Below are 57,671 nucleotides of genomic sequence, written 5' to 3' on the forward strand. Positions count from 1 at the left end.
CGGCCCCCACGACGTGGTGACATACAGCGTATTGCCGATTACGACCGGAGAGGATTCGTTCGATCGTAGTGAGCCGAGAGAGAACGAATAGACTAACGACAATTTTCCCGCGTTCGCCGAATTGATCTGCTTGAGGGGACTGAAGCGCGTGTTCGCGTAATCGTGACCTGCAATAGCCCATTGTTCGGTATTGGCCACCGCCCGGACAACAGAATCGTTTGCGCTTGCACCGGCAACCATGCAGGCAGCGACGGACACGGCAGCAAAGAAAACCCTGCTTCTTAGATTCATGTATTTCTCCAAGGGTTACAATCACGCGTCGCATGCAAGCGCTTTCGTCGTACGAGCAACGGCACGCGGCGCTTTCATCGGCTACTCGACGCTAGATAAAGAATCGGCAGGCGAAAAATGATTAATACAGATCACGTCTCATCTGGTTCTCAGATGACATGGTCAGCGGCACAGGTCTGATATCGCTGGGCAGCAGGCGCACGGCGTCAATCTGCAGAAGTAACAGCCGGATGTGAGCTCTCTAGCGTGATCTCTTGCGTTACATCGAACGCGGTCTTACGTTTGCTCCGCGCGAGCATCGCGCCATCGTCCATGGGAGAACCGAATGACTTGGAAAGCCCCGAAGATCGTCGAAGTGCAAGTTGGCATGGAAATCAATATGTACGCCTGCGCCTCGAGGCATTAGCGCATAAAAGCGACTACCCGGCACGAAGCAATCTCTCGCTTCGCGCCGGGCAGAGTCGCTCATTCCATTGCGGCTTCAGCAACGTTTCTATGGCTGATCGTCGACGGCACCTACGGATTTATTAGAGTTGGAGCCTTGTTCATGCTTCCGTGGCGGGCGACGGCCTCAAAGAACCTAAGATCAGTGGCATCCATAAGCGGTCCAATCTGAAGATAGATCGAGGCAATGGTCCTCGGCGGCTTCTGCGATCTATTTGAAGTCGATCGGTGCACAAGGAGGTCACCCAAAAAAATGATTAGTTCTGATTACAGGTATCTGAATTGCAGATTGGTGCAAAAGCCCGGCGCTGGAACTGCTTAGCGAGAACGGGCAAGGGGAAACGGTGTTGATGGCGAGGGTGGCGGCTGGCGCCTTGACCATGCCTCCGCATCGTCCATACGGATCAAGCGGCGGCTACCTGCGCGCGTGCGCGAACGGAAGGCTCGCGAGGTTCAGACCCGCATAGATGATAAAATGTGTTGACCCGGAAAATCATTGGTGCATCAATGCGGGAATATTTAATTCGAAAAGCCTCTAAGTTGTGTGAGTTCATTCAATGATTTTCATTTGCCATCCTGCGCATGCGTGGGACTCGTCCCGTTCAGTAGACACCCATGCGGTCGCGTAAGCGCGCGATCGGGAGCCTACGTTTGAGCGTCCTGGAGGGCTCTTCGGGCAGAGTCGGAGCGCTGTTGATCCACGGAAACTCTTCTTCGAAAGAGATCTTTGCACGACAGTTTCGCGCGTTGGAAAGTGCAGGCCTCGGCGTCGTTGCGCCCGATCTCCCCGGCCACGGCGAATCTGACCGATCCAACATGCCGCGAAAGACTTACAGTTTCCCAGGCTATGCGGCGCTGCTGCACGGCCTCATGACCAGACTTGGTTATCGATCGTACCACATCGTTGGTTGGTCGCTGGGAGGCCACATCGGGCTCGAGATGCTCGCTCGATATAGCGAAGTCAGGTCCCTTATGCTGACCGGCACTCCTCCCGTACGCCTCAATCCGGAAGGGGTGAGTGCAGGCTTCAGATGGACGCCGTCGACTGCCTTGGCGGGACGTTGGAGGTTTTCGTCCGACGACTGTCAGCGGTACGTCCGCGCCATGATGGGGTCAAATCGGGCTGTGCAAGAGCACCTGCGAGCCGCCGCCAGAACGGACGGCAATGCGCGGTACTGGATGGTGCGGAACGGGATGGCCGGGGTTGGCTCGGATGAAGTTGAAACCGTTTGCACCGACAAGCGTCCCATAGCGATTGTCCAAGGTGCAACGGACCCCTTCGTAAAGATCGAATACATCGACGGTCTCAGTTACCGAAACATTTGGAAGGGAAGGCCCGTGTTGCTCGACGCTGGCCACGCGCCACATTGGCAAGTGCCCGCGACGTTCAATCGGCATATGCGGGAGTTTCTGAACTACGCTGGTTAATTCCGGATGGAGCTGGGGGGCACCATGATCACGACTATAGAGGAATTCATCGATAAGACTCGGGATGCGAGCAGCGCATCCCAGCTGAAGGACCTGTTCCTCGCTACGATACGCGAGGAGGGATACGAAAACGCGGTGTTCGCGAGGGCGCAGAACAAACGACTGATCTCGATCCCTTGGAGCGAGTTTCCGCTGGGGTATCTCGACACTTACAGGGCGGAGCAATGGGACCGCATCGATCCCGTAGTGCAGCACATCCATACGGCGCGCGGACCATTCAGTTGGTCCGAAACGTGCGACCCCGGCCAGGTCAACCGAGCACAACGCAATTTCTTCGAGGAGTGTCGGGAATTGGGCGTGCATTCGGGAATCACGATCCCAATGCGCGGACCCGCTCGCGAAACCGACTTGATCAGCCTCAGCTTCCGGCAGAATGGAACGCCGGCCGTCGACAAGACCGCTCATATCTACATGGTGTGCGTGCAGTATTGGCTCAAATACTGCGAACTAATCGACCGACGCGAGCTGCCGGCGGTAGCTTTGACCGCGCAGGAGATCGAGTGTCTCAAGTGGTGCAAGGAAGGAAAGACGAACTGGGAAATCGGGGAAATTCTAGGCATCTCCCAGAAGACGGTCGAATTCCATGTCGGCAACACCATGAAGAAGCTCGGGGCCGGCAATCGCATTACTGCCGTGATCATGGGGATCAAGCACGGCATCGTGTCGCTCTAGAAGCGGTACCGCTTCGTCCGATCCGAGACTCGCATCAATGAGATGACCGAGGCGCTTCAACGTTGAGGCGAAGAGTTCGACTTCGATGTTGAGCGGTGCCATGATCTTGAGCACTTCGTCGTGAGGCCCGCAGCACTCGATCACGATACGATCCAGCGCGGCAAGGCGTGCGGTTCGAGCCGCATGCGATGGGTCAACGAATTTCAATCCCTGCATCATGCCGAGCCCCTTCGCCGTCAAGCGACCGGGATGTTGAACAGACATGGAGTGGCACCACTCGGTCAACACGCGCGCGCGTCGGTCGATGCCCTCGGCGAAGTCATTCGTCCACAGATCCAAGGCGGCAGCAGCAGTCGCGAACGCGAGTGAGTTTCCACGGAATGTTCCGTTGTGCTCGCCCGGCGACCAGACGTCGTACTTCGGCCGCATCAACAACAGAGACATCGGAAGCCCGTATCCGCCGATGGATTTCGCAAGGCATACGATATCAGGAACGATACCGGCTCGCTCGAAGCTGAAGAACGGCCCGGTGCGTCCGCAGCCCGTCTGCACTTCGTCGACGATCAACAGCGCTCCCATACGCTTCGCTGCGGCCGCAAGGCCAGTCAACCATTCAGTCGACGCTACATTGAGCCCTCCCTCTCCCTGGACGGTCTCGACCAGAAACGCCGCGACGGGTTCAATCCCTCCCGAGGGGTCCATCGCCATCCTCTCAAACCGTGCAATTTCGGCGAGATTGGCTCCGGAGTATCCATCGTAAGGCAGTCTTATGACGCCACCCAGGAGCCCTCGCGCGGACGCCCTGCACGAAGCCGAACCAGTGGCGGCCAACGATCCCATCGACACCCCGTGGAACGCATTGGTGAACGCGACGATGGAGGACCTCCCCGTCGCCTTGCGAGCCAGCTTTAAGGCTGCTTCGACGCAATTGGTGCCTGTCGGCCCTGGGAATTGCATGCGATAGCGCAACCCGCGGGGCGCGAGGATCGTCTCTTCAAACTTCGACATGAAGTGGAGCTTGACTTCCGTATGGAAGTCGAGCCCTGCGGATATCCCGTCAGACAGCAGATACTCCACCGCCGCGGAACGCAGATGCGGATGGTTGTGCCCGTAATTGAGCGCGCCGCATGCCGACAGCATATCGACGTAAGTATCGCCTTCGGCATCCGTGATGATCGCTCCCCGAGCGGTTTTGAGAAGTGCCGGCAATTGCCTGCAATAGGCCCGAACCTGCGACTCGCGCTCCGCAAAGAAGTCGAGGTGGTCGAAACGTGCCAACGGTCGCTCGGAACTCATGCGTTTGCCCTCCTGAGCCGATTTGCATCCTCCGCGTCCGCAATGGATTGCATCTTGTCACGCAGCGCGAGGATGTCGGCGACCACCGACTGGTACCCGGCATCGATTGCCACGCGCCCAAGATAGGTCAGCGCATCCGCCATATTCCGCGCAGTATCTTCATCCACCAAGTGATGGCTCATTCCCCCGCTCATGCGGCGTGCCTTTCGGCGGACATATCCGGATCGGGAGCCAGAACAACACTTCCAATTCCGAACTTTTGGCAATGCCAGGCCGGCCGAATGTTCGGCGTCGGCACGAGAAAGGCACGTTCCATCTCCCCTTCGACGAGATGTGCGGGCCCTAACCATTCGATCCCCGTTTGAATGAAGTGGGCGAGCAAATGTTCGCGCGTGACGCCGATCATACCGATACCGTCGTTTCGATGCAGGAACTCTTGAATGCCGCACAAAAGTTCCGGAAAGATCGTACGCCGGATAATTGGCTCGACCGTTTTGTCAACGCACACGCGCGTAACTTCGAAGATCCTCGACGAGGAAGGAAGATCGCCACGCTCGACGAGATTTGGCCAATAGCTGCGCAGCATGTAGGGGCCAGTAGTGCGCAGCAACCGCGCCACGCCCCTCACCACCCGCTGTCCGTCGCGCCAAACGAGATATGTTGCGGCCGGCGTATCGAACTCATCAAACTCCAGGCCTCCCCACGACGAGTGATCCAGCTTTCTTCTCTTGACGAAGACCTCGTATCTCAGCCGGGCCTGGGACGCCAAGGCATCCTGGAAATGATGCGCGGTCGCTATGGAGAACGTTTCGATCATGGGTTGTCGCTCCAATGAACGGTGCCACATCGGAGCAAATCGAGACGTCGCGGTGTACTGGGAGAATCCCTAAGGCCCGCTTCAAAATTGCGTCAAACGGCGCCAAGCCGAAGTCGCGCGCGGCATGGTCCCGCCCCCGGATGTTCCCTAGTATACTTGCCTCCGTTTTGAGCCTCTCCTTCCGTGAATCGAAACCGATTGGCGGGGGAGCGCGTGGCGAAGGAAAAGAAAGGCAAGCCGGCCAAGAAGCAGAAACCGGCAACGACCGCCGATTTCGCGGGGATGGCCGGTTCGTTCATATCGCGGGACGAGATCTATCATCGTCTTGAGTGGTATTTCGACCACAGCCATAACCCTAAAGGCCCGCACGCGATCGATCCGAATACGGCGATCGACGCCTTCTTCCAGGGAATGGACCCCTCCACGGCACGCAAGATCCTCTGGGTCAACATCAACAAGATAAGCTCGACCTACGTTCCGGCGTGGAAGAGCGCGCTTTTTCACGGTGTCCAATTTCCGTGGTCGTCGAAGCCGGACGTCGCGATCGGCTTGCGTGACATCCAGTCGTTCGGCAATTTGATCGATTCGGCCGTTTTGACGTACGAGCACTTCGGCTGGCACGTGAGCTAGGGAGTTGAACATGAGGTTCGCCGTCTCCACAGCGCTTGCGATCGCTATTCTGTCGCCGTCGGTCGGAGCGGCGGAGACGTTGTCTGCGGTCAGATACGACAAGAACAAGGACGGCATCCTTGACGAGACCGAAGCCCTTGTGTGGCGGCTCCACGTTCAAGATCCGATACTTGCGAAGTACGATGTGAATCTCAACGGCAGGCTCGACCCGGCGGAGACAGAGCGACTCAGGGCCGATAGCGCGACCAGCTTCTCGGACCGCTCCCGTTCTGTGGCCAACGACGTTCTGTTCTTCAAGAACCGGAAGATCGCGGACATCGACAAGGTCGCGTCGTCGCGTCCGCCTCCTGCGGTCCCCGCAGCAGTAAAGCCCCCAAAAGGAGGTTGCGAAAATCAGCAGCGGCTATTCGTACGGAGAGACCGCCTCGACACCTACCAATACAGGGAAGGGACCTTCATTACCGGCTTCGTGCCGAAATCCAAGGCGAAAGGCGCTTCTGCGAGCTTCACACATGACGATTTGGATCGCTCCAAGTCCGCCACCATCAACGGACGTGTCTCTTACGTGATCTCGCAGAACGATCCCATGAGCCCATGTTTCACCGGCCTTCCGGACGATCCATACGCAAGGCATGATTTCAGCGTCCCCTCCTTGTTCGGAACCACCGTAGCGGTTTGGACCGATGCTCAAGGGATCATCAATTCGCCCAGAACAAGGAACGAAAGGAGCGCTCTGAAGGCCGGCTTTGACGCGCAAGCGGCCATTGCGGGAGGTCCGTTCTTCGATCTGCAATATTTGATCGCAAGTCCCTACGCGCAAACCGACTTCCGGGGAGAAGCAAGAATCTACGGCATGACCGCAGCTTGGGAGCCGTTCGCACCGAACGTACGACTGGGTGGCACGATCGGAGCACCCGCCACGAAATATCTCGACTGGTTTTGGCAATTGCGGGCGGAAGCCGACGTAAAGAGGGTCGATGTCGTCGGCGCTACCGCCCTCACGCGCGGCGATTACGTGTGGACCGGGGCGGTCGCCCGTCTCCATCTGACTCCTTTCCCGGACAGGAGCGTATACGACCCCTTCGGAGAATCCTTGTTCCCTGACCTGGTCGGTCGATTCTATGCCGATATCACGGTGAACTATCACCGCGAGTTCAATCGCGGCATAGAAGCTTTGTTGTGGGGGGCCGAGGTCGGGTTCAACATTACGCCTGACGGCGCCGCGTCGATTTCTGTCAGCTATACCGACGGTCTCGACAAGGATACCCTGATCAAGCAGCGGCAGTACCTGGTCGCACTCAATTATAAGCTTTGAACGCTCTCACGATGCGGCAGGAGTTCCAGCATGAAGAATGCGCTCACTTACGCGATCTGCGCGGCGACGAGCCTCCTGTGCGGACCGGCAACCGCGGCGGATCCCACTATCACCACTTATCGCGAGATGTGCGATGCTTCTGCGTCCGTGGCCTTGGACGCGGATCACTTCGTCGTAGCCGATGACGAGATGAACGTGCTGCGCGTGTACCGGAGAGGACAACCCTCCTCCGTCTCACAAGTGGACCTGTCCAAGTTCTTGGACACCAAGCCGGACAAGGAATCAGACTTAGAGGGGGCTGCACGCGTCGGCAACACCATCTTCTGGATTTCCTCGCACGGGACGAATAGCGAAGGAAAGGTTCAGGATCGTCGGCGCCGGTTCTTTGCAACCGAGGTGGTGCCGGGATCCTCACCGCCTACCGTTCGTCCGGTCGGAAAATCCTATTCCAAGTTGGTCGAGAACCTTGCCAAACTTACCCATTACAAGCTGGGCGAGGCTGCGACCAAACCTCCCAAGACTTTCGGCGCTCTCAACATCGAAGGCCTCGCCGATGGAGGCGGCGGCAAGCTTTATATCGGCTTTCGCAACCCTGTACCCGGCAACAAGGCACTTATTATTCCGCTCTTGAACCCGACAGAATTAATCGATGAGAACCCGAAAGTCCGTGAGAAGGCGGAAGCCAGCTTCGGAAATCCCATCGAACTGGATTTGAAGGGTCGAGGCATACGAAGCATCGAGCGTGTAGGAAGCACTTATTTGATTGTCGCGGGGCCGATCGATGGCAAAGGAGACTTCAAGCTGTTTCGCTGGTCCGGAAAAGAGACCGGGGAAGATCTTGAGCTTGTCGATACTTCCTTGAAGGGCCTCTCTCCGGAGGCCATGTTCGCGATCTCGGAAACGGGAGAGGTTCAGATATTGAGCGACGACGGAACATTTCCGGTCGGCGGCGGCGAATGCAAGGACGCTCCCCGCACCGAACAGTCGTTCAGAAGCGTTATCTTGAAGCCCTGACTACTCAGCGGCGCCGCGACGGGTGTTCTGGCCGGTCGAACCGCCAGGCTCTTGCGGAGGGGGCGCCGCCTGCTCCCGCATGGCCGACACATAGCTCCGATAGCCGGGCATGGCCTCGCCGGCCACCACCTCGGGCGAGGCCGCAACCTGCTTCTGGTGCTCAACGAGCTGTTCAATGATTTTGCGGGCGACGAACATCATCTAATTAACCCTTTGGTCATCTAATATATTGTCATTCCTAGTGTATTTTTCAAGTTCTAAGGTTCCGTTGCGTACCCCTCGTATACCCGCGATTTGCGGCGCCTTTAGGTTATATCCCCGGAATACAACCTCACCGTGACCTGCGTCATGCTGTCCGATTTGCCGCTTGCAGTGCAAGATCGTCCTGGCCGAGTACGTCCGAATATTTGCTGGTGACGTCCTTTAGACACACCGGCGCATGGTTCGCGTAGCGCCAGGCAACAGCGCTTCTGTCCTCCCGCCCGTCTAAAGTACGGTCGACCACCGGTACCCCTGATAGGGTGAGACGGACCGCGTGACAGTTCATCGGGCAGGCGATCTCGATAGGGTCCGTCCGGTCGTCATCGCGCCAAAGCGCAATTATGCGGTCGTCCGGCTTCTTTGAGGGATGCTTGCCGATGCGATGTTGGCGCGTCATGAGCCCGCGGGAAGTCAGCGTGAGCACCGCAGACCCCGGGTCCTCCGCCAGGATGGTGGCGTACCTCGCCGGCCAACGCGCCTTCAATTGGGGGGCGTCCATAAGAAGTGCGAAGACGATGCTCGGCCCGATGGCTCTTATCAGTTCCTGACAGGGATCGACCCTTGCGAGGTCCTCGCAGATCATGGCCGAGATGACGGAGGATTGTCTAATTACCGCAAAATCAACGCGCCGGCTCAAGAGGTCGATATCTTCGGCCCAGGATATCGATGGGCTCAATCTTCCCTCTAGGCCGTAGGCCAACACTTCATCTCTATCCAGCGTCCATCTGTGATGCTTTTCGCGGGTCGACCAGAAGCCCACTCGCTCCGCAGTGTCGTCGCTTCCGCCGCTGCCGTTGGATCGCTGGAAGACCGCCACGCGAACAAAATTTCCCTCTCGATCCCCGTCGCCGGATACGCCGGCCACGAATAGCTCCAACTCAGGCAGCGCCTCCGGAAGTTCGCTTCTGAGATGATCCCAAGTGCCCTCGTCGAGGGCCAATTCGGGGAAAACTATGCCATGGATCGCGTCCGCCTCGGATTTCGCCTCGCCCGCAAGGGCCTTCACGAAATCCAACAGCTTGTCTTTAGTGACATCCTGAAGCCACGTCTGCTCGACACCGAAGAACGCCCATCGTTTTCCACCTTCCCCGGCATACCCGTGCTGAGGTTCGAATGCGGAAGCGGGTATGGTGAAGGGAAACGGAATAAGCAGCAGGTTCATGTGCCGTTCGTCCGGCGGCGCGTCGGCAAAGAGGTATGGTGTCCACGCAGCCCGAGCGATGCCCCTCGGCGGCAAGAGGGCCAAATGGTGGGACATCGATCGCAGCGTGCAACCGACCGCAGTCGTACGGGCCTTCGGTAGAACTGCAACTACGTCGGGAGAAGCAACTGAGATGGTGCTCACGGGACTGTATGACAGATAGGGCATGCGCGTCGGCCCTTTGGACTGGACAGCCTGCTCCATCGTGCGAGCCGCGGCAGCGAAGAATGTCTGCTCGACGGGAGCGAAGAACCACGGCTGTGAATTGCCCTCGGCCGATGGTTTGTACCGGACGAACCCCATATCCTTTGCGGCTTCGTCCGCGGCCATCATGAGTAGAAGGGCATCCCACCACCAGTCGGGCGGAACCGACTTCGCCGGAATAAACTCGAAAACATTCCGGGGTCCCGCGACCGACCAAACGGCATTCCAAGCCTCGTAAAGATCCTTGAGTCCTTCACCGTCGGTGGCGAGCCATTTCGCGAACACATTGGGATCTTTTGCGGAGAAGTGCGATATCGGCGTGAACGTACGCCACACCGCAGATATCCTGCGCGCGCGGCTGATGAAATCGCCGTCAACTTTGATTTGCCGAGCGGCCCGCCCGCTCCTGCCCGGCACATCTGCGATGACGTGGTGATATGCCCCGCTGTACTGCAGCACGTAACCTGCGGCCGCGAAGACGTCTGCCGGGATCATCGGCGGCGTGGCGTAATCCGCCCCTCTCGATCCGTCTATGCCCGGCCAGGCGTAGTACGGTTGCTCCTCCTCGGTGCGTTTCGGGAATATGCGCTTCAGACAGTTTGCAAGTGTTTCCATAAATTATATTCGCATTCCGATCGCGCCACGCCGTCCTAAAGGCATTTCGACGTGCCTCAAAGTCTGCACCGCATTATGGCGAACAGGTTTTCCCCTCCCTGATTGGTCGGGCGCACGAAACCGCCGTCGTTCAGCCCTATGGGCCGCTTCGTGACGGAGTTGCCCACGTTGCCGCCGACCACCTGTACCTCATTGGCGCCGACCTCGACGACGACGTCGCAATGTCCGGGATAGTCGCCGCCATTCTGATGGTTATAATCGATCCCCTCTCGTCTGGCCCAGCAGACGAGATCCCCCACTTGTGGCTTCCACTCCCGCAACTGGTAGCCATAGTAGCTCGCTTGAGGTCGAGCTTGCAGCAGGTCCTTGATCGAACGGAAAATGTAGACCGAGTGCTGGGGGCTGTAGCTGAAACGGGTCCCGGCGCCGGCAGTGCGCATGACCCATGAAATGAACGCGGCCGACCACGGCACGCTATGGTCGAGACCGGTGAGCGTATCGTTGTTGACGCCGTCCTTCCAATATTTGCCGACGTACTTGTAGTAGGGATCCTCGCCTTCCTTGTGCCCGACCCGGGTGGCGTTTCCGTCGATATCGTAGGTCTGCCCGCCGAACCTTTGCCATTCGGCCAATGCGACGGCCGCCGCGCGGGCGCCGAAGCCGCTCGGCGCCGCCGCCTCGACCGCAAGCAGATCAGCCGCGTGGGAGGACTCGGTTGCGGACAGATCAAGCTCAAGATTGGCGTTGGCGCGACTGGACATCTGATCGAGAGCCGGAGAAAGAGTTGGCCTGGTCCAAACCGCCTTGGTCTTGCTCAACCAAAAGCGCCGATCGTCAATCCCTGTCTGGCCACCATTGATCGCATACGTAACGCCGACGATATCGTCATCATCCGCAAGTTCGTTGCAGGACTTTCCGTGATAGCCGCTCGCACCCCACTCCGCTGCGGCTATCTCGAGACAGTGGTCGTGATGGAACGCGAGATCGGGATTCGTTTCGAGATCGTCGATGCCCAAGTCGTGACCGAATTTGGCATACGCGGCCCGGCCGGTCATCTGGATCAATCCACGTCCACGGTACTTGAAGCCGTCCCCCGGATTGACGTTTCCGAGGCGACCACCATAGACGTAGTTGCCCAACTTCTCTTCATTGTGCGCGTACTGCTGTGCGAATTCCAACGTCGGAAACCGACGCGGCCATACAGCCATCAGGCGCGATGGAGAATAATACAGGCTTTCTATTTGGATCTTGAGACCACCTGTTTCCTGAAGCATCTGCGCAAAGAAATGCGCCAATCTCAATCCGCTGGCGGCGATCTTGTATTTTGAGAAGATGTCGTTGGCGGTTGGCGAACTAAAAGCGGCCGCATATTCCTCCTTCATCGAAGGCGCCAGGGACTGAACCTGAGCAAAAGTTATTTTCATGACAACATCTCCTCGGGGAACCGCTACACGTCCTGATTGGCTTGAGCTCTTGAACTCGGAGTCGCGGCTTCTGCGCTCGGGCTCGGCACCGGCGCTTCGCCGGCAGTGTCGGCTGTCGCTCCGCCGGCAGTGTTAGGCGCCGCTTCGCTGGCCGTGTTGGGCTGCACTTCGTCGGTCCGGGTGCCGTCGTCGACCGGGGGCTCGGGCGGTGCAGATGGCAGCTCGGGAGCAGGCGGAGGCGTCGGAAGCGGCGACGGCGTCGTGAACGCCCCCACGATGCGATCCATCGCTGCGAACACGAGATCCGCGCTGTAGCCGGCCACGAAGGCAAGGGCGAACGGGGAAAGTGATGCGGTAACGGATCCGGTCGAGGGCTGGAGCAGCCACCCGGCTGCCAAGCCGGACAACGCGCCGATCGGGACCCTCAACGAATATTTTCTCTTCAGCGCAGACGTTTCCTCGCCGGCCACGGTCTCGTCTGAGAGGCGCCTGAGTACGAATGCTATGGCGCCCAGCATTCCGTAGAGCACCGGCAGCAGGAAGCCACCGACGAACGATGTGGCGAGCTCAAGCTGGACTTGAGCCACGACTTCGGGCCTGTCCTTTTCTCCTTTGTATTCGCTTGTGCCCAGTCCGATGACGCCAAGGAAGCTCGCTACCTTGCGCGGGAATCCCATTAGATAGTCGGCGACGTGAAGGTACGTGGCTTGCTTTCCGGCCAGCTCCGAATTCTTGGCTTGGGCCGCGGCCTGTGCCGCGGTCTGTACCGTGCCGCCGGCGACGGCCGCAGCAGCGGCCCCGGCCGGCATCACGTCCGCGGCCTCGATGCTCTTGTTTACTTCCAGCAACCCCTTCTGCACTGCTACGAATGACGAGAAGTACAGCTGTAGCAACAGCAGTGCCGTGAGGATCCCGTAGAAGAAGCGCCGATAATAACCCCTGGCCTCTTCCGGCGACTTGATCTTGGAGTTAAGCGCGCCGTAGGCCGCCCAGAAAAGCGACTGCGTCTCCGGGCTTGCTTGCGTCAGACCGTTGGTGGTCTGCACCGCGATGATCGGTGCGGATATCTGTGTGGGAATCTCCACGCCGCGCTCCGATAGCTTCCTCATCGAGGCGCGAGCCGTCCCGACAGGATCCGGAGTAGCGGCTGTTTTGTTGGCGGACCAGAAACTCATAACTACTGTCCGTGAATTGATTTTTCCCGGCCGACAGTGCCTCAGGACGCCCCCGGGCACTCCTAGGGGGTTCACTAGGTAAATCGGGTCTCACTGGACAAGCGCAGGTCGGATCGGGCTTTCGACCAAGCGGAGGCCTAGGGTATCTACGAGTTGCATGGCGACGGAAATCTCGCCTGTGGTTCTCGAAAGCTGCGGAGATGTGGTCGATGAAGTTCAGGATTTGGGTCAACGGGAAGCGGGCCGAGAGAAGACTGAGCCGAAAAGTGACCGGCCGATTGCAAAAGCTTCCCTACGGACACTCTCTCTACTTCGATCTGTCGGGCCCACACGAAACCTATAGGACAGGCGAGTTGTTGGCGGCCCATGCTGTCGAAGAGCGCATTGTAAGTGCGTTCGGATTGATGTCGGATGCCGCGGCCAGAAAAACGAAAAAGCGCTCCCCCATAACGATCAAAAGGGAAGGCAAGCAGCTAATCATCGTGGACGGATCATCCACGTTCCTCAACGCACTTTTTTCCAAATGGCCCGACGTCCCATGCGTGGTGGAGGTAGCCTCCCAAGTAAGTACGCTGCCCGCGACCACGAAAGACGTGGCACCGACACTCGAGGCCGCCCGCGCCGCCGTCGAGCGACATATGACTTACAACAGGGATAACTATCTAGAACTTCTAGAAGCTGTAACCGAGGCGATAGAGAAGATCGACGAGGACCCGAGATTGACCACCATTGCCGATCATTACTCCCGCTCCCGCAAACAGGGCGTGCAAAAGGAATTTAAGGAACCCGGCAAGATTGTGCTGAAGTATTACGAAGCGGTCCAAAAGAACCCAAAGTTCAAGGTCGAGGACATCATCGATATCGTAGGAGCAACAGTGATCGTCTACTATCCTGACCAGATTGAGATGTTTCTGGACAGGTTTCAGTTAGAGGCAAAGATTAGGGGCCTCAGTCTGGAGCCCTATCGCGATGCCGACACGGGTCGGGAAACTCTTACCAAGGTGCATCGCGAAAAGGGCTACCACGCCACGCATGTCAAGATTCGGTCGGAAGCGGTCGACAAGGCGGGGTTGCGAATTGAGCTGCAGATAAAGACCATGCTGCACGACGCATGGGGTGCGAAGATGCACGACCTCACATACAAACCTACAGGCGAATTGGATCCACGCCTAAAGACACTGATGGAAAGCTTCGGCGACAGCCTGCAAGCCATCGAGGTCCAAAGTCAGACTTTGCGCGATGCGATCCAAGTTCGCGTTGACCTCATGCGAACACTGACGCGGACCGCTCGGCAGCAGCTGATGGCCAGGTTGAACGAACAGGATGTGGTCGAAGCGGCGAGGAAAACCTATCGCGCGGTATTGGACAGGATCAAGTCGGGGTCGGAGCGTCTCGCTGTGTGTCCCGCTCTCGACGAAGAACTGAGGGAAATACTGAAATCGATCCGCGAACTCGAAGAAAGTGGCGTCACGTCAATGGAGCGTTTGAAGCTCTATACCTTCCTCGCTTCATTCCGAGAGGACAGAATTCTGGACAGAACGATCGATGACGCGTTAAACAAATGGTCCTCGGAGAACAAGGATGAGATCCACGGAATTTTTGTGAGGGCTGCCGCGCTTCACCAGACCAACAGGGTCGCGGATGCAATCGGGCTGATCAAAAGCTTTTTCGGAGGCCATCCGATAAACGCCCCGACGGCCGTTCTCGCGTGCAATCTAGCCAACTACATCATCGAGACGAATCTGGAGCGGCCCGGCATTGACCCGTCGGCGCGCGACCAGGTCCGAGATCTGCTTTCCAGAATCGAACCATTTACGGAAGAGATGGAGGCGAGCGCCCACCTGGATACGAAAGGCGCTTTCCTCATTGTTTTTGGAGAAGATGGGGAGATCGATGAAGGTCTACGTCTGATCGACGAGGCCACGAAGATGGCTGAACCTAACGATCAAGGGATGGGTTATTTCGAACTGTACAAGTCGTACGGCTGGAAGCGAAAGCTTAGGCTTTAGGCTTCCCAAGGGAAAATCGGACGGCGCATTTGCGGATCTTTCGTTGGATTGGATCGACGGCGTTTAACTCTAAGCGGGTACAACTGCAAGCTTCGAATCGGCGACCTACCTCAATGTGGAGGTGGAAACTGTAAGTGTCAACGCGTTGCCAATGACTTAACTGCCGCGTCCACGGATGGTTTCAGCCCAAAATGCCGCAGCGGGGCCATCGAGCCCACGAGTTTCCGAGGTTCGGATCGCCACGATTTTTAGTATCATGATACCTCCATCTTATTCGTTGCGACGCCGCCGGTTCGAGCGTCCCTAGACGTCATTTGACGCCGCCGAGGACAGCGAGCTGCTCGCTCGAGAATTGGAGGTCGGATCTTCGAACCGATACGACCCAACGCTCCGTCGGATTGGGACCTCCATCGCCGAACGGGACATGCGCCGTCATCATCGCTAGAGCACTTGCCGCACGATCAGGGCATAGTCGCTCCTGCTCTCTTCTTCGCTAGAGGCGACCGCCTCCGTTTGAAATGCCTTCAACAACTCGTCCATCCGCGCTCCTTCATCCTGAAGGTTCGGGTAGCGAAGCTGCATAAGCAATCGGGCAAGCTGCAGCTTGAATAGAAAGGCCTTTATCGAACGAGGACTCGGTCGTCGCTTCATTGCGCGGAAATAATAGGGCATGAAGCCGCGAAGCTTCTCGACCTCTTCGTCTGAGAACCTCACGTCACCCGTTTCGAAGGGCGCTTCAGAAGGCTTCGGCGCAGGCTCGATTGGATTTCGCGCCAGAGCGTCGAGATCCCTTTGGGACACTTCCTTCTTCTGTCGCGCGTTCTCCAACGCTTTGATCGCGTCCGGCCGCTGCGCCAGCCTTTGCTCCTCGGTCATGGATGCGATTTCGCGATTGGTCGTATCGATGCGTTCATTCTTCGATCTCGCCTGTCGCTGCTCCTCGAGACCCATCGGACGGTAATCGCCCATACGCATCCTGTCTGCCGTACGGGGCTGACGTATGGACGGACCATCTTCATCAATTCGGCGTATCAGCTTGCCGGCCGCCACGTCATCATGGAGCCTTTGCGCGGAGGCCTCCTGTTCGGTTGCCTCGCGCAGGTTGCGCTCCCCCTCCTTAATCAGCTTGTCAGTCTCGGCTCGACGTAGTTCTTCGCTTTCCTTGCGGAGTTGCTCGTTCTCGTAGCTGGCCAGCTTGGTGACCAGTTCCTCGACGTTCTTGTCCGACAGATGGGAGAACCGCAAATGGCACGCGAAGAGCTTCTCGATCTGCTCCGACACGATGTCATTCTTCACGTCCGCCAGCGGAGCGCCGCTCGATCCTTTGGCTCGATCCGCGATCATCGTCTCATAGCGGGATGCGATGGCATGATTGAGCACGTCCTCGTCGACGAGCATCAAGACCTGCAGTCTGCTGTTTATCTCGTCGTCGTCCAGAAGGAGGCGGACGTTTTCGATGACGCTCAACATCTCGGTCGGGGTGCAGCGGTCTAGATCGTCAACGACCAGAAGAATCTTATCCGGCCTGCGTTCCCGAGCAAATTTCGGAAGGATCACCAGAAACAGGGCGAATGCCGTCCAGATCATGAGGACCAGCCAATGCGTCGCGTCGACGGACGAGTGTCCTGAAGGGGCCTCCCACGAAAGCCCCAGGTACCGCGCGATCGTCGACAGGTCGAACGGGGAACCACGCCAGAGGGCAACCGCCCACGTTGTCGCGACGAGCGCGACGCAAGCGATGGGAACGGTCAGCTTGCGCCAAGTCAGCGAGGGACCTCGCTCCTTCGTCCATCCCTTCATGAGGGAGCGGACGTCGTCCCCTATCAAGGCGAGCATCCCGAGGTTCTCGTCACGACCTACCAGCCGAAGGTTGCGATGAAACAATTGCCTGACCTTGCTGCTGGCGCCCATCCAGATCGCCGCGAGATATATGATCGCGGAGATACCGACCGCAGAAGACAACAGCGAGAGCAATTGCAATTTCGCCTGGATGGGAACGAGAGCAAACGCGACAGCGACAAGCGAGGCCAACAGCGCTATGAATCCATTCCGATCGGTGGCTACGCGCAGGGCGATCGCCCAGCGTTCCAGCGGACCGGCAGTAGCTGCGACTGCGGTCGCCAGACTCTTGTACAGGTATACCCAGGCTTCCGGTGGGCTCCTGTACTTCCAGGCGTTATGAACGACGACCCTGTAGCGCAAATCGGCATAAGCTTCGCCTTTCGGTACCACCACGTTCTTCCGATACTCGGCCGGATCCTCCAAAAGCGGCTTCAGAGGTCTCAACAACGTCGTCTTGCCACTGCCCCACTTGCCGAACAATGCGAAGCTGAATTCCCCTTCCGATACCCGCAGGATTGTGGCAAGGGCCTTCGCGTAGTCTTCGACGTTGAGGGCTAACTCTTCGAGCTTGGCTTCGCGCGTCATCCTGACGTGGCGCCGCGCCGGGAGCGAACCCGCGACCGGCTCCGGCGGCCGCGGAGCATCCACTACCGGATCCGACGGCGGCTGTTCGAGCTCCACGGAGGCCTCGTCGCCGCCGTCCGAGAAATGGACAGTCATGCCCTTCTTGGCTTCCTGAAGTTCTCTCACTCGTTTGAAGATGCCGGTGTCCTTATCTTCCAAGAGCGAGCGAAGTAGCGCATTTGCCGAAAGAGGTTCGCCAGAAGGGGAACCTCTGAGAACCTGCCGAAACCCCGGACCGAGCGTAACGTTGAAGCCGGCTTCCTGGTCGTATTCGTCCGGCGTTTCGGCCGGTAATGGGGGGCGCTCGGAAAAGAAGCCGTCCAACATTTCCTCGAGGTCGACTTCGGTCAATCCCGCAGACGCCATCGCCGCTCTCAGATCGTCCAACTCCTTCGATTTCTCGTTCGTCGCACGCAGGTAGAGGAATGTGGTGAGCACGAAGGACGTGGACGACAATTCGTCGACGTGCGCCCTCTTGTACTTGAGGCATCTCACGGTCTCGACGATCAGGCGCGCTGCCAAATCGGTGAATTGGATTCCCGAAATTTGCGCCTTGCCGAGAATTTCGCGCGTCACAACGACGAAGTTCGGTCCGCCCAGATCGACCATGATCCACTCCGGTTTTCAACCCAAACGCTACCTGAAGGCGATCGCGAATGCCAAGGAGTCCGTCGCCAAGCAAGGCACCGGGATTGATGGCATATTACTTTGCCGGTCTGCGGGGGGTCCGTAAGCCGGGGAATCCCCTAGGGAGTTGGGGCGCTTTCTCCTCACCGCGACCGATGGCCAGCGCCGCGCGGGCGCGCAAGCCGTCAGCGCGACTTGTTGGGAGATTTTTTCCGAGCGCGGTTTAGCCTGACGCCCTCACCTGACTTGCCGCTTGCGAAGGTGAACTCGACATCCATATCTTTCTCCAGGTGCCGGCGTAGTTTGATCAGGACTTCCTTTCGGCGAGGATCGAGCTTTTCCCGCTCGTCGACTTCGATCAATGAGATTGTCTTCCTTGAAATGCCGGAGCTTTCCGCAAGCGCCGCTTGATCGAAGCCAAGGAGAGCTCTTGCCGCGCGTATCAATGTTGGCGTGAGCAAGTCTTCATCCACGTCGAAAGCCTCGGTTAGCACTGACTGGAGCTGTGTCGTGGCGTACGACGCCGGCTTGCCGAACAGTTAGATTTCTACCAATCGTCTTACCTTTACGTTAACCATGTCAAATTTTCAGTAGCTGTACGCTACCGATGTCGTTTCTGCTGTGCTATGTGATAAATCACATTAAATCGGAGCGAACGTGAACTACAAGCAATACACCTCGAACGCGACCTGGCCGTTGGCTTCTTCTGAGGCGGGCGCTGTCGAGATGCGCCGTAACCGGGGGGCATTCCAAATTCTTTCAAAACCGAGGGTCGATGGCCAACGGTCCGAGTTTGCTCGCTTCCTGGGCTGGGTCCACCAGATCGAATAGTCCGCTGAGCGAGATCACGGCGAGCACAGCCCTTGGCCCGCCCCTGAGACCGGTCATCAGAATTTAAAAACTTAATTATTGGCGCGCTGGACGTCTCGTGCGCGAACGACGGAATTCGTCCATGGACAACATCACAAAAAACGAGTCCGGCCACGGGCCCGGAGAACCCTGGCCGGCCGCCCTGTCCTATTGGCGGGACTTACGTGCTGAGGAGTTCGACGAGGAAAGGATGAAGGAGGTGGCGACTTTCGTAGCCACCATTTCCTCAACGATCCCGGAATGGCGTCGCGCAGCGAAAGGCGACGCCGCGGCCGCTATCGGACTCGTCCTTCCATGTAAACCGCCGGAACGCATCGGCATCAAGGTCGACATGCCGATGACGACGCTCCTCAATTGCGCGTTCGATAACGCTGCTGCAGCGTTCGTACTCTCGCACAAGCTGCGCACGATGCCGTTGGATCATTTGCACCGTACCCGTCTAGCGACGTCGTGGCTCGTGCACAATCTCTGGCTCGGCCGTCGGAGCTTTGCTCGGCGCGCCTTTCCTCCGAACCCGTTCGACGAAGGAGAGGCGCCGTGATCGTTCAACCCATGTCCGATCTTCATTCGGACTGCCCCGGCTTCGGCGGCTACCCCATCGGTCGGACCCGCCCGATCTCGAATCCGTCCGGATACCCCGGCTTCGACCCCAACATGACCGTCGAGCTGGGTAAATGAACCACTCTCTCGCCTCTAACGAAGTCGCTTCTGCCGAGGGCGGATGCCACATACCAACTCGGTCCTTGGGAGGGATCGCGTCGCGCGCCGGCATGGGCCCGCTCGAGCTGGCCACCTATCGGCGCCATTGGCGACAGTCGATTCAATTCCATCACCAGATCGAAGAAGCTGCTGCGTTTGGCCGGCGTGCCGGCCGCGGGTTCGGCGCACTCCGAAACCGTTCGGACGGGGCGCTGGACTTCGATTCCGAGGAGGAGGCTGATCAAAGCTCTGCAAACCGCTCGACCGATCGTCCGCCAGACGCGGGCCGTGTAGCCGTGGAACTCCAGCTTTCACGATACTTCGACGAACGGAGCGACCTGCTCACGGCGGTGTTGAAGGGTGCTCCGACGATCTTGGTCGATGTCGCCGATCCGCGGGCATTGAGTCGTGTCTCGCAAGCCTGGCAGGATCTTTTTTTCCAGGGTCGACGTAAGGTCGATATTGTACAACAAGGATTTCGGCGTCGCCAAGAACTCGACGTACTATTCATGACGGTGGGCGAGCCCCCCAAGAGCGCGACCGTCGACGAACGAGAAAAGGCCGCGTTGCATGGCTTGTCTCTAGGCCTTCCCTTTTTTGGCATTTCGCCGCTTGCAAGGTCTCATCTTCCGAGCTGTCTCATCAAAGCCGCATCAACGAAGTTCGACTTCCCGCGCATCGACGCCATGACGATCGAGCGGACGATCCGCATCGTTACGGCACGCCGCTGTGAGAGCGCATTGGATTGCTCGATCGGCTCCGGTGCCACGGTCGAGGACCTGATCATCGCTATCCGTTTCGACCGTACTCCCGAACAATGCATCGGGGAGCTTGGTCGCCTTGCTGATCTGAAGCATGCGAAAGCGGGCGCACGCGGACTTGTTCTCTCTCAGCTTCACGGATTGGGGGAGGCCCGCGCATGGGCAAAAGACAGTATTGCCGACATACAAGCCTGGAAGCAGGGTCGCATTCCCTGGAGCGCTGTTTCGTCAGCAATCGCGCTCGAAGGACCTCCAGGCTGCGGCAAGACAACGTTCGCCTCGGTCTATTGCGCGGAGGCAGGATTGTACATGGTGGGCGACGCCAACATGGCTGCGTGGCAGTCCAGCGGCGAAGGTCATCTCGGTCATTTGCTTCGAGCAATGAAAAAAAGCTTCGAGGAAGCCCGCGCAAACGCACCAGCTTGCATCATCATTGATGAGTGCGACAGCGTGGGTGCCAGAAATTTGATGTCGCATTCTCACCGGGACTATTCTGTCCAGGTGGTCAATGCCCTGTTGGCCGAGATAGATGGCATCAAGGGCCGTGAGGGCGTCGTAATAATCGGATGTAGTAACGATCTTTCTCGTTGCGACCCCGCACTGTTAAGGGCCGGTCGCCTCGAGAAGATCATCAGAATCGGCCTTCCGGACGTTGCCGAGCTCGAGCGTATGTTTCGAGTTCGACTGCAGAACGATCTGCGGGGCGACGACCTGATGCCTTTGGCTGAACTTGCGATCGGCATGGTCGGCGCCGACGTCGAACGTATCGTGAAGGACGCGCGGCGCGCTACGCGCAACGAAGGCGACCGGGCAATAACACTCGATGACCTTAAGAAGGCGCTCCTCGGCGAAGACGATCGCTCCGAGCAGGAAATCTGGGTTGCTTGCGCCCACGAGGCGGCCCATATCGTCGTCGACGTCCTGCACTTCGGGCCTGAGGGCGTGTTCGCTTCCGTCGCCGCGACGGCAACGCGCGGGGGCATGGTCGCGCGGCCACGGCCCGGGCGCCTGCTGCATACCGCCGACGACTACGGTCGGCGGCTTCAGGCGATCTTGGCCGGACGTGTCGGAGAGACTTTGATTTTCGGCAAGCCGTCGCATGGAGCGGGTGGAAAAGGCGGCGATATCGACCAGGCAACCCAGCTCGCCTGCGCCATGATTGGCTCGCTCGGCCTGGCGGGGCCTACCCCGCTAATCTTTCGCGCACCGGCGGGCGAAACCGAAAGGTTGCTCGGCTTTCCCGACGTCCGAAGAGCGGTTAATGCGGAGCTTCAGAGACAAGCCGAGGCGTGTCGCCTACTTCTTGAAGACCATCGCGACGCCATGCTGTCGGTCGCGCAGCGGCTGCGTGAATGCGGTCGCATCGACGGAGCGGAGGTCGCCGACCGGATCTCGGCATGCTCCGTTGCCGCACGCGGCATGCCGGCCTAAACCTGTCAGATCGTGGGCGATCAGGCGCGTGGACGCTTCGCCTTCTTGAGCGGCGGCTCGGCCGGAGGAACGCGGCTGGGAAAATACCAGCCACCTTGCCTGCTGATCGGCGCGCCCTTCCCTGTCCAGCGGCGGAGATACGCGTCCCAGAACCACCACTCCGGATCTTCCTCACGAACGAAAAAACGTCCATTGGAACAGAGGTCGACGATAGGGTGCCCCATCGCGGGGCGGAACATGATTCTCGTAATTGCGTACGAAAATCTCATACGTCATGTTGACGACTGCACACTCGTGTATTAGATTCTAATACAATTGGGTACGGTGATTGTGTCGGCAGGAGTACGTCATGAATACGAGCTTGCTATTTGACGCGATCAAGATGGCTGAGGAAGCTGGTCTCGAAGCCCAGATCGGCATCTGCAAGGACATGCTTGTGCTGAACGCAATCGAATTTAGCAAAACCGTGCCCGGGCGAGTCACCCACCGCGCGAGCATCGTCCTGTTTCCGGACGGCACCGGCGCCGAGGAGGACTTGAAAGAATTTGCGGCTGGTTGCGCGGCTTTCGAGCGTCGCAACCGCGTCGGGACCAGGTGGTTCAAGTTCACATCGGCGCACGCGCTGACGCGTTGGGGATACGGCACCGAGGAACAGGCCCGAAAATACGCCGATTTCTGTGGCCGCGGGACTAAATTCGTGGAGGTCGATGGCGAGCCCGAAGATGAAGGCGCGACGATCACGAACATCGGCGTTGCGCTCGCGATGGCTTGAAGCGTGACGGCTCGCGCAGGTAACCGCGCCGCCCGGATCGTTACCGCCGGTAAGACGCTCTTCGGCCCAACTCGGTGGCAATCGGCGATGGCAAGGCTGACGGGCCTGTCGCCGGCGCTGATTCAGAAGATCGCCGCGGGCGACGACGGCGACCGCCGCGAGGTCACCGACGACGTATATCGCAAGGTCGCGATGGCGCTGTTGAAGGAAGGCGATCTGCGCCGGCTCGGAGCCGCGAAGGTGGACGAACTCGCCCGCAAGATGCTTGCAGAACTGGAGGGAATGAGGTTGTCCGGGCCGCATACGTGACGAATAGTCACCGACGCTCACGGTTTGATGCTGGCGAGCGCGGCCTCGTCTTCATCAGCGATGCCGGGCAGCCTGAACTCCGCGGGTGAGCCTCCAATCCAGTTCAATCGACAGCCGAACTCTTCGAGCACCCCGCCGATACGGCAGATCCTGACGTTCGCGTTCGGCGGTGCTGCTTCGGCGAGAGAAGGCACGTCGTTCCGCAGGAATTCCCAATATTCCAGTTTGGCTCTGTTCCATGCTCGCTCCCAAAGTTCAGACGCGAGATATCGGACGCACAGAGCGGGGCCCCTCTCAAGGCGAGCAATCGCTTTTCTAGGGGAAACTCTTCTATTTCGAAAGCCAACCCGCGAAAGGCTGCACGCGAGCTTGCCGCCCGCGTGCAGTATTTTTCGTACACCGGCGACTAGCGGACGCTGGCCGGGAAAGCGCGTCCCGGCGTCGGCCGGAACGGGAGGATGCCCGGCAACGCCGGGATAGAGCCGCCCGGAGCGTGCCGGGGCGGAGGGGCCCACAACTCTGCCTCGACCTCGATGAAGACCGAGGTCAGGCGGTGACCGTCAAGCAGCTCGGCGATGATGCCCACCGAAATCGAGGGCGGGCCTCCCTCGGGCCGCGCCGGCAGCGAGAGGCTGCTGACGAAGGCTCCGGTTTTCGCGTCGCTGCAGGTCACGCGGTAACGTGTGGCCGTTTCGTGATCGCCGAGATGGACGATCTTGCACTTCAGGAACGTGGTGGACATGTCGCTGTCCTCCCTAATCCGGCGGTGACCTTGGCTTCTGGCGCCCGACATCCAGTCGGATCGTTTACTATGCCAAGGTCTTTGCCGCCGATCTTACCTTGTTAGCGAGAAGCGAGACTCGGACGACGTTGATCAGACGTGGCTGTCCAAATCCCATTCGGAGGCCGGCAACTCCCCTAATCTGCCGGTACCGAGCAAGGCACAGCCTCGGCCGACCGAAGAAGGAAGCACTTCGCCTTTCGGCGACGCCCAAGCATCCATTTGCGCACGAGGCGCGGATCATCAGCTAGACTTTGGCGCACTCTCCCGAGTCCGGTTGCGCGGCGGACTGTCACCAATGGCGGGGCTTCGGCGAGATCGCGCCGAACCGCATCACGCAGGCTCGGATCGCGAGATGCTACGGAGCGACGAGCGCCCCGGAGCTAACCGGTAATTTTAGGATCATCGGAGGACTCCTCGCCGGCGGGAGGCCGGCAGTCGCGTTGACTTGGATACGCTTGAGGAGATGACCTATCCGCCGGGTAGGACCGGCGGATCCATCACGGATCGTCGGCTTAGGCCTGGCGAACTAGGCGCATCGCCCTATGGCGTGCGGAAAGGATGGCGATCGGTTTGGTCATGATGCGGTTCTACACGAAAACATTTTTTGTCGCGTTCACGCGACCACTAAAATCCTACCCAATCGAATATGCAATCGCCTCGCTTGACATCAATAGGCCAGCCCGTACCAGCTTGGTCTCGCTGAAGCGGGCGCCAACACCGTCTGCAAAAGCCGACTTTTTTATCATTCTCGACTGCAGCCGATCCTGATGCTTCCCGATTTTGCTCTTGCAAGGTCGTCGATTAGCGTCCTCGCACGACATCGGGATCGGGAGACACCTATGCAGAACAGCGATAACAACTGGATGCGCCAGCTGGCGAAATCAGGATCGGCCTCGCCCCAGGGCGCCGCGGACGAAAGATTTGAAGTGGATTGCAACGCCGAGGAGCTCGGTCGACACTTCATTTCGCTCAAGACAAGGTTCGACCGCATTTCGCGCTTCGTCCCCGAAACGCAAGCGAAGATTCGGCAGCTCAATATCAAACTCAACGGAGGAAATCTTCGTCCGTCCGAGGCAAAGCGGCTCCGCCATGAACTCGAAGAGCACCACTCGCTGCTGAAGGACGCCGTGCGCGAGCAGATCAATTATGCCAAGCTCGCCAAGGCCGCCGCGGCCGACGCCTTCGGCGCGACCTTTCTCGAAGTTGCCCGCCTCAAATTGGACATTCCGACCTTCCAGGCGCTCTTTACCGAAACGCGGACAATGCTCGGCCGGCGGCCGGCGGCTGGCGTCGTGGTGCCCCGCGCACCGGAAAGCCACTCCCAGCCTGATCGGAAACGCCGGGGGCGCCGCATGCATCCGGACGAGGCCGAAGTACTACGTGCCGGAAGGATCCGAGCCGGCGGCGGGACCATGGTTTGGTCCGACGAGCGCGATCTCGATACCGAAGTCGTGCAAAGGACGCCCTGACCACAAGGCTCATCACCCCGTCAATTTTTGGATGGGCGGGTACAGCTCCAGATTAGCAAGCGCCGCCTCGTCCTCATCCGCCAGCTGACTCACCCCGACAAAATCCAGGCGCCTAAGGATTTCCTGCGCATCTTGGACCCTTCCGGAGAATTCGTTGGTGATACCAGTCCAATCGACGGCAACGAAGTCTTCGAGAATACGCCGGAAGGGTAGATTCTCGACGCTCGGACTGGACTCGGCTGCGCCGGCAAGCGAGGCCACGTGAACGCGGAGAACAGCCCACCCCAAATTGTATTTATCCTTTGCCCGGTCCCAAAGGTCGGCTGCGAGAACTCGGGCGCACATCAACGGGCCTGACTCGACGGGAGGTGGCGATACAAATTCGTCGATCCGGCAAACAACGCGGACGAAATCTTCCCGTAGGCGGAGCAATGGCTCTTCTCGACAAAACTCCTGCCTGCCGAAAGCCAATCCGCTCGCTGCGGATTCCCTTCTTGTGTCGCGATCGGGCCCAAAAAGGCGATATTCACCATAAACCCGATCGAACTCGGACGGCCCTGCTACTATGTCCACGCCGCCCGACCTGCGAACGCCGTAGTACGTCGGCAACCCGGCCTTCACCATCACGAGACCATCGCAATAGATCGTTCTGGAAGCACCGTGAGTTGCCCTTGACCATTGCCGTTTCAGCGTCGACTGCAAAAGCCTTGGTTTCTTTTCGAAGAATTCATCCTCGGAGATCGGGTCGATGACGGGCCCGAAACAACCAAGAGCCGCCCAAAAAACGTTGCCATTCCTCTTCTCTGCGGCGGAAATGAATTCCTTGATGGCAATTGGGTGGCCCGTCTTCCGCCATTCGTTACCCACTTCAGCCATGGTGGCCGCGGGTTGCCTCTTATTGAGTGCCCACCAATAGCCATCGCCGAATCGCCTTACCTCGGCTTCGAGCCTGCCGTCCTGTCCAAAGATGCGGTGGGAAACCGGGGCGGCTTCCGCGACCACTTCCTTGATCATGATGAAGCCGTCGCTCCAGAGGTGCTGCCGTCTCGGCTTTTTGTGACGCCACGGGATGTAAGTCTGAATGTAAGGTATTTGCACTTTGATCGGGATTTCGCTCATTGATTTTTCTCTGCAGCGGCGTTTCGCCTCTGGGGATTGCCCAGGCCGGTTATCAGACACATGAAGCACCGGCTCGGACGATCGATCATCCGCATCTCCCCTGTAGGGAGGTCACGGGCTGTAATAATCGATAGATCGAAATCGCTGAAGTCAAAATTAACGCTCAAGGTAAGAGCCGACTCTGTTAACCAACTGAATCTACCAGCAGCCGCTTTATGTTCGCCTGGGGCCATTCAGGACGACCACCAAAATGCTGGCATAAGGCTCGGCCTTCTCTGGATCGGCGTCGACCTCGCCGTCCCAACCGTCTTCGATCAGCGGGAATTCGACGACATCATGCCCGACCTCTTTGGCAACCATGTCAAACTCGACATAACCGTGACCTTCGGAACGACAGGTGTGTTCCACTTTCGTATGGCTACCGAGGCACGGTTCGATAATGCGCCCTTGAACCTCGGGCATACGGATCTTGAACTTTGACGAAGGCCTTGATGTAGGTGCCGGCCGGCGTGTCCTCCGTGATATCGTACTGCTTCATGTATCATCCCTCAGAGTATCGGGTACTTCCCTCAGAAAATTTCCTTCCGATGAATATACGCCAGAACCTTCTGCGGGCAGGCAAGTCAAAATTCCCGATCGGCCGTCGCTCTCCGCATTTTTCTGCGCGCATGATCCTCACGCAGGCTTAGCAGGAAAGACGCGTTGAGGGATCAATATGCATCGGAGCTGGCAGAGCATCTCCGTTGCGAGAGCGCGAACTCGGCGGCACGCCAGCACACGCGCCGGCGCCTAGTTTTCGTTCTGCATTCCGTGTGAAGCATCAATGAAACAAATATCCGGCGAAATTGATATTTTCTTGCTCTTCGAGCCAAATTCTGTCGATTTTCTCCGTCCCAAAAGTTGCGGTGCTGCTAGCAGGACCGCAACTTTTCGGATGACTAATTTCTGCAGAATTTGTTCAAACGAGCTGTCGAACGACGACATTTCGTCTGCACCCTGCGTTAGCGTTGAATGATACGAACTTGAGCATTCACGTGACCCCCAGCAGCATCCGAGGCGTCTACACCGGCATCGAGAGGCGGCTGAATGACGTGCTCCAAGTCACCAATGTGCGTTCTGAGGGCTTACGTTTTCATGCCCACTTGTGAGACGCAGGACCGAGGTCGCGAACGAGTGCATCAAGGTGATGTCGGACGAGCTCAATGTCCGGCTTGACGGAGCTGACTGCATCTCGTCAGCGTGGCCTTTCCGACCTTCGATGCAGAGGGCTCCTTGTTCATTTCGGGGGGAGCTTGAGCTTGCGGGCGACAACCCCACCGACGGTTCGTCGATCTCATGATGGGGTTGCCCCGTCCGGCACCTCAGGTCAGCAAGTTGTCCTTACTATAGCGGGTCGGCAACGACAGCTTGACCTTAGGATTCAGGGCGCGGGCCTTCTTGAGGCTGTTGCGTCGATCGAACGCAGCCGGGATGTCATCGATTTCGACGCTACGGCGGCCCCTCAATCGAATATTGATCCCCTCGAGCAAGCGCGGCGCATGGTTCGATGCGACATCGATGAACAGATCGATGACGTTCCAAAAGTTGGCAATTTCGCTTGCCGCTCGGAGCACGAGGAGAGGATGATCCCAATTCGCGACAATGTTGGGGCAGCTGTCTTTCAGGTAGCCGAAGCCGATATTCGCGCGTTTTTTGAACATCAACAGATCCATGACGTCCCGGAGTGCGATCGGCTTAGGATATCCTTCGATCCAGATGGGCTCGGTCGGGAGCATCGGAGCCATGACCGTCCATTCCTCATCCTTGATCACAATCTCGGGCAGCGACACGCGATTCCAACGGCGCCGGCGATCCTCGTCGAGATTCCTCGCCAACTTCAGTTCGACGTCGCGGGCTTCGATGCGAATGACGGGGTCCGGGTCGTCGGGAAGTGCGCCGATGTGGGCCAACGGCCCGCGAATCGTCAGGTTGAATGATCGGGACGACAGCGCTTCAACGTTGACGCTATGAACCAGTTCCTGAAGAGCCGCGACCAGGCGGGATTCGCGCTCGTCGGTGCCGTCGAAGTTCTTGCAATAGGGAAAGTCCTGAAGGAAGGTCGACAGCTCGTTGAAGTCCACATTCTCAAGCGGCCGATCGGGAATGGTGACGACCGGCAAGGCGGCCAATTCCAGCTCCTTGCGCTCCAAGTCGTCGTTGTAGTCCTTACGCAGCGATTCGATCGCCCTTCTCGGCATGTTTTGCGTGTAGGCGGTTTCGAAGGTGCCCTTGATCTTGTCAAGGACGCTTTCCATTTCGGCTTCCAACCGCTTGCGGTCGGCATCCGCCTCTGCGATTTCCTTGGCCACACTGGTCTTGTACGCCTTCTCCGCGGTCGCGAGGGCGCCGACCGCGGCGATCCTTTCCGCGACCGCCTGGACCGTTACGATCTCGACGCACTGAACGTAAACGGAAGTGCGGTGCGGGCACGGCGGAGTATCTGGCTTGCTGCTGGCTTCCTGCTCCTTGCGCTTGAAGTCTGAGCAATGCATATGGACGTGTTCGCGGGCTCGGGCGTGATGATGCATGGCACTTCCGCAATGCCCGCAGAATACGATCTCGGAAAGAAGGCGCTTCGCAGATCGCTTCCTGAGTTTCCTCGTCGTACCCATGTCGAGCGTCTGAATCTTGTTCCAAACACCAACATCGACGATTTCCCAATCGGGGCGCTCGGAGACACGCCAGGCCGACATCGGCATCTTGGTGATCTTCCTGGCGATCGTGTAGGCGTCGACTTCCACGTTTTCCGACTTCGTCTTGAAGTAGATCAGGAGGCCGATGTAGATCGGATTTCTCAAGATCGCGCCGACTTGCACGGTCGACCACTTCTTGCCCCTAGGCGACTTGACGCCTTTGGCGTTGAGGTGCCGCCTGATCTCCGCGACAGGAACGCCCACGCTCCGCATGGAGTAAATCCACTTGACGTGCTTGGCCTTCTCGTCGACCTCGAAGAGTTCTCCCGGATATCCGGGTCTTTTCTCGAAACCGTACGGTGCCGTGCCCGGAAACTTGCCGTCCAATACCGCCCGCTCGATGCCCGCACGCGTCCAGATCTTCAGGTTCTCAAGGGCTTCCTGGCTCATGACCCCGTTGAATGCCGCATGCAGCAAATGCCACTTGCCTTCGGCCGGCGTGTGGATCTCGACGCCCCAGCGACGGAGATCGCGGAATACTGAGGTGGTGAGACCGAGATCGCGAGAAAGGCGGTTGCCGAATTCAAGAATGAGCTTCTTGAACTTCCCAGCCTCGGCATCCTTCATCATACGCATGAAGTCAGGCCGCCCCGCCTTGAAGCGCCCGCTCTTGCCTTTGTCGTCGTAGACGAAGGCGATGTAGCAGTTGATCAAGCGTGCGTAGTTTTCCACGCCGCCCTGGCGGTCCATGGAAGAATCCTTCTGCTCCGGTGTCGAGACGCGACGATAGATGGCGGCCGGCTCTGGACCGGCAAGTTCGGGCGGCGGAAGTTCAGCAGCAGGGTTCTGATCCCTCACCCAACGGCTAGGCAGCTTGGCGAGGAGTTTTTGCTTGCGATCCTCCTCTTGGCTTTTTCGGGTCCGGATCTTCTGGATCTGAGGTGCCAACACGGGTTCGTCGGCCGCCGCCGGCGAGATCGACGGGCTCGGACCAACCTGAACGCCGAGCAAGTCGGCGACGGCGAAGCCGCTCAAGGCGGACGAATCTAGAGCCAACGACCCGAGGGTCGCATTGACAGTAACGGAGTAAGACACGCGCAACACCTTTGATTTGTGAATACTAAATCAATGTTGTGAATAATAATTCGCGGCCGGTTTGTCGAGTCCGAGCTCTGTTATGGTTAATTTGAGGTGAATCGGATGGCTTGGGACTGGAAGAAGACCGCAGAGGAGGCCCGGCACAAACTGGGCTCGGCAAAACACGGCTCGCGAGAGGCTGCTTTGAAGGCGGCGGGTGGCTCGAGGGACGTCAACACCGTGCGCCGCGCCGTTGCGGCGCTGGATTTCCTGGACCGAGTGAAGGTGACGCACCCCGAGAGCTACAGCGTTCTCAAGGATTCGCCTTTCGGCGTTGTCGAAACTTTCGCGCGCTGGTGGTCGTCCAATCCTGCCGACGCCGCGCTCGGCTTGGCGAAATGGAAAAATGGCGGGCTCACGACCCGAGGTATTGCGGATTCGATGCGCAAAAGTCGACCTCCCGCCGTTGAGGCTGCGAACGACGAATCCTTGGTCTCAACGTTCAGCGAATATGCCGAGCCGCGGATCCGGCAAGGCATCGAAACCACGCTCGGCACCGAGGTGACCCCGAGCGCGGACAAGCGCTCGCTGCATCGTCCTCCTGTCGACTTTCGATACATTTTCAAGGATTCGTTCGGTGGCGGCGACAGGCAGGCGGCGGCGATCGTCGTGGGGCCTTACCAAAATCAGACGATCTATCGAAAGAGGAGGCACGACTGGATGCTGAAGGCGCTCGGCCTCACTTACTTCTTCGATTTGGTTTTCGTCGTTCTGCCGGGCCAAAGTCCCGCCGACGACTACACGGCCTGGATCGAGCGCGCCCGCGCCCAGGTCGGCTCCGAGCCGCTCGCGTATGGCATGGGGACCCCAGCCGACTCGCTGAGCCGGCTGAGGATACTGGTCGTTCAGTAATCATGCTTGCCGCGAACGATAATCGCATGCCCGGTCGCCACCGGTTCGCGCTCGACCGTGCCGGTGGATTGCACCGGCGCGGTTACGGCCGCCAGGAGCTTCTAGACGTCAACGTGAGCCTTGTATTCGGCCAAGGCCTTCGCAAAGGCGTGCACCAATGCGATTGGATCTCGGGATTCCGCCGTCGGGCGAGTTCCGTCATCGCCAACGCCGGGCATCCCGTTAGTGTCTTCTTTCATGTTGCCTCCGTTTCTTCACCAAGAGCTTCGATATTTGGAGGTCTACGGCGGACCGGGCATGAGCGGAGGAAAGTTACGGATTAGCGCCCTCCGGCGCGGCGCGTTGCTCGCCTCGGGAAAACCGGAGACAAGACCGGTGTACCAGCCGGCGCCGAGAGCAGTCGCGGCCACTGCGAAAGTCGCATGCCGACCCACGTGCCCGGAGCGGGTCTTCGCCTGTTCCCCAGCCGAACCGATGCGCCCTACCGGCGTGGTAAAGATTTCGCTCATCAGCAACGCTCCGAATAGCGATCCCACGCAGTGATCTTCTGCGCATCGATGTGGATGTCGTCGCGGCCATACACCTCCCGCCGCAGAAACGAGAACTCGGCCTCAAGGTTGGCTACTTCCACGTCGATGAACCAGGCTCTGGCGTGCCCGTCGTCTCCGTCGTTCCAGCGGTATCCCTTCGACTTGAGGAGGCTCCGAAGGACGTACGGCGCCTTCGTCGCCCGCACACGAAACCGGGGGCGTCGGGCGGATTCGAGCAATGCGGCAAGGCCGGTCTGCCCGCTTCTGGGCAGCTTCCGAGCCAGAATTTCGACGCCGGCTCGACAATCGTCGGCGGCACGGTGACCATCGAAAAAGAACCCGTGACCCGCTGCGAGGTGACACAGCTTCGCACCTTCGAATCCTTCGTCAGCCCAGGCGATTTCCCGATAGGAACACCCCCACGGCTTCGAAGCAAAGACGGGCCAGAGATTTTCGCAAAAAGGTCTGTCGAATTTCGCATTGTGCGCGGTGATAATCGACGCCGCCTCCACAAAGGACATGACCTCCTCCGGATCGATGGAGGCATCGACGACCATTTCGTCCGTAATTCCAGTAAGGGCGGTGACCGCGGCCGGGATCGGCAGACCCGGATTACGCAGCCGGACGAAGGGCTCGCCCACCGTCAGAATCTTGCCGTCCATGGTGTAGTCGAAGGGCAGCATTGCGAGCTCGATGACGGTATCGTTGGACGGATCGAGACCCGTCGTTTCGACGTCAAGGAAGATCCCAAAGGGAGCCGAACGACAGGGTGCGGTACCGATCCAGGATGGATTAAGGCGTCGAAGGATTCGGAAATCGCCGGCGGCCTCCAACAAGCAAGCCATGCGTTCAAGATCCGGGGCAGCGCGATCGATGATCGAAGCGTCGATCGTGTGGGAGACTCCGGTCTGCCCGGCGTGCCACGGCCACCCGCCGTCCAGCTGCGGTATTGACGTCGGCCTTTCGACGGTGAACGCCGCCGATCGCCGACCGGGAAAGTCATGGACCGTCAGTGTCGAGTCTGATTTTTCCATCGTCAAAAACCCCGCAGGTGCCACTATGTGATTTATCACATCCGTAGCATGGTGCTACTTATCCTGTCGAGCCCTCGATCCGCGAGTGGTTAATGATCGCCGTAATGGCGACGGTACAAACGCCGGCGCGTGCGAACGACGCGCTCCACAGACGCATTGCGATCTTCAGTGAACAGGAGTGGGTTTAAGAACCCAGCCACGAAACAACTGCGTTGCTGACAGTACACCGAGGTGAAAACAGAGATTCGAACTTCAATGACGCGACACACTTGCGTCAGTCACCAAAGCACAAATTCTGTGCTTTGTTCTCCGCTAACAGACGCTCTACTTGGAGTTAGCTTCACAGCGTTTAAGTGCGGCTCAATTCTCCCCGCAATTCGACGGAAGAATCTTGGCCAGCGCTTGGCGATCGCCGCTTTTTGTGCGTTTAGTTTTTCTTATGCAGAAAGAAAGCCGACAAACGAAGCTGACGGACGCCATGATCATTCAACGGGAAACGATGCTAATGTGCTTTGCCGGCTTCCGCGAGACGTCGTGGGAGCGTGACTACGCCGAGATTATCTCGCAGATCGTCGGTCGGACGGCAGTGGAACGGGAGAGCGCCCTCGATTTGGGGACGATGCAATACATCATTCTCCGATCCATCGACCACGACCGGGCCCAAGCGGCGATCGCATGTGGTTACGTTGAAATTGTCGCTCCCTACGTCGGCGCAATCTTCGATCTCGGGCTTTCGGCCTTCCCGACGCGGTACGACCGCGGCGAGGTCTTCGGCGTGCTATCGATGCCCCAGACGCAGCAGGAACTGATCGCCAAAGTCGAGGCGGCCATGGAGCGTCGCTGCGGGGCCGTTCCGAACCTGGCCAACCCGGACGATGGCATCCCGATCCTGGAGTGGCTGACATGGTGCGTTGAGGTGATGAAGAGCGGCGACCCCCAGCATTTGCCGGAGGGCGACGTCGAACAGGAGCTGGCGCAGATCTATCGGAAGTCCGGCGCTACCAAACGGATCATCGAAGCCGCACTGGACCAGCGAAAGGTAGACGGATTTCTGAAACGCCCCGTCGAGACGATCTTGGAGCGTGTCCTGCGGGGGTGATACCAACGCCGATCAGTCCCAACGGTTGAACTAGCTGACCGGCATTCTAGGAAGAGTCATTCATGGCAGAGGGAAGCAATACTTGTGAAGACTCGACCGAGGCTTCATCGGCGTATCTCAACTATGCACAGAGGCACGGCATCAAATCCGCGCCCTACCTTACGGTGACGGACCTTGAGACTGCGGCGTTAATCGCGGAGCGCCTGGGGCCGCGCATCAGCGGTAAAATCGTCGTCGAAATCGGAGGCGGACTCGGCTTGCTGGCGCTGGCCATGGGCGTGGTGGCGCGGCGCGTCTACTGCATCGAAGCGAACCCAATGTGGTCGATGACGAGCGCAGGATTTCTGCTTCGAACGAAACCGAAGAACGTCTCGTTCCTGTTCGGGGCGGCTGACCAATTCGTCGACTATATCAGAGCAGACGTTGGCGTCGTATGCACCCACTCCGATGTATCGGGGATGATGGAGTTGGCCAGTCAATTCGCGCCGCAAACGATCGACGTTTACGGTGAAATGATCGTCGAGAATCCGGGCGCGTTCGATACCTGGGCACGATCGGCCCGATCCCGGACCTAAGGACCTTATACAAAATGCTCGGAGATACCTGTGTCGTACGATCACTCGATTTGCATTGAGAAACCTGAGGTCGCGCTAGTTAAGCGCGCAGATGGTGAGGAGCGAGTTGGGATTGTTCTCCCCATCGTTAGCATTCCAGAGGGCACCTGGAACAAGGCGCTTGATGCCGCTGCGAGTGAGATAGCCGATTATCTCGTGCAGCGGGGAGATCACGGCCGGCAATTCGACGGCGTGAAGGCACTCGTGCTTCTTCACCACGACAGGGGAACGACGTCCTCCTGGCTGGCGCGGCAGATGATCTCCCGACTGAACCAGCAGATCAGGGATGAGTTTGAGATCGATTTGGATCTGCAGGTCGAGAATGTGAAGCTCTCGGCGTCGGGATCTTTCGAAATGCTGGTTCTAACCTCCAGACTCCAAGACGCCGCCACGATATTCAATTGCAATGCGTCCATCGACCCGACCAAAAACATCGAGACGTTGCGCAACCGTACCGCCACCCTGGGGCAAGCGGAGTGGGGATTGCTGCTGGATCGCCTCATTAGACTTCTCGATTTGGCCAGGGAAGCGGAACAGGACATCTATCTCGCCATCTTTCTTAAGCTTGAACGGGACGGTTTGGTCCGTGAGGCAATGCTGCACGGGCTTGATCAAAAGGGCCTCAAGCTTGCGCTATATGGTCATACTCCTTTGAACGTGGACGGAAGTGGCTTTTCAGTCCACTGATCCCGTAGTGCCGACGGCCGTGATTCCCGCGCTCAGACCTCCCTGGAAAGCGCGGCAGTCGCAAGGATTTGGTCGTAGACCTGCCTCTTCGACCTCAACGCCTGCAGATCGGCGGCATAGGCGGTGCGCATCTTGTCTATGGCTTTCGATGCTTCCGTGATTCGGTTGGGCAACTCCGTTGCCGCTCGCAGCTCGGCCTCTTGCGCATTCGCCATGTCTTCGTCCGAGGAGCTGCTCTCAGGATCATCGGCTCCGACAGTCGCATTGTAATTGCGCATGCATTTACTGAGAACCTCAAGCGTGTCGATAAGTCCTCGTCGCGCGATCACCATGTTGTCGCCGTCCAGGTTCTTCAGTTGGTGCTGACGAAGACGTTCTTCGATGCTATCGACTGTCTGGTTCATGTCCCAGACCCAATGCGTGAGAGAGTTATGCTCTTCGTCGGTTCGGAAGTACCACATCAGCTCATCTGAGAGCTTCTCAAGCGCGACCAACTCCGGTCTGAATTCATTTTCGAGAAGCTTCTCGCGGGTGCTATAGACTTGCTGCAAGGTCGCGGCAGTTTGCAGCGAGGAGAGCCGAAGTTGCCTTAGAACCGGCTGAGCACCGAGCCAGGCGGCGAAAATTGCGCCTGCAACCGCAATCAACGTCTGATACCGGGACAGCCACCATTCGGCGCAACCGACCGGAGCATCCTTGATCGCTTCACAGGCGCCGCTGAAGGTTGCACCGTAGCTGAACCCAAGTATCGCCGAGAGTATCGCGGCCGCTGCCAGAAGGCTGGTGGTGCTGCGACTATCCATCATTCCGACGCCCCCTCCTTTTCATTTCTGCAACTACTTCCCATTGGGGAGGCTACCGTTGTTAATAGATCAATTGCGGCTTCGATGCGGATCGAGACCTGCTCAATCGCTACCGTTGACGCCAATACCAAGCGCCACGTCGATCGATGTAAGTGCGCGGTGCACGTCCTCGTCAGGTCTCGTCCAGAGCACAGCGGCGGTGCCGTCGGCCTTAGCGGCACTCTCGGCAATCAAGTGCCTGTAGCTATCCACGACCTTCGGGTTGGCCGTAATGTATCCGAACGGAAAGGGGTAGCTTGAGACGATATCTGGCGAATGAATCAGGACGGCTACCCAGCTTCCTGGCTTGAGCAGGATCTCGAGAGAGAGCGGCAACTCTCGAGACGGCACTGCCAAACACCTATCGAACAGCGGAGGCTGCCTGCCGGCTTGACCGTAGTGCTTAATCCACCGTCTGTTATCTTCAGAAGCATTGGACCTAGCGAGCAACACGGTACCGTCATCCATTTGGTGAGCCGAGGAAAGATCTCGCGCGAGATTCACGAACGGGATGCTGCGGCCCCAGGTCGAAACCGCAGGAGGTAGCCAAAACACCGGAGTTCTGGTAGTGGACGACGTGCCTCCGGTCGCCCGCGTCCAATCGAGCAGAGCAGAACGTAGATTGTCTGACGCGACTGAGCCGACGAGGCGCAGTCCGGGTGCTCCACCTCCTGTCAACGCTTGCTCATCGGCGCTCACCGCAGCACCGATCCATTGTTGACGCTCAAGCGACGACCTAACCCCGCCGCGACGCAGGATACCTCCGTCGATCCGATCTAGCAGATCGAAGGCAACTTGGTGGTCCTCGGGTGCAACGACAGACTTCATCTGTTCGCTGATGGCCGAGATCAAGGGATTTCTCGAACCCGGCCGCCCTCTGCTCGAAAGCTCGGAGAAGTCAGGAGAGGCTCCCGCCTCGTCCGCTGGCCTCCAGCGGATCGGTATCTGGAAAACCGCTGTCGTGGCGGCCACGGGTTGAATGTCCTCGATCGAATTCAGTCGGGCATCTTCATCCAGCCAGCGGCTCCTCGACTGGCCACCCCTCCACTCCTGAAAGTGCAGATCGAAGGCCTCGCTGGCCGCCGCCGCGGCGGCAGCCGCCTTCTCGCGGTCGGGAAGCTTGAGCTCCTCGATCAACCTTGCCTCCCGCGTGTTGAGAGAACTTTCCTCGACGGGAGTGAGCGCAGCAAGTTCGAAGGCGACGGTAGTTTTTATCTCCTCCATCTCGAAGAGATCCAACTTGTCCGAAACGGGAGAGAGCGCTTTCCAGCCCCGTTGGGAGAGAAAGAGCTGTCCGTTCCGCTCCTCGACCAGCCCCGTGCTCAGGACATCTTGAAGGAGGATCTTGGACTCGGGAGGATCGAAGTCGAAGAATGCGAGCATGTCGTCCAGCCGTATGCCGGGGACGAGATGCACCAATCGCGTGGCATATTCCGTCGCGAGCGGGATGGACGTTCGCTTCATAACCAGCGCAGCAATCCTGAATTTCTGGCACCGGACGGCGAATGTGGCGACGTCGATATCCACATGTTTCGGAACGGTCGGCATCATTGCCTGTCCTTTCCGATCACGGTGATACGACCGGCGGTCCGCAGCTTGCGAACAACGGATGTAAGGGAATTTCCATGCTTCTCGAACATGTTGGCGGATCCGATGATCACGAGGCGTTCCATCGCGCGAGAAAGTGCGACGTTGACTCGATTTGCCGTCCGAACGAACCCCATACTCCGCTCGGGATTGCTTCTTACCAGCGAGAGGATGACGATCCTATTTTCCTTTCCCTGATAACTGTCAACTGTACCGATCTTCACCAGTTTCCTGAACTCCGGCGCGAAGCCGGAGGTAATCATCATCTCCTCCACCAACCCGACCTGCGGCGCGTACATGCAGATCACCCCGACGAGCGGTTCGTCCTCCCGTAGATCGGCCTCTGCCGCTCTCAGGAAATCGGCCGACGCGGCTATCGTCTTAAGGCAAGCAAGGATGGCAGTAGCCTCTCTCCTATTGACGAAGCTGCTCCCGGATTCGCTTTCTCTCCTCGTAGAGCGGGAAAATCCCGTATCGATCCAGACGATTTCGTCATCCAGGGGCCGCGGCAGAAGCCGGTAGTAGTCCGGGGGATCTCCGCGCTCCGTCTTGATATCCTGACCGGGATAGAACGTCTCGGCCACCAGCTTCCCGATCTTCGGAGCCATCCGGTATTGTCTTTTCAAAGTACGGGCCACCGCGGAGCCGTAGGTCGAGTGAAATGCGCGCTCAAAATCGCTACGGCGAAGGTCCTTCCTCGACGAGAAAATCAGGCGTTTGCCCAGCGCTTCTATAAGCTCATGACCATAGAGGGGCGGAAGCTGCTTGTGGTCTCCCACCAATAGAACGCGACGTCCTGATTGCATTCCGACCGCAAGTTCGCCCGGCGTGCATCGCGCCGCCTCATCTATGATCACCAAGTCAAAAACGTTCTTGTCGACCTGAATACCTTGCCGCCCGATTCCAACGCATGTTCCGCTGATGAGATTTCTGCTCCTGGCGATCAATTCTTCCAGGCTCCTGCCGCGCATTCCGAGCGTAGCACCCCACTCCATGGCCAAACCGTGGATACGCAAAAGTCTTCGCCGTGCGTCCAGATCGTGCACGGAATGCCGCTCCGCCAGGTCTGCGCGGGCCGCCTCAAGAGCCTCTCGGCGATCTCCGTTCAAAGTGATGGAATGCCCGGCTGCCGCTTCTGTCCAGGCCTCCTGCAGCTGTTCGACCCTCTCGCGTGCGGCAGCGACGGTATCCTGATCGCGTGAGGTTGCGATGTCTTGCTCACAATACTCAATCTGACGCAGCAGCGATCCCAGTGTGCTCTCGATCTCGATCGCCTGTTCTATGTAGTCCCTGTTCAGCCCGAGGCGGTTCGCTGGTGGCACCACGCGCTCCTTCACGGCGGCGCGGAAGAGTTCCCGGTAGCGGTCCTGAATCGCGCGGGCGTGGAACTTGTGAAGCATCGGAGAAATCTTCGAATGCTGACCGACGCGCAGAAGCTCGATATTGCCGCCGAGCTTCGCAGCCACCTGAAGAATCTTTTCGGCTGCGGTATTCACCGCCTCGTGCGATTGGGACAGCACAAGGACGTTCTTCAGTCTGGACTGTGTCAGAGCAAAATGGACAAAGGCGGCAATGAACGTAGTCTTCCCGGTTCCCGGCGGCCCCTGAAGCAGGCCGACAGGTCCGTACTTCCAAAGATGTTTAAAAGCCTCGTTCTGGTCGGGATTCAGCCCATACGCTTCTAGGTCATCGTCGCGAACCTCGGGACCGAAGGTCTGCGGCGTCATGTCACCATCTGGATCGAAATACCTTATCAGATTGGCGATTTGCGACTTGCCTTCGAGAATTCGCGAGACCGCCCGCGAGCGTCGCTGGAAGCTGATGAGGTCGTCGGGGATCTTTAGGACGTCACCCTTGTGCAGGCCGCGGGCTGTACGCACATTCCTGACGACCACAGTGGTTCCTTGCGTCCGTTCGGTATCGAGATCGCCGAGTTTGTAGCCGTTCCATTGGATGCCGACCGCTTGCCCATCGCTCGGATCAACGTCCGGAACATTGTCCTCCGCGACGAGGTACAAGGTGCGCTCTTCTTCGTCGTATCGCGGCTCGGACGCGAGCGTGAATTCCGGACTGATTTCTTCCTCAACCAAGATGGTACCCTGCCAGAAATCCGTGACGGGAAATCTGCGGGGAGACAGACGCTCGGTTTGAACGACACCCGGGGCCGCGTCCCTGGCTTCGGCTACCGCAGCAGTCTCCATAGGGACAACTGCCGCGGTCAAGCGCGCCGCAATCAGCGCAGGAAGTTCCTCGACCCCGGAAAACCGCGTTGGACGGGACCGGCGCACTCTGATGGAGCCCTCAAACGACAATATCCGATGACTTTGCGCCCAAGTTGCCTGGCCCATATCCACCTTGCTTGCGATTGCGTGGAAGGGCTTTCCGTCGGCGGGATCGAAGTCGATTGTAACGCGTTGATCGAACCCGAAGATTTCGATCGAATCCGGGGCCTTCTTTGATTTTAGGACATGGAATACGCCATTGTCCGACAGCATGGGTCCCTCGAAAGCGGCTCTCGGCGTCTCGATCTCAAGTTCCAGCCTGGCGGTGGGAGGTGGACGATGACGGAATGCGATCGTCTCTTTGAGACCCTTCAAAGTCAGCCAAGGAGCAGCCCCCTCAGCACATTTGGCGACGCCAAGCATGAACAACGCCTTCGTCTCGTCGTTGCTGCAGACTTCAGCGAGCTCCGTGGCGATCTGCCCGACCGCGTACCGGTCGCGTGTCCGCAAGTCGTTATCTTCCGATGGACAATAGGCTGGGGTACGTCGTCCCCCTTCCTCGGTTGAGAAGTCGACGATGTCGACCAGGATCGGACGTGGCACATCGCCGTCAAACTGCACAACGATGTTGTTCGGCGAGAGATCGCCGTGCACCAGGTCGAGATCGTGCAGTTCGTCTACCGCGTCCACTAGTCCTACTGCGAAGCGTCGAAGAGCCTCAGGTGTCCAATCGGAGGTATTGCATTCGGAAAGGCGCTCGCCCTCGACCCACGCCTGGACGAGCAGGAGGCCGTCGGTGCAGAGGCACGCGACGTCGGTTCTGGGAAGCCAGCTCGCGTCCGCCCGTCGCAGCGCGTCGGCCTTGGCGAAGAACTCGATCAGACGAGCAGCGGATTTCCTGCGTTCGCCCAGAACTCGTTCCGGCCAGCTCTTAACGAACACGTCCTCGCCGTCCCTTTGGGCCTTGTAGATCCGATATGGCTTCTTGCTAATCCATTCGGTGGGCTCGTAGTCCGAAATTGGATCGACATCACGTCGATAGGCATCCAGCTGCTTCTCGAGTGAAGCCTTCTCCGTTTTACGAATAAGCTCGGCGAACGCGTCGGCTGCTTCGATCCCGTTCTCGTAGCGCTCTCGCGCATCGATCTTGAGACAGCGGTCGAACCAACTCCGGAAGGCCTCCGGAACATCCAGACCTTTCATACTGCCCGATGTCCAAAGAGGAACGCGGTCAACCGACTCTAGGCGCTCTCCCGAGAGAATAGTCCAAACGAGCGCTCCCGCAAGAAAGACGTCCTGCTGGAAGGGAGTGCCGGCCGCGCCCTCTCCCACGTCCTCGGGCACCCTGAAACCGCTTGCGAGCAGTTTCGAGCGTGTTGTTCCGATCGATTTTCGTTCCGGGAAATGCGCAGCGCCAAAGCCAGACAAGACGACTTTGCTTCGACGTTCGTCGATCCATACGGAATGTCGGTCGAGGTCGCGATGAGCTACCCGAATGCGATGAAGACTCGCTATCCGATCGAGGAAGAGTCGCCCCAGTTCGATCCGTCGCTCGAACGGCAGATCCTTCAGAACGCCATGGAATCGGCTAAGTCTCTCGAGATCCGGCAATCTGTCGAATATCTCCGAATATCTTAGCGTGTATTCGGAGTCGAAATGGATCGATCTCAGCACGTAGTTCTCGTGCAGGGCCGGATCTTGCATACGGATGTGCCCGAGCGCGGCTCGTTCGCGTTCCGCCACGGGACGACGTGCTTCTTCCACAAGGAACTCGCTCTCGACTGTAAAGTCCCACAATCTAAGCAACCCCGTATAGTTGGGATCTTGGGGTTGATGGCAGGCGAACTCCTCAAAGAGAGAATGCTTGAACTCCGGATCTCCGACGGGAACGAACCCGTGAAACCGCGTCTTCCGGGGCTCGAATAACTTGCCATTGCGAAAGAATTTCTGGAGAGCTGATCCGCCTTGGCCGGAATGCAACGGATCAGATTCGCCAAATCTTGTCGGGGTCGTGAACAAAATGCGAAAGTGTTGCTCACGAGAGACTTTCAAGAAATCGACAAGCTTGACGGTTCTGTCGCGCTCTACCTGATCGAGTCCGCCCGGATCACAGTCCGGATGGGTGAGAACGACGACACTTTCCACAGGGGGAACGGCTGGCAGCTGATGAACCTCGGATCTGATGAGCGTGGCAAGCATCTTCGCGTTTTCACGGATCTTGTGCGCTGGCGACGGACCAAGATTATCAACATCACGATGCCAGAAGCCTCCTCGATTCTCGAGGCGACCACGGATATGCTTCAGATCGACCAGTATAATTCTGTCTGCAGCGATGATGACCAGATCGATTTCTCGATCCTGCCCTCGTCGACCGCGTTGACGCATAACGAAGTTGGCGAACCCTTTCCATTGCCGCGGAAGAGCTCTGCGCAACTCGTCCAGTCCTTCCATTTCGGTTGGCTGTGGACCTTGAGGAAGAAAGAAGTGAATATCCATTTCCGTCCTGATTAAGTGATCGCGACCGCTGGGATGTCGGCGCCCGTCAAAATAGTGCTCGATCGTCTAATTTCGCACCGTCGTTGTTCCACAAAATTTATTCGCGATCGCCGGATTTTTAACCAAGCCGCAGCACTGGGACTTTCGCTCCTCTCCTGGAAGATTGCACTGTTTGGCAATCGATTCGCTGAGCCCGACCGCCTCCCCAGTATCGTGCAGGTCGAACCTCCGATTCTTACCGCGATCAGCGGCGGCAGTTTTACTGTCATAGATCACCAAATTGATTGCTCCAATAGCATTTGCACCCAATGCCTCGTGGCGCGCTGTCACCAAGGGAAATCCCTAGTTGTCGGGCAGTGGCCCGCGGCTCAAAGTTCAAAACTTCCAAGTTACAGCCAATCTTTCTTTAGGAGCGGAACATGAGGTACGCATCCCTGCTATTCATCGTATTGCTCTCTACCTCCACCGTGCAGGCCGTCGAGCTTTCCTCGAAGGCGCCGTTGGCTATGTGTGAGAAAACCTCCAGCCCCGATGCAAAGTCCTTGCGATTCGCTCAGAACCGCTCGCCGCGGTGCTGCGGTCAATGTACGGACACCAACAACCGCTCGGGCTGCTGGATGCAAATAAATGGGCAAAACTACTGTTCGGCCTGCTGATTCATCAGCGATTGCTCCCGCGCGCTCGATCGAGTAGCGACTTCAACTCTTTCCCATCGTCGCGGCTCTGGATGAAGGAATAGGCGTCCTTTCCGTCACGATCGAGGACGTTGAGTTGCGGTTTGCCGTCGAGCACCGATTGGATCACGCCCAGGTCGAATCCGGTCTCGATGGCGCGCATCAGGATTGTCCTGCCATTCTCTCCCATGAAAGACGAGTCCGCACCGTTCTTGAGAAGGATCTGTAGAATCTCGCCGGCTTTGCGCGTCACCCTGTCTTTCTCGGAAGCATCGTCACTGGCGACGAAGCGCAAGGTGAGTGCCTCGTCGATCGCGCCATTGCCCCAGTACTCGAGGAAGTCACTGCCGTAGAGTTCCTTTCCGCGACCGGCCAGGTAGGCGACAGCCTCCGGACGATGCGATCTGACAGCCAAGACCAGCGGCGTTTCGCCCGATTTGTTTCGAGCAATAATTGCGTCCTTGGCCTTCAATTGCGCACCGTTCGCGAGCAATGCCTGCAGCGAGGGCGTATCGCCGCGCGCCGCTGCTTCGTGCACGGCCAAATTTCCACCCTCATCGAGGGCGGTCGCATCGGCGCCATGCTGAAGAAGAGATTTGAAGATCTGTCCCTGTTTCAGATTGATTGCGATCTTAAGAGCGTCGATGCCATCGACGCCGCCCCATCTCGATGCGATTGCCGCCTTCGCGTTGACATCGGCTCCAGCCTTGATCAGGAGTTCCGCGATGTCCGGTTTGCGTTCGATGAGAGCGATCATGAGAGCGGTGCGTCCCGGCCAGACGACAGTTCCCGGAAGCTTCTGCTCTCTGGCGTTCCGATCAGCCCCACGGGACAGCGCGCGCTTTACTTTCTCGACGCTTCCGCCGACGACGGCATCGAGCAACGCCTGGTCGGACCGTTTGACCGCCTTGCGATAGGGCTCCGCCAGGAAACAAGACATTGCGGCCTGGCCCGTCATGATGCGGGGAAGAGCGGCCCGGCGGTTGGTGAACTCAGGAAGGATGGTATTGAAGGCCAGGCTGACAGGGACGAGGTGCCTGATGTTGCAAGATTCGCCTCGTCGAGCGCCGGCTTCAATCAACGCCGTGATGACTTCCTTGTCTCCCAAAAGCGTCGCCATCGTCAGAAGCGAAAGATCGTATTTCTCATTCTGATAATTTATGAAAATCACCGCGTTGGGATCCGCGCCGGCGATGAGGTCGCGAAACTTGGGATCGGCGGACATGATCGCCTTGGCGAGTTCGATGCTCTGACGGTCTTGGGCCTCATCCCTGGGTCTCTCTTTCGAGACGACCGCCTTATCTGCCGCTGCAACCTCGCCGTTCGGACACGAAATCGCAACCACGAGAATCGCAGTGGCAAACGCCCGCCGAACCATGGCGGTTATTTTCCGCATTGATCTTCCTTCTTTTTCATCTCCTGGTAGATGATCTTACATTCGTTGCACTTGGCCGCACAGCTTGCCGAACCCGTCGGACATTTGTCGCAGGCGGGCGGCTGCCCGAATTTGGGGGCGCACTCCTTCGCATACTGCTTGCTGAGGTCTGCCAATTGCTCCGCGCAAGTAAGCGACTGTGGATCCCTCGTCTGTGCCAAGCAGGCCGAAGCGCACAGGACCGAGATAACCAGTATCGAAAGGAAACGCAGCATGTATTGTTCTCCTATGGGCGGTTCATTCGACGCCCAACTGCTCCGCGATGACCTTTTTCAGGCAATCCGGCGAAATTTCACCGTCGGCCGAAGGCGCGGCCCCGCAGCGGGACCGGGTACCCAATTGGTTCGAAATCAATAGTCTTGTTACGGGGGACAACCGCCAACCCAGTGGCAACGGGTATCCCAAACCGTCGAGATCGAAGCGAAACAGCTTTTTGGCTATTCCGGTCGATGCTTTTGCGGATCGTGCCACCAGCAATTCGGCCCGTGATGTTTCCAAAGGCGCGCGCGCGTTTCTGGTACTCATCATGGTGGAGATTGGCGAGAGCCATTCTCCGAACCCGGCAAAAGACCCCAAGTCGAAGCGCTTAGAATTCAGTGTGATGATGTTGATCTCGATCTTCTCCCGGAAAGGTCGAAGTTTGGGATCAGCTTCGACGGCGGCCTCTAGAGAGCTGAGGAGATCGAGAGCGGTAGCCAGTCCCGAATTCTCGAAATATCCGCCGTCGACTACTCTCACCTTTACCGGCTTCTTGTCCTTCGGCCCTACGTCTTCGAAGTATCCTGCGGGGGTTACCCAAGGGAAACGCGAACTGAGGAACGCGGCCGTGCTGACCGAAATATTCGGCACGAATTTGGGAAAGCGGCGGGCGAGTTCCGTATCGCTCCAGATCGGCACGAATGAGGTTTCAATACCCTCGAATTCAAACGGAGCGATTATACGCCGCTGCCCAGAATTTACCTCGGTGGTATTCAGAACAAGCGCCGGGGCGGGTGACCGCGCTGGCTGCCAAAGACTTGTGAAAGACGACGAAAGTGGAAGCGTCAGTTTGTCGTTTGTACCGCGTAGACTTCTAAATTGGTTCGACGCCATTATTTTCTGCCAGGACTGTTCGAGTCCAAGCTCGAGCGATTGCGCTCGATCAAAAGGCGGGACGGCGATCGGAAGTATCTGCTGGAATGCGTCGGGGAAAAGGAAGCTGCCGAGAAGCGGCGTGAGGTAGTCTTCACTCAACAACTCGTCTGTGGCGTCCTGAAAAATCGGGGAGGTATCGTTAGTCTTGCGGCAGGGGCGCCCCCCAATCACGTTTGTTACCCCCGCTTCGCTGGCCTGATGAAGGAGCGAGGCGAATACCGATCCACCGACGCTTCCTCCCGAGACGCCGCTGATCGCGAAAATATGTCGTCCGAAATTGGGGCAATCGTCCTGGACGGTCGCCAAGAAGCTGGCTGCGTGGTAGGCGGCATAAATGCCCCCGCCTTGGGCGGCGACAATGTATATCGGGTATTTTTTGCTCGTGAAAGCGCTCAGGTCCGCCGAACGAGCTTCCAGCCAGGTTCGAAATTGGTCACGAACCGTGGTCCTCGAAGGCGGACTTTGATTCGGAAGCGTACGTACTCGATGGTCATCGTTCAGATCGAACGCCGAGTACAATAGCGCCGCCAGAACAATGCAGATTATGATCGGAAAGCCTCGACGTCGACCTTCCGTCCCCAGCCACGAGAGCCAGAACCCGGCGAGAAAGAGAGCCATCGCGAGCAACGGAACCGGCATTAGAGCTCTAGCAACGACTATACGCGTGCCCGAGATTGCAAACGCGGCGATGAGAAGCATGGTCGCGACCATCGCAGCCGTCGCCAAGTACGAACGCCCAGAGCCCATGGCCGCTCCGCGCGAGTACCGGGACACGATCGCGAGAAGGAGAATTCCGGAGGCGACCGCCAGGACACCAAATGCAAACGACGAATAGAACAGATAGTCGTCGAAGCGCATGATGTTGGACGCGAAGCGGTCGGCGATGGGTGCCACCTGCTCGGCGGTACCGGCGCCGTCGAGGACCAGATAGTCGAGTCTGGCCTGCATGAGAGCCGACCGCACTGGACCGAGCGCCGCATCGTCGATCCTGGACCAGAAAATGCCGACGGCTGCGCCGACTATGGGGAATTGAGCGACAGCCATTGGTACCAGCGGACCGGCTGCCGGGCCTGCACCCGTCGCTGGCGGCCCGTAGATTTGGTCCAAGTAGAAGAGTCCCCAACAGAGCAGCACCAGAGCAATCGAAGATAGGGTTGGTTCGATCCAGGCCCGCGGAACGCCAATAGCGATCGCCTCGGCCATAGACCGATAGATTTCATGCACTTGCGGGGGGAATGCCAGGATGAAACCGCAGGCCAACGCCATCAGGACCGTCTGGCTTCGCTTCAACGTAGCCTCCTCAAACCGCTTAGCGCCACCGCTCCCGCGGCTGCGATGTTCAACGACGAGACGGGGTCGATGAGCTTGCCGCTCGGTACCGACGATCTTGTCACGGCCGGCGCACGCGTCCGCCTAGGGGGGTCCCTAGGACAGGGTCCGATCGCACGAGATCTTTCGGACCTCAAGGACGGACTTAAGCACCTCCGGAGTGTCGAATTCTGCGTTGTCGTCGCCCGCAACACAAGGTCGCGCGGTGAGCAAGGGTTTACCAGCCCTCCTTGCGTCACCAGGACGAATTCATTCTGGCTTGCAACGGGATCTGAACGACGCGGCCACCAAAAGCTCCCTCACAAGGAAATGCGCAAGCCGTTCAGGCTGCATGCCGTCCAGGTAGGCGATCGATCTCGCGCCGTCGACGATCACCGTGATGCGGTCACCGTTTATGCGGTACAGGCATTTCCAGATCGTCCGTTCGAACTCGTGGTCGAACCTGACGGACGCGCTCGGCCTAGCTATTTTGGCTCTATCTCGCTCTCGCACGGTTTGTTCTCTTGTGACATGATTGTGTGAGCGACCTCGTTGGCGCCTGGTCGCCTTGTGTCGATCGCAGCAATCTTGCAGGGAGTGGCCGCGCTGATCCGAAATACGAGGAGTTCCGATACCGTTCGTTCGCGCCCCGTGCTGTCGGAGACCGTGCGCCAGATCCTCAGAACAGCGGATCTTGGTTGCCCCTTGTCGACCCGCCACTCGATGAGATCACCAAAGACCTTGTGCGCTCCGCGCCAAGTGTAACGCGAACGCGCTGTGCGCTCATACGGGAGTCTGATACCGAAACCCGCAACATTCCCTTCGTCGAAGAATTCGGCCACGTGGCCCGCTGGGCCGGGGCAACTCCAGGCGCCCAAACTCGTTCGGGATCTGTCCGCGCAGATCTTGCCCGCGGTCGACGTGTACATGAAGCCGTCTGCCTGTGCGCAAACACTCGTGGCAACCAAAAGCGTTGCAGCGAGAGCGGATACTGATGCCGTCATATCCGCACGGCCTCCGTCGGAAGCGGCGGTGGCAACCGACCTTCCCCCTCTTTGAACATCTGCTGGCGATCGTTCTGTAAATCGAGCGCCAAGAGGCAGATACCGCCTAAGAGCAGTATCAGGCCGATGCCAAAAATTGGAATAGTCAGGATCCCGTAGACGATCTTGAAGAGACCCGTCTTCAAGCGGAGGTTATGGCGGTCGATTACGGCGAGCCCGTCGGCTCTCACCCCCCAGAGCTGGCACCTGAAGACGTTGTTGCCGTTGAACAAACGGTCGACGTAAAAGCGTCCGCTTATCCCGAGTTCGAGGACAGCGCCGACGTCGTTGCAGACCGCGACCTTCTCGATCATCGTTCGCCGCCCCGATGCGGCGGTTATCACGACGTAGGCGTAGATCATGACGTTGTTGTCGAAGACGTTTTGACCCAACGCCGTCACCGTACCCTCAACTTTAAACAGATTCACGACGATCCTCCATGTAGAACCAGCCGAACTTATGGTTCGCCCGGTAAATATATGATAAATCACATGGACCGAAATCGACCTATTGCCCGACCGTGCCCCCATGGCTCGGTCGGGATTCGAAAAGAGATTTCCAACGCGGGACTCGGTAGCCACCAAAGCTCTGGCTGCGAACGTCCGGCGGCTCAGGAAGGAAAAAGGGTGGACGCAAGACGTCCTGGCCGCCGAGATTGGCGTCGAGCAGGGCGTCATCAGCCGGATCGAGAACGGCCGCGCGAACCCGACTCTTCAAGTTCTCGAAATGCTCGCGGCGACGCTGGAAGTGCGGATCGAGCAGCTGTTCGAGGTTCAACCGAAGTCAAGGCGTGTCAAAGATCGCTAGAGATTTCGGCCATCCAGAATATCGCGTGGAAGGGGCATGCTGCACTGGGCCGGTCCAAGGACGGGCATGACAGATCTCCCGATCGATTGCTTCGACCGAAAGGCGGCTCCTGATCGGGCGAGTATCGCCTTACTCCCGTCCTCCCGTCGCACGCCGCGCATTGAGGTCCGCCAAGACAGTCTCCTGTGCTGACAGACGACGACTTTTTTCTTCTATATCAATGAGTTACGTCTCAGCTCGAACAGCACCCAAGCTGAAGCCATTGAATATTTGTTCTTGATATGTTCACATGCTCGGCGAGATTGTGCGGCAGCATCCGCATCGAACGGACAGACACTGCGACGAACTCGATGAGGTGTGGACATCGCTTCCAGGTCGCATCGAAGACATGGCGAAGCAGGCCATGGCGGGGCTAATGCCGCATGGATTGAACGACCAGAGAATCATGACCTTCAAAGCGACAGCATCCGACGCGCATGAACCGGTGGTTCGATGCCCCAACTGCAGTCACGACATAAGGCTGACCGAATCACTGGCAGCCCCCCTGCTGGAGGAGAATCGCCGGCGCTTTCAGGAGCAGATCGCGCAAAAGGATGCGGAGGTTGCCCGCAAGAGCGAAGTGCTGCTCAAGGAGCGGGACGATCTGGCAAGGGCGCGGGATCAGGTCGAAGAGCAAATAAAGCAGCGGCTCGCCGTCGAGCGAAATCAGTTAATTGCAGCCGAGGGCAAAAAGGCGCAGGAGGCAGCAGCCGTTGAACTCCAGGCGAAGTCCACCGAGGCCGCCGAACTTCGCAGGACGCTCGAGGCCAACAACGTCAAGCTCGCCGAGGCGCAGAAGGCGCAGGCCGACGTATTGCGAAAAAAGCGCGAACTCGATGACGAAAAGCGGGAGCTCGACCTTACGGTCGAGAAGCGTGTGCAGTCCTCCGTCGAGGACGTCCGCGTCAAGGCTCGGCAAGAGGCCGACGATGCCGCCAGGCTGCGGATTTCGGAAAAGGATCACACCATCGAATCCATGACGCGGACCATCGAGGAGCTCAAGCGCAAGGCCGAACAGGGCTCCCAGCAGACGCAAGGCGAGGTGTTCGAACTGGAGCTCGAGGAGATCCTTCGCGGCAGGTTTCCTACCGACATGATCGAACCGGTCGCCAAGGGAGAACTCGGCGCTGATGTCGTGCAGCAGGTGAATGAAGCCAGCGGGCAGCCGGCCGGCATCATTCTTTGGGAAACCAAACGCACCAAGAACTGGAGCGATAGTTGGCTCGCCAAATTGCGCGAAGACCAGCGCCGCTGCGGCGCCGACGTCGCACTGATCGTCTCCCATGCGCTTCCCAAGCACGTCGAGTATTTCGATCTTATCGACGGAGTTTGGGTTGCGCATCCCCGTTGCGCGCTTCCCGTCGCCGTATCGTTGAGGCAGGCGCTGATCGCTGTATCGAACACGCGCTTGGTCCAACAGGGACAGCAGACCAAGATGGAGCAGGTCTACCAGTATTTGACGGGTACGAAATTCAAGCAGCGTGTCGATGCCGTCATCGAGAAGTTCAACGATATGCGGGACGACCTCGACAAGGAACGCAAGTTCATGATCTGCCAATGGGCGAAGCGCGAAACGCAGATACTTTCCGTCGTCGAGTCGACCGTCGGAATGGTCGGCGACCTACAGGCGATCGCCGGTAAGGCAATGCCCGAGATTCCCAGCCTGGATCTTCCACTCCTTGAAATATCGGACGCGGCCGAATGAAGAAGCGCGTCCGGCTGTAGCGAGCCACTTTTTCGAGGGAACCAGTCCCTTGCTTAGCCGTTGAGGGCGCTCTAATCGAAAATTTCCATGGCCGAGATCAACAAGGTTACGCGGGCACAGGTTGGGCTTGTAACTAAACCCGGCCGATACTTGCTGCGATTCGGGTGGTTAACCGTAACGGCGGATGATCTTTGGGTTTGGGAAAATTACCCGAGCGCGGCCTTCACGCTTGTCAGAATGAGTGCGATCCCAGATGAGGTTGACGAGTTTCGGCTCGGCTTATTTGAGCTTCGAACGAGATCCAATTATTCGGAAAGTGAGAAGTAAACTCGCAGGCCTGCATTATCGTCCCAACGAGCGACGTTTCCATGAGCACTCCGCCGTGCACCTCATCAAAGGTGTCGATTGCTGATGTGGAGAAGAAGCTGGGTTATTCGCGGAGCTGAACGCGGCCATTCGAGGTCGCGACCTCTTCCCACATGAAGAGTGCGTTACGTCCGCGCCAGTAGTAACCAAAGCCAGGGCGCCGGCAGCCCCGGCTTCAAGTCATGAGCGGTTCCGGCTCCGCTCGCGTCACGAGCGGACCGTCCAATCGGAGACTTCCCGTTTCTAGAAGCTCCGCGAGCGCCTCCTCCACCACTTCGCGCAGTTGGGAGCTGGTGGATCCGAATCCGAAGAGTCGCGCCACCGCCTGTACGAGCTGATCGCGCTCCGCTCCGAAATTTTCCTCGACCACCTGGATGATAGCGGCCATCACCTCCTCAGGCGGCAGGATTTCCGGCCTGCGCAGCGTCTGCGACTCGACATCTCCCCGACTTCGAACGACTACCGTTTGACCCGGAATGACGTAGAACGGACCGCCCGCGATGTCGCCCTTGCGCTTCGCGGCCTTGATTGCTGCCTTTACAGCATCGCGGATGCGGTTGCCGGTACGGGCCAAACCCCAGGCAGATCTGATCCTTACGACGATTTCCGACTCGTGGATGGGACCTTCGACGGTGACGACGCCAACGACGTGCTCCATCATCTCCGAAACCGCTGTCTCGTGCGGATCTACCTGCCTTCGGACGGAGACCTTCGCTTCTTCGTAAGGCGGTGTTCCGGCCTTCTCGGTTGGCCCGACGACCGCGGTGACGACCTCGACCTCCGCCTCCTCGTGCGACGTAAACCGGATGGGGACGGCGGATGCGGAGTCCGCGGCCCGTTCGTCGGTTTCCCGCCAACGAGCTTTCGCCGCTTCGATTGCCTGAACGACCTTGGCCGTCTCTTCATCCGGGCGCAGGAACCAATCCGTCGACCAAATACGATGCAGCACCCAACCGTGCGCTTCGAGAACGTACTGCCTCAGTCGATCCCTATCTCTCGCCGAGCGTGACGAGTGGTATTGAGCACCGTCGCATTCGATACCCAACACGAAACGACCAGGCTTCTCGGTATCAGCCACCGCCAGGTCAATGAAGAATCCAGCGGTGCCGATCTGCGTCTTCACGTCGTAGCCCTGGGCAGTCAAGCGAGCGGCAACCTGTTCCTCGAAAATCGAATCGGCGCCGCGTCCGGTTTCTTCCGCAATGCCGAGCTTTCCGGTCTGGGCGAATGATAGGAACATCTTGAGTGCCGCAACGCCCCTTCCCTTGGATCGCGACAGGTCCACATCGTCGCCCGTGATCGATGCGAAGACCTCGCAACGTAGCTTCGCCCTGGAGATCAACACGTTGAGACGACGCTCGCCGCCCTCGGAGTTGAGCGGCCCGAAGCTCATCGAGAGGAATCCCTCTTTCGTCCGACCGTAGCCTAGGGAAATGAATATGACGTCCCGCTCGTCGCCCTGGATGTTCTCGAGGTTCTTGACGAAGAACGGCTCGCTGGTACCGCGACTGAAGAACTCCTCCGTATCCGGATTTTCCTTCCGCAGCAGTTCCAGTTCGTCTTGTACGGCCTGGCGCTGCGCGACAGAGAAGGTGGCAACGCCCAGCGTTCTATCCGGCGTCTCCCGGGCGTGACGGATTACGGCCTCAGCGACGATCCGCGCTTCCTTAGGATTCGTGCGAGTGTTTCCCCGATCATAATGCGCATCCGGAAGATAGTGGAACTTGAGGCCCATGCCGGCAACGGCGTCGTAAGGGCTCGGCACAATGAAAAGTTTGTTGTCGTAGAATTGCTTGTTCGACACCGCTATCAGCGATTGATGCTTACTGCGGTAGTGCCAATTCAACATCCGGTGCGGTAGGCCCTTTGCCAGGCAAAGGTCCAAAATGCTTTCCGCATCCTTGGCCTGGAAGGTGAGTTCATCATCCTCATCGCGGTCGTCGTCGTTTCCAGTCAACTTGGCGAAGAAGCGGGTCGGCGGCAATTGGCGCTCGTCACCAACGACCACCATTTGACGGCATCGCGCGACGGCGCCGAGGGCGTCGACCGGTTCGATTTGCGACGCTTCGTCAACGACCAACAGGTCGAATGAGATCGAACCTGGCTTAAGGAACTGCGCCACGGATAGCGGGCTCATCAGGATGATGGGCTTGATCTGCTGGATGACGGGACCGGCGCGCTCCAGGAGCTGGCGGATCGGCAGATGATTGCGTTTCTTGGCTATCTCTCCGTTGAGAACCCCCAACGGACCGATGCCCCCGGCGTTTCGCGGCAACCGCGAAGCGTGCTCGTAGGCGATCTGGTCCCGCGCGAGCTTCATCCGTTGAAGATCGAGCTTTCGGAAACTCTCGACCAGCCGGCCATGCACTTCGCCGTCGAATTTCCTGAGTTCGGGATGGGCTGCGAAGATTACAGTGCGCATCGCTTCGAAATAAGCACGGTCGAACGTCGCTACTAACGAAGATCCCGCGAGCGAACCGTTGAGCAGACCTTCACCAAGGGCGCCGAGGCCTTTTTCCTCCGCAAGGCGAAGGCGATCCATGAATGCGATCCAGCGGGTCACGCGTTCGGGCGATTTCCGCCAATCGGACACAAGTTCGACAAGACTGGCCACGGGCAGATCGGTGCCGGTTCTCATTGGAATACGGGACGCATCGAGTTGCAGGAAATCAAGCAGGTGGTCGACACCGGACCTCGCCGACCGAAAATCGTTCTTGAACGCCTCTAGCGATCTGTTGTCATCCGCCGACAAAGTCACGCGCGCCAGACGTTCGCGTACGCCCTGAACCCCATCTTGCGGAAACGTCGCCCACCAGGCGCTCAGGTTTCGCAGCTTTGCCCAATCGGATCGTTCCTTACGCCATGCGCCGCCGAAGGCTGCTCGTCCCGAGGCTTGCACTTCCTCGAACAATCGGCGCGCGGTTTGAGCGGCAATCAATCCGTCTATCAGCAGCAAACGCTGCTCTACCGCTTTCGGCATCTCAACATTCAGGTAAGAGCTCAGAAGCGCGACCTGCGCCCGGTAGCGCGAACTGAAGAAGCGGAATAGCGACCGCCCTTTTTCGGCGATGACACTCCGGCACTCGCCGATCGATGCGTTCCAAGCCGCCTCGACGAACGCAGAGTCAAATGCCGTCTTTAGTCTCGCGAAGCGCTCGCCCTTTTCGACTATCTCCGTGACGTCGTTGGCGTGATCCCATATGGGATCACGGAAGGCCTCACGATCGCATTCCGGCATTGCGGCGGCCGCTTCCACGAACGTCAGCAGTCGCTCCACTTCGCCGAAAGTCTGCGGTCGCGGAAGATCGAACAACCCGCACGCGCCCTCGATGCTGGTGTTTAGCCTGGTCAGGTCGCCGGCGACCGTCTCTAACGACCGCCGTAGCGCATCCATTTCCGAGGGGTCGAGGGCCTCCCTGCCGACGCCGCGCCACGGATGCTGGTGTGGTGGACCGTCCGCAGCGATCCTTTCCGTTATCTCTTCAACCAGTTCACGCCGCTTTTCACGGTCAAGCGGTGACCAAGTCTCGGGATCTATCAACGGCCGATCGGGCTCACCGGAGGATTCCCTCGTCCGAATAAGGTTGCCCAGCATCTGGAATGGCGTCAGACCGCTCGGCTTGTGCAACGCATGCATCATCTCGGCGTGGCGATTGAGCTCGTCGCGGCTGTCCGTCAACCGCTGCACCAGGGTCGCCTCTCCGCGCGGCGTCGGTGCTGCCGCGCTCCGCGCGCGCTTCAGTTCCTCCAGAAGTACCCGCTTGTTGGCTTTGCTTGAGTGAAGCTCCAACGCAAGGGATGAGAGTCCAGCGTCCCTCAGACGCCGATGCACGACGTCCAGCGCGGCCATTTTCTCCGCGACGAACAGCACAGTGCGTCCCTGAGCTGCCGCCGCCGCGATGATGTTCGTGATGGTTTGCGACTTTCCCGTCCCCGGGGGGCCTTTGATGACGAGATGGCGCCCGCGCGCCACTTCCTCGATGGCGACGGTCTGGGACGAATCGGCGTCGATCACATGGTTCATCGCAATCGGCTGGATCACCGGGTCGATCTTGCCGTCGTCCGCGACGATCGGATCAGGCGACTCGAAACCGTCCTGCAGGAGACCTCGGATCAGAGGGTTGAGATCCAATCCGCTGTCCGCTGGCCAATTCTCGGGGTCGAGATCGCGGTACATAAGGAACTTCGAAAAGGAAAAGAACCCGAGCACCATGGCGTCCGGATCGACCTGCCATCGCGGCTTGCGCGAGACCGTCGCGGCGACGCCATTCAAATAAGCGACGATATCTACGTCGTCCTCGTCGCCGAAATCCTCGATCTTCAACCCGAACTCACCCTCCATCTTCGCTTGGAGCGACAGATTCGGAGAGGGAGGCTCCGAGCGCCAAACGAGGTGGAACCGGTCGGCAGCACTGCTGCGCTCGAGGCGCACTGGGAGGAGCACCAACGGTGCAAAGCGCTCGATGTCCGACTTGTCGTCTTCGAACCATTTCAATAGTCCGAACGCCAGGTAGAGAATGTTGACGCCCTGCTCTTCTTCCAGAGTGCGGGCGTCGTACCAGATGTCGAGAAGGCGCTTTTGAAGCCCCTCCGAAGACAGCCTGGTCTGCAGCCGCTTGTCGGAATGACGCGACTGGAGGCTGCCGTCGGTACTTTCGTCGTTGAGTGCCGGCTGCGCGGCCTTGCCGGGGGAGTTCTCGCCTTTGACCTTCGATTGGGAATCGGTCTCCTCGATCGCTGCCGGCAGGAAAGTAAAACGCTTTCCCTCGCCCAGGATCCGGAAGACTTCGGCGGATTTCTCGTCGACAATCTCGATGGCGCGGATGTTTTTGGTCCGCAGCGGAATGTGGACGAGCCTATTTCGCGTGCCCAAGTCGAGGAGCGCACGCCTGTCCGCCAAAAGCCTGTCCCGGATCGATATGCCCGCCAAAATAACCCCCACGCACCCTTAAACCAAAGATTGCAGGACTGAAAGGCATTTGGTCAAGCTGGCCCAGTTATGCTCTCAAATAGGCCGTCGGGGCCAACCGATCTAGAACGAATAGCACGCGTTGAAATTGTTGCTTGGTCAGGACGAGCAATATCTTGGCGTTCACCGCAAAGGCTAGTCAGGTGGACACAGACGGCAGTGATCTTTGCGAAATTCGAGAGTTAGCTGCTGAGCTTCGAGAGGCGATCGAGCGCTGTCCACGCGAACGTTTGCCCATCACCTTTGCCGATTTCCCCCGTGGTGCCTGTGGCGACGCAACGCTGCTATTAGCGAAACGCCTCGCAAGAAACGGTCACACCAGATTTGTCTACGTTCTACGGAACGGGGGTCTCACGCATGGTTGAGACATGGCGCCTTGATCGTCGATGTCATGGCGGATCAATTCGGAGATCAGTTCCAACCAGTCATGGTCGATACAATGTCAAACTGGCATGCCACGTTCGATCTTGATCCGGACGATCAGCAGCACCCGGCAAATTTTGAGGAGTACGACAGGGCCACTGTTGTGACGCTCGCAAACGCCTACGTGGCGCTCGTGGAGCAAGTGCTCCGTAGCTCTATGCAAAGGTTAAATTCGGATCGTCTCTAATTCCAAAATTTACGAACTGGCCGTCGCCGCGCCGATGCTGAGGAGCAACGCGATGCGACCATGCGGCCCGCGCCTTCTACGATTTCTGGAACAGCGGCGATGACGCTTTGCCGAGCAGGCTTTCGCCACCGTCACTAGCGCCCGGCTGTCCACACGGACCCGAAGGCTCTGCCTTCGCTTCGCGCCAGTTCCGCGCCGCCGTGCCCGACCTCACAGCGCCGTTGAGAAGATGATCGCCGGCGACTATGTCACCGTGCGGTAGTGTCTCAGTTTGAAACTTCGCAATGCTTTCGCATGGGCGGCAAGGCGCGGGCGGCGGGCACCGCGCAAGCGGGCCCGGTGAAAACGGGTTCAGATTGCCGGCCAGGCATCTCCGAACGCAGGATTGGTGGTGACGATGATCGGAGGCGCACTGCGCCATCACCCCTGGATGCCGGAGCCAGCCCTGATGGGCGCCGTCCGATCGCAAAGTCGGAGCCTTATTGATCAGGCCAGTGCAAACCAATCGCGTTGTTTGAGACCGCCAGAAACAGCCAATCCCCGTCGGACCAACGCGTGCCCTGCACGCATTACCTCCCATGCAATTTCATCGAGTTCGGCGGCAATTTCCTCGGTACTCCGCAAAGTGTTCTTGCGAAGGGCGGTGAGGACGCGTCGCTCCAACAAAACGCCATCGTACGCGGGCTCCACGTTCCCGCCTTCGAAGCGATCGCACCACAGTATTTTTCCGCGCCAAACGATGAAATGGCTACCGCAGCCTCCTTCGCGCCAGACCGATGGAAAGATGGTGACGTTTCCACCTCGCGTATCGAGCCGCCAGGCCTTTCCTGCACGAGGGTCCAGATTCACCACCAAGGTTTCTCCGCAGCCATCAGGGCAACTCATCAGAACGGACCGCAGCGCACCGCGACGCACGAAAACCGCATCGCCGGGCCTCTGAAGCAGACTCTCGCCCTGGTCGCGATACTCCGCTTCTCCGCGTAGCTGCACCGATCTCGCTGGATTCGTCATGCGTTTGCTTTTCCTTCAAGATCTTCCGCCAGCCGCGCCGCGACGACGAACCCTTTCGTCCGACGGTAGCGATCGGCGGCCGGCCCGTCGTCCCATTGACATCGCCGGAGAAGGTGAACTGCCACTGCGGCCTGATATTCAGTCCCGCAGGACTGTGCAGCGATCCCCATTCGCCTTAGCTGTCTGACGACTGTAGACATCCAGCAGTGCTTCGCGGTCGGCTCGCAAGGGCCCGGAGGATGAATGAAAGTTCCTGGAGCATAAAGACGCTCGATCTCGGCCCACCATGCCAAATCCTCGTATGCGTTCGGATCGCACTCCGGTGGCAGCTGGAACGCGAACCACGTTTCGAGAGCGGCCAGATCAACCGTGAGAGGCGCTTCCCGCAAAACCGACGCCAGATCGATCAGAATTGCCTGACCATTTCGCACGCGAACGTTTTCGCCGTGAAGGTCGCCATGAGCGGGGGCCATACGATAACGTTGTTTCAGACCGCATAACCGGTCCCAAATTTCGTTGGGCCCGATCGCGACGCCATCGCGCAACGCCGCCTCGGGATAGCGAGGGTTGACGTTTTTTGGATTACAAAGGCCCGCCATGGCCCTAGCGACCGCGCCCTCGACAGGATCGTTTGC

The 57,671-nt window shown here is 58.6% G+C and carries 47 protein-coding genes (2 of these 47 cut by a window edge); 21 read left to right on the forward strand and 26 right to left on the reverse strand.

Annotated features, from left to right (window positions below):
* Positions 1-291: the beginning of a PQQ-dependent dehydrogenase, methanol/ethanol family gene (locus tag JQ597_RS04425; RefSeq protein ID WP_212263031.1), read on the reverse strand. 1,416 nt of this gene lie to the left of the window's left edge; 291 of the gene's 1,707 nt are visible here — the first part of the coding sequence; it begins with the start codon at positions 289-291; its stop codon lies off the left edge, out of view.
* A gap of 325 nt (positions 292-616) precedes the next feature.
* On the opposite strand from JQ597_RS04425, the gene pqqA reads away from it, so the two are divergent.
* From pqqA to JQ597_RS04440, 3 genes are all read left to right on the forward strand, one after another.
* Positions 617-697: a pyrroloquinoline quinone precursor peptide PqqA gene (gene pqqA, locus JQ597_RS04430; RefSeq protein ID WP_212263241.1), complete on the forward strand. Its 81-nt coding sequence runs from the start codon at positions 617-619 to the stop codon at positions 695-697.
* 731 nt (positions 698-1,428) lie between these two features.
* A complete protein-coding gene (locus tag JQ597_RS04435; protein ID WP_212263032.1) occupies positions 1,429-2,163 on the forward strand; it encodes an alpha/beta fold hydrolase in 735 nt (244 codons plus the stop codon).
* 24 nt (positions 2,164-2,187) lie between these two features.
* Positions 2,188-2,895, forward strand: coding sequence for a helix-turn-helix transcriptional regulator (locus JQ597_RS04440; RefSeq protein ID WP_212263033.1), 708 nt, complete (start codon positions 2,188-2,190; stop codon positions 2,893-2,895).
* On the opposite strand, the gene JQ597_RS04445 is transcribed toward JQ597_RS04440, so the two are convergent.
* From JQ597_RS04445 to JQ597_RS04455, 3 genes are read right to left on the reverse strand one after another with little or no spacing between them, the layout of a single operon-like run.
* Positions 2,776-4,191 carry a diaminobutyrate--2-oxoglutarate transaminase gene (locus tag JQ597_RS04445; protein WP_212263034.1) on the reverse strand — a complete coding sequence of 472 codons (1,416 nt, stop codon included), beginning with the start codon at positions 4,189-4,191 and terminating at the stop codon, positions 2,776-2,778. The genes JQ597_RS04440 and JQ597_RS04445 overlap by 120 nt on opposite strands.
* Complete coding sequence (locus JQ597_RS04450) at positions 4,188-4,373, reverse strand: hypothetical protein (protein WP_212263035.1); 186 nt, start codon at positions 4,371-4,373, stop codon at positions 4,188-4,190. Before JQ597_RS04450 ends, JQ597_RS04445 begins: the two co-directional genes overlap by 4 nt.
* A gap of 8 nt (positions 4,374-4,381) precedes the next feature.
* Complete coding sequence (locus JQ597_RS04455; RefSeq protein WP_212263036.1) at positions 4,382-5,008, reverse strand: acyl-homoserine-lactone synthase; 627 nt, start codon at positions 5,006-5,008, stop codon at positions 4,382-4,384.
* Positions 5,009-5,221: 213 nt separating this feature from the next.
* On the opposite strand from JQ597_RS04455, the gene JQ597_RS04460 reads away from it, so the two are divergent.
* The 3 genes from JQ597_RS04460 to JQ597_RS04470 are packed head-to-tail and all read left to right on the forward strand — an operon-like array spanning position 5,222 to position 7,967.
* Positions 5,222-5,638, forward strand: coding sequence for a hypothetical protein (locus tag JQ597_RS04460; protein WP_212263037.1), 417 nt, complete (start codon positions 5,222-5,224; stop codon positions 5,636-5,638).
* Between the two features lie 10 nt (positions 5,639-5,648).
* Positions 5,649-6,953, forward strand: a complete 1,305-nt coding sequence (locus tag JQ597_RS04465; protein ID WP_212263038.1) for a hypothetical protein — start codon at positions 5,649-5,651, stop codon at positions 6,951-6,953.
* A 30-nt stretch (positions 6,954-6,983) separates the two neighbouring features.
* Positions 6,984-7,967, forward strand: coding sequence for a DUF3616 domain-containing protein (locus JQ597_RS04470; protein WP_212263039.1), 984 nt, complete (start codon positions 6,984-6,986; stop codon positions 7,965-7,967).
* Here the strand turns inward: JQ597_RS04470 and JQ597_RS04475 are convergent, their stop codons facing one another.
* The 4 genes from JQ597_RS04475 to JQ597_RS04490 all read right to left on the reverse strand — a co-directional run bounded on the left by JQ597_RS04475 (position 7,968) and on the right by JQ597_RS04490 (position 12,757).
* Positions 7,968-8,168 (reverse strand): hypothetical protein, encoded by a 201-nt coding sequence (locus JQ597_RS04475; protein ID WP_212263040.1) that lies wholly within the window; start codon positions 8,166-8,168, stop codon positions 7,968-7,970.
* Positions 8,169-8,313: 145 nt separating this feature from the next.
* Positions 8,314-10,248 (reverse strand): hypothetical protein, encoded by a 1,935-nt coding sequence (locus JQ597_RS04480; protein ID WP_212263041.1) that lies wholly within the window; start codon positions 10,246-10,248, stop codon positions 8,314-8,316.
* Positions 10,249-10,304: 56 nt separating this feature from the next.
* Positions 10,305-11,672: a DUF2272 domain-containing protein gene (locus JQ597_RS04485; RefSeq protein ID WP_212263042.1), complete on the reverse strand. Its 1,368-nt coding sequence runs from the start codon at positions 11,670-11,672 to the stop codon at positions 10,305-10,307.
* A gap of 23 nt (positions 11,673-11,695) precedes the next feature.
* Positions 11,696-12,757, reverse strand: coding sequence for a hypothetical protein (locus JQ597_RS04490; RefSeq protein WP_212263043.1), 1,062 nt, complete (start codon positions 12,755-12,757; stop codon positions 11,696-11,698).
* 299 nt (positions 12,758-13,056) lie between these two features.
* On the opposite strand from JQ597_RS04490, the gene JQ597_RS04495 reads away from it, so the two are divergent.
* On the forward strand, positions 13,057-14,856 hold the full coding sequence (locus JQ597_RS04495) for a RelA/SpoT domain-containing protein (protein ID WP_212263044.1): 1,800 nt from the start codon (positions 13,057-13,059) through the stop codon (positions 14,854-14,856).
* Between the two features lie 441 nt (positions 14,857-15,297).
* Here JQ597_RS04495 and JQ597_RS04500 read toward each other — a convergent pair whose 3' ends face one another.
* Both JQ597_RS04500 and JQ597_RS04505 read right to left on the reverse strand, forming a co-directional pair.
* Entirely contained in the window at positions 15,298-17,931 is a 2,634-nt protein-coding gene (locus JQ597_RS04500) for a P-loop NTPase fold protein (RefSeq protein WP_212263045.1), read from the reverse strand.
* 203 nt (positions 17,932-18,134) lie between these two features.
* Positions 18,135-18,422, reverse strand: coding sequence for a helix-turn-helix transcriptional regulator (locus tag JQ597_RS04505; RefSeq protein ID WP_212263046.1), 288 nt, complete (start codon positions 18,420-18,422; stop codon positions 18,135-18,137).
* A 184-nt stretch (positions 18,423-18,606) separates the two neighbouring features.
* Here JQ597_RS04505 and JQ597_RS04510 point away from each other — a divergent pair, with 184 nt between their 5' ends.
* From JQ597_RS04510 to JQ597_RS04535, 6 genes are all read left to right on the forward strand, one after another.
* Positions 18,607-18,780 (forward strand): hypothetical protein, encoded by a 174-nt coding sequence (locus JQ597_RS04510; protein WP_212263047.1) that lies wholly within the window; start codon positions 18,607-18,609, stop codon positions 18,778-18,780.
* Positions 18,781-18,901: 121 nt separating this feature from the next.
* Positions 18,902-19,360 carry a hypothetical protein gene (locus JQ597_RS04515; protein ID WP_212263048.1) on the forward strand — a complete coding sequence of 153 codons (459 nt, stop codon included), beginning with the start codon at positions 18,902-18,904 and terminating at the stop codon, positions 19,358-19,360.
* Positions 19,357-19,497, forward strand: coding sequence for a hypothetical protein (locus JQ597_RS04520; protein ID WP_212263049.1), 141 nt, complete (start codon positions 19,357-19,359; stop codon positions 19,495-19,497). Before JQ597_RS04515 ends, JQ597_RS04520 begins: the two co-directional genes overlap by 4 nt.
* Before the next feature lie 92 nt (positions 19,498-19,589).
* Positions 19,590-21,710 (forward strand): AAA family ATPase, encoded by a 2,121-nt coding sequence (locus JQ597_RS04525; RefSeq protein ID WP_212263050.1) that lies wholly within the window; start codon positions 19,590-19,592, stop codon positions 21,708-21,710.
* A 349-nt stretch (positions 21,711-22,059) separates the two neighbouring features.
* The gene (locus tag JQ597_RS04530; RefSeq protein ID WP_212263051.1) at positions 22,060-22,482 is read left to right on the forward strand and encodes a hypothetical protein; all 423 of its coding nucleotides are present in this window, start codon (positions 22,060-22,062) and stop codon (positions 22,480-22,482) included.
* 87 nt (positions 22,483-22,569) lie between these two features.
* Complete coding sequence (locus tag JQ597_RS04535; RefSeq protein ID WP_249147359.1) at positions 22,570-22,791, forward strand: hypothetical protein; 222 nt, start codon at positions 22,570-22,572, stop codon at positions 22,789-22,791.
* A 17-nt stretch (positions 22,792-22,808) separates the two neighbouring features.
* Here JQ597_RS04535 and JQ597_RS04540 read toward each other — a convergent pair whose 3' ends face one another.
* Both JQ597_RS04540 and JQ597_RS04545 read right to left on the reverse strand, forming a co-directional pair.
* Positions 22,809-22,985 carry a hypothetical protein gene (locus JQ597_RS04540; RefSeq protein ID WP_212263053.1) on the reverse strand — a complete coding sequence of 59 codons (177 nt, stop codon included), beginning with the start codon at positions 22,983-22,985 and terminating at the stop codon, positions 22,809-22,811.
* A 212-nt stretch (positions 22,986-23,197) separates the two neighbouring features.
* The gene (locus JQ597_RS04545) at positions 23,198-23,533 is read right to left on the reverse strand and encodes a hypothetical protein (protein ID WP_212263054.1); all 336 of its coding nucleotides are present in this window, start codon (positions 23,531-23,533) and stop codon (positions 23,198-23,200) included.
* Between the two features lie 881 nt (positions 23,534-24,414).
* On the opposite strand from JQ597_RS04545, the gene JQ597_RS04550 reads away from it, so the two are divergent.
* Complete coding sequence (locus JQ597_RS04550) at positions 24,415-25,044, forward strand: hypothetical protein (RefSeq protein ID WP_212263055.1); 630 nt, start codon at positions 24,415-24,417, stop codon at positions 25,042-25,044.
* 12 nt (positions 25,045-25,056) lie between these two features.
* Here the strand turns inward: JQ597_RS04550 and JQ597_RS04555 are convergent, their stop codons facing one another.
* From JQ597_RS04555 to JQ597_RS04565, 3 genes are all read right to left on the reverse strand, one after another.
* Positions 25,057-26,163 carry a DUF8359 domain-containing protein gene (locus tag JQ597_RS04555; protein WP_212263056.1) on the reverse strand — a complete coding sequence of 369 codons (1,107 nt, stop codon included), beginning with the start codon at positions 26,161-26,163 and terminating at the stop codon, positions 25,057-25,059.
* A gap of 213 nt (positions 26,164-26,376) precedes the next feature.
* Complete coding sequence (locus tag JQ597_RS04560) at positions 26,377-26,625, reverse strand: hypothetical protein (RefSeq protein WP_212263057.1); 249 nt, start codon at positions 26,623-26,625, stop codon at positions 26,377-26,379.
* A gap of 899 nt (positions 26,626-27,524) precedes the next feature.
* Positions 27,525-29,870, reverse strand: a complete 2,346-nt coding sequence (locus JQ597_RS04565; protein ID WP_212263058.1) for a recombinase family protein — start codon at positions 29,868-29,870, stop codon at positions 27,525-27,527.
* 165 nt (positions 29,871-30,035) lie between these two features.
* On the opposite strand from JQ597_RS04565, the gene JQ597_RS04570 reads away from it, so the two are divergent.
* Positions 30,036-30,824 (forward strand): hypothetical protein, encoded by a 789-nt coding sequence (locus JQ597_RS04570; protein WP_212263059.1) that lies wholly within the window; start codon positions 30,036-30,038, stop codon positions 30,822-30,824.
* Between the two features lie 508 nt (positions 30,825-31,332).
* Here the strand turns inward: JQ597_RS04570 and JQ597_RS04575 are convergent.
* Positions 31,333-32,388, reverse strand: a complete 1,056-nt coding sequence (locus JQ597_RS04575; protein WP_212263060.1) for a 3'-5' exonuclease — start codon at positions 32,386-32,388, stop codon at positions 31,333-31,335.
* Positions 32,389-32,779: 391 nt separating this feature from the next.
* On the opposite strand from JQ597_RS04575, the gene JQ597_RS04580 reads away from it, so the two are divergent.
* From JQ597_RS04580 to JQ597_RS04590, 3 genes are all read left to right on the forward strand, one after another.
* Positions 32,780-33,487, forward strand: a complete 708-nt coding sequence (locus JQ597_RS04580) for a hypothetical protein (RefSeq protein WP_212263061.1) — start codon at positions 32,780-32,782, stop codon at positions 33,485-33,487.
* Between the two features lie 62 nt (positions 33,488-33,549).
* The gene (locus JQ597_RS04585) at positions 33,550-34,062 is read left to right on the forward strand and encodes a hypothetical protein (RefSeq protein WP_212263062.1); all 513 of its coding nucleotides are present in this window, start codon (positions 33,550-33,552) and stop codon (positions 34,060-34,062) included.
* A gap of 30 nt (positions 34,063-34,092) precedes the next feature.
* Positions 34,093-34,788: a hypothetical protein gene (locus tag JQ597_RS04590; protein ID WP_212263063.1), complete on the forward strand. Its 696-nt coding sequence runs from the start codon at positions 34,093-34,095 to the stop codon at positions 34,786-34,788.
* Between the two features lie 32 nt (positions 34,789-34,820).
* Here JQ597_RS04590 and JQ597_RS04595 read toward each other — a convergent pair whose 3' ends face one another.
* The 7 genes from JQ597_RS04595 to JQ597_RS04625 form a co-directional block, all read right to left on the reverse strand.
* Entirely contained in the window at positions 34,821-35,594 is a 774-nt protein-coding gene (locus JQ597_RS04595) for a hypothetical protein (RefSeq protein ID WP_212263064.1), read from the reverse strand.
* A gap of 99 nt (positions 35,595-35,693) precedes the next feature.
* Positions 35,694-37,178 (reverse strand): hypothetical protein, encoded by a 1,485-nt coding sequence (locus JQ597_RS04600; RefSeq protein WP_212263065.1) that lies wholly within the window; start codon positions 37,176-37,178, stop codon positions 35,694-35,696.
* Complete coding sequence (locus tag JQ597_RS04605; protein ID WP_212263066.1) at positions 37,178-41,935, reverse strand: AAA domain-containing protein; 4,758 nt, start codon at positions 41,933-41,935, stop codon at positions 37,178-37,180. The genes JQ597_RS04600 and JQ597_RS04605 overlap by 1 nt, the downstream gene beginning before the upstream one ends.
* A gap of 66 nt (positions 41,936-42,001) precedes the next feature.
* Entirely contained in the window at positions 42,002-42,265 is a 264-nt protein-coding gene (locus JQ597_RS04610; RefSeq protein WP_212263067.1) for a hypothetical protein, read from the reverse strand.
* Positions 42,266-42,595: 330 nt separating this feature from the next.
* Positions 42,596-44,005: an ankyrin repeat domain-containing protein gene (locus tag JQ597_RS04615; RefSeq protein ID WP_212263068.1), complete on the reverse strand. Its 1,410-nt coding sequence runs from the start codon at positions 44,003-44,005 to the stop codon at positions 42,596-42,598.
* A gap of 276 nt (positions 44,006-44,281) precedes the next feature.
* Complete coding sequence (locus tag JQ597_RS04620) at positions 44,282-46,468, reverse strand: hypothetical protein (RefSeq protein WP_212263069.1); 2,187 nt, start codon at positions 46,466-46,468, stop codon at positions 44,282-44,284.
* A gap of 1,018 nt (positions 46,469-47,486) precedes the next feature.
* Positions 47,487-47,957 (reverse strand): hypothetical protein, encoded by a 471-nt coding sequence (locus JQ597_RS04625; protein ID WP_212263070.1) that lies wholly within the window; start codon positions 47,955-47,957, stop codon positions 47,487-47,489.
* A gap of 100 nt (positions 47,958-48,057) precedes the next feature.
* Between JQ597_RS04625 and JQ597_RS38440 the strand changes: the two genes are divergently transcribed.
* Together JQ597_RS38440 and JQ597_RS04635 are read left to right on the forward strand one after the other, a co-directional pair.
* Entirely contained in the window at positions 48,058-48,336 is a 279-nt protein-coding gene (locus JQ597_RS38440; protein ID WP_502754259.1) for a helix-turn-helix domain-containing protein, read from the forward strand.
* A 445-nt stretch (positions 48,337-48,781) separates the two neighbouring features.
* Positions 48,782-50,080 carry a DUF2130 domain-containing protein gene (locus tag JQ597_RS04635; RefSeq protein ID WP_212263242.1) on the forward strand — a complete coding sequence of 433 codons (1,299 nt, stop codon included), beginning with the start codon at positions 48,782-48,784 and terminating at the stop codon, positions 50,078-50,080.
* A 541-nt stretch (positions 50,081-50,621) separates the two neighbouring features.
* On the opposite strand, the gene proA is transcribed toward JQ597_RS04635, so the two are convergent.
* Positions 50,622-55,376, reverse strand: a complete 4,755-nt coding sequence (gene proA / locus JQ597_RS04640) for an anti-phage protein ProA (protein WP_212263072.1) — start codon at positions 55,374-55,376, stop codon at positions 50,622-50,624.
* Positions 55,377-55,791: 415 nt separating this feature from the next.
* Here proA and JQ597_RS04645 point away from each other — a divergent pair, with 415 nt between their 5' ends.
* Positions 55,792-56,025 (forward strand): hypothetical protein, encoded by a 234-nt coding sequence (locus JQ597_RS04645; protein WP_212263073.1) that lies wholly within the window; start codon positions 55,792-55,794, stop codon positions 56,023-56,025.
* 486 nt (positions 56,026-56,511) lie between these two features.
* On the opposite strand, the gene JQ597_RS04650 is transcribed toward JQ597_RS04645, so the two are convergent.
* Together JQ597_RS04650 and JQ597_RS04655 are read right to left on the reverse strand one after the other, a co-directional pair.
* Entirely contained in the window at positions 56,512-57,036 is a 525-nt protein-coding gene (locus JQ597_RS04650; RefSeq protein ID WP_212263074.1) for a ubiquitination-like system serine protease family protein, read from the reverse strand.
* Positions 57,033-57,671: the end of a hypothetical protein gene (locus JQ597_RS04655; RefSeq protein WP_212263075.1), read on the reverse strand. 834 nt of this gene lie beyond the right edge of the window; the window shows 639 of its 1,473 coding nt (coding positions 835-1,473); its start codon lies off the right edge, out of view; it ends in the stop codon at positions 57,033-57,035. The genes JQ597_RS04650 and JQ597_RS04655 overlap by 4 nt, the downstream gene beginning before the upstream one ends.

The sequence above is a fragment of the Bradyrhizobium sp. AUGA SZCCT0177 genome (assembly GCF_018130125.1).
Classification (GTDB): Bacteria; Pseudomonadota; Alphaproteobacteria; order Rhizobiales; family Xanthobacteraceae; genus Bradyrhizobium.

Bases quoted from the DNA above. Each gene is read 5' to 3' on its own strand.
- JQ597_RS04615 (WP_212263068.1), bottom strand. From the start codon at position 44,005: ATGCGGAAAATAACCGCCATGGTTCGGCGGGCGTTTGCCACTGCGATT.
- JQ597_RS04595 (WP_212263064.1), bottom strand. From the start codon at position 35,594: ATGATGGATAGTCGCAGCACCACCAGCCTTCTGGCAGCGGCCGCGATA.
- JQ597_RS04600 (WP_212263065.1), bottom strand. From the start codon at position 37,178: ATGCCGACCGTTCCGAAACATGTGGATATCGACGTCGCCACATTCGCC.
- JQ597_RS04605 (WP_212263066.1), bottom strand. From the start codon at position 41,935: ATGGATATTCACTTCTTTCTTCCTCAAGGTCCACAGCCAACCGAAATG.
- pqqA (WP_212263241.1), top strand. From the start codon at position 617: ATGACTTGGAAAGCCCCGAAGATCGTCGAAGTGCAAGTTGGCATGGAA.
- JQ597_RS04555 (WP_212263056.1), bottom strand. From the start codon at position 26,163: ATGAGCGAAATCCCGATCAAAGTGCAAATACCTTACATTCAGACTTAC.
- JQ597_RS04575 (WP_212263060.1), bottom strand. From the start codon at position 32,388: ATGGAAAAATCAGACTCGACACTGACGGTCCATGACTTTCCCGGTCGG.
- JQ597_RS04440 (WP_212263033.1), top strand. From the start codon at position 2,188: ATGATCACGACTATAGAGGAATTCATCGATAAGACTCGGGATGCGAGC.
- JQ597_RS04535 (WP_249147359.1), top strand. From the start codon at position 22,570: ATGGCAAGGCTGACGGGCCTGTCGCCGGCGCTGATTCAGAAGATCGCC.
- JQ597_RS38440 (WP_502754259.1), top strand. From the start codon at position 48,058: ATGGCTCGGTCGGGATTCGAAAAGAGATTTCCAACGCGGGACTCGGTA.
- JQ597_RS04550 (WP_212263055.1), top strand. From the start codon at position 24,415: ATGCAGAACAGCGATAACAACTGGATGCGCCAGCTGGCGAAATCAGGA.
- JQ597_RS04485 (WP_212263042.1), bottom strand. From the start codon at position 11,672: ATGAAAATAACTTTTGCTCAGGTTCAGTCCCTGGCGCCTTCGATGAAG.
- JQ597_RS04500 (WP_212263045.1), bottom strand. From the start codon at position 17,931: ATGGTCGATCTGGGCGGACCGAACTTCGTCGTTGTGACGCGCGAAATT.
- JQ597_RS04465 (WP_212263038.1), top strand. From the start codon at position 5,649: ATGAGGTTCGCCGTCTCCACAGCGCTTGCGATCGCTATTCTGTCGCCG.
- JQ597_RS04480 (WP_212263041.1), bottom strand. From the start codon at position 10,248: ATGGAAACACTTGCAAACTGTCTGAAGCGCATATTCCCGAAACGCACC.
- JQ597_RS04530 (WP_212263051.1), top strand. From the start codon at position 22,060: ATGAATACGAGCTTGCTATTTGACGCGATCAAGATGGCTGAGGAAGCT.
- JQ597_RS04560 (WP_212263057.1), bottom strand. From the start codon at position 26,625: ATGCCCGAGGTTCAAGGGCGCATTATCGAACCGTGCCTCGGTAGCCAT.
- JQ597_RS04495 (WP_212263044.1), top strand. From the start codon at position 13,057: ATGAAGTTCAGGATTTGGGTCAACGGGAAGCGGGCCGAGAGAAGACTG.
- JQ597_RS04570 (WP_212263059.1), top strand. From the start codon at position 30,036: ATGGCTTGGGACTGGAAGAAGACCGCAGAGGAGGCCCGGCACAAACTG.
- JQ597_RS04445 (WP_212263034.1), bottom strand. From the start codon at position 4,191: ATGAGTTCCGAGCGACCGTTGGCACGTTTCGACCACCTCGACTTCTTT.
- JQ597_RS04470 (WP_212263039.1), top strand. From the start codon at position 6,984: ATGAAGAATGCGCTCACTTACGCGATCTGCGCGGCGACGAGCCTCCTG.
- JQ597_RS04515 (WP_212263048.1), top strand. From the start codon at position 18,902: ATGGACAACATCACAAAAAACGAGTCCGGCCACGGGCCCGGAGAACCC.
- JQ597_RS04455 (WP_212263036.1), bottom strand. From the start codon at position 5,008: ATGATCGAAACGTTCTCCATAGCGACCGCGCATCATTTCCAGGATGCC.
- JQ597_RS04545 (WP_212263054.1), bottom strand. From the start codon at position 23,533: ATGTCCACCACGTTCCTGAAGTGCAAGATCGTCCATCTCGGCGATCAC.
- JQ597_RS04475 (WP_212263040.1), bottom strand. From the start codon at position 8,168: ATGATGTTCGTCGCCCGCAAAATCATTGAACAGCTCGTTGAGCACCAG.
- JQ597_RS04650 (WP_212263074.1), bottom strand. From the start codon at position 57,036: ATGACGAATCCAGCGAGATCGGTGCAGCTACGCGGAGAAGCGGAGTAT.
- JQ597_RS04635 (WP_212263242.1), top strand. From the start codon at position 48,782: ATGACCTTCAAAGCGACAGCATCCGACGCGCATGAACCGGTGGTTCGA.
- JQ597_RS04450 (WP_212263035.1), bottom strand. From the start codon at position 4,373: ATGAGCCATCACTTGGTGGATGAAGATACTGCGCGGAATATGGCGGAT.
- JQ597_RS04525 (WP_212263050.1), top strand. From the start codon at position 19,590: ATGGGCCCGCTCGAGCTGGCCACCTATCGGCGCCATTGGCGACAGTCG.
- JQ597_RS04585 (WP_212263062.1), top strand. From the start codon at position 33,550: ATGGCAGAGGGAAGCAATACTTGTGAAGACTCGACCGAGGCTTCATCG.